Consider the following 48365-nt stretch of genomic DNA (forward strand, 5'->3'; position numbering starts at 1 on the left):
TCCCCTCGGGGAGATGACTTATTAAAAGAGTTTACACAAAAGATTTGACAGACCCAAACTTTCAATTGCCTTTAACGCCTTAAAAAATGCTTCCTGTGTAATTTCCTCAGCTGTACTTTCATTCTTAGATATGGACTTTATATACAAAAACACTTCTTGAAAATATAAGTCATAGATTTCCTCGAAGTTCATGCCTTTTCACCTCCTTCACGTTTATAACTCTTGAAATCCAATTATGTTACAAAATTAATTGAACTATATTCTTTTAATCTGCCAAACCTAACGTTTGTTGACTACGGTATCAAGTTTGTTGTCTAGAATTATGGATTGTTCATCCTATACAATTAGATCAAGAAGTTCAACACAAACAAGATAACGCCGGAAGGAGTATACGACATGGACTCAAAAATGGAATCACCAAAAAAACGTAAGCGCTTACTTGGCAGCTGGCACAAGCAGGATACGGAACTCACCCTGTTAGCATTACCGACTACGATTTGGTACCTCCTGTTTAGTTTCTTACCGATGTTCGGGATCATTATCGCCTTCAAGAACTTCAGAATTAGTGGAGGATTCTTGAGTAATGTGTTCAACAGTCCATGGGTTGGCTGGAAGAACTTCGAGTTCTTATTCAAATCGAATGACGCTTGGATCATTATTCGAAATACGATTGGTTACAATATTATCTTTATTATTCTAGGCATTATATTACCTGTTCTCTTCGCTATTATGATTGGTCTACTACACAGTCGTAGAGCAAGTAAAGTCTATCAGACGATGATGTTCCTCCCCTATTTCTTATCTTGGGTCGTCGTAACTGCTGTCGGGTGGGCTTTCCTAAGTTATGATAAGGGAATTGTCAATTCCATGTTGATTAATATGGGTAGCGATCCCGTGAATTGGTATATGGAGCCAGCCTACTGGCCATACTTTTTAATTTTCTTAAATGTCTGGAAGGGTCTGGGATATGGCATGGTCATTTATCTAGCGACGATCACAAGTCTTGACAGCACCTATTATGAAGCAGCTGTTATTGATGGTGCCTCCATCTGGCAACAGACCAGGTTTATTACATTACCAATGCTCAAACTAGTCATTGTCATGATGTTTATCTTATCTGTTGGACGCATCTTCTATACCGATTTCGGATTGTTCTATCAAGTTACGAGAGATTCAAATTCGCTGTTTAATGTAGCTACCACCATCGATGTCATGGTGTATAAACAATTGAAAACCGCTACGGTTGGAATGGCATCTGCTGCTGCATTCGTACAGTCCGTCTTGGGTTGTGCAACAATACTAACGGCTAACTGGATTGTTCGTAAAATCGATCCGGATAGCGCGATGATGTAAGGGGGTGTTGTGATGTCAACGAGTACTACTTATGAAACAGGACTTGAGAAATTTAACCGCACGAATAGATGGGTGAACCTCTTTTTCAACTTGGTATTTATTGTTCTATCGCTCATTTGCGTCATACCTGTCATTGTTGTGCTCTCCATCTCACTTTCAAGTGAGGCATCCATTAGAGAAACAGGATATCATCTGTTCCCAACGGCTCTGTCTGGCGAGGCTTACGGCTATATTATCAAACAAGGCACGATGATTCTTCGAGCACTAGGTGTATCTGTTCTAGTCACATCCGTTGGAACTGTATTAGGTGTGTTGCTTACGACGTCCATGGGCTATGTCATTTCTCGCCCAACCTATAAGCTAAAGAACTTTCTGACTTGGGTCGTATTTATCCCTATGGTCTTCAATGGTGGGTTAGTATCTAGTTATTTCATTAACGCCAATCTGTTAGGTCTTAAGGATAGCATTTGGGCACTTATTCTACCGCTTTGTGTCTCGTCCTTCAACGTCATTATTTGTAAAACATTTTTTAAAAGTACGATTCCCGATGGATTGATTGAATCTGCTGAGATTGATGGTGCAAGTCAGCTGAGGATCTTTTTCTCCATTATCATACCGATCTCCTTGCCTGTAATAGCAACCATTGGATTGTTCCTCTGCTTCGGCTACTGGAATGACTGGTTCCAATCCATGTTATATATCGATAACCAGAACTTGTACTCTCTACAAGCACTCCTTAACAGCTTGATGAGCAATGTAGATGCACTTGCGAAGAACGCTTCCAGCATGGGCGTTAGTTATGCGATGCTCGTCGCAACAATGCCGAAAGAATCTGCTCGTATGGCTGTAGCCATCCTAATTGTACTACCTGTTGCCTTCGCCTACCCTTTCTTCCAAAAGTATTTCATTTCTGGATTAACGATCGGTGCGGTCAAAGGTTAATACGAAATAAACCAAGCTTGCTTGGCTTATGATATATCACTGTATAACGCTTATGGTAATACAACTTCAATAAAGGGGGAAATCAAATGAAGAAATCATTCAAGTTAATCTCTACACTCTGTGTTCTAGCACTCATGGTATCTGTTTTTGCTGCTTGTGGTAATTCGAATACTGCTTCTCCAAAGAATGAGTCTAAGCCAACAACAGAAACACCCAAGGACAACGCAACATCCAATAAGGATATTCCAACGTTAGTATGGTGGACCATTGGTGGCCAAGTACCTAACAACTTCAGCAAAGCTGTGGATGCCATGAACGAATATACAGCTGAGAAGATTGGTGTGAAGATCGATATCAAAGTAGCCAGTTGGGGTGAGTGGGATACCAAGATTAACACCATTGTGAATACGGGTGAGCCGTTCGATATTATGTTCACCAATAGCGGTAAATATAGCAAGCAAGTAGCTATGGGTGCATTTGCCGATATTACGGATCTTGTACAAAGTGAATCACCAGAGTTATATAAGGCTATTCCTGAAAAAGTATGGGAAGGTACCAAGATTGGTGGCAAGTATTATGCCGTTCCAACGTATAAGGACTCAGCATTAACACAATATTGGGTATACGATGATAAATATGTGCAGAAGTATAATATTGATTATAATAATATCAAAACATTACAAGACCTAGATAAGCCATTGCATGATATGAAAGCTGGTGAAGGTAAGAACTTCTACCCATTACCAATGACGCAAGGTGAAGGATTGAACGGATTTTTTGGAGGATATGACGATTTAACCCTAGGCTTCCCTCCTGTCGGTGTAAAAGCGGATGATGCATCGCGCACTGTTGTCTCTGTTCTCGAACAGCCTGACATTATGAACGATCTTAAGATCTTACATGGCTGGTATAAGGATGGCATCATCAACCCAGATGCTCCAACAAAAACAGAGAATGAGAAAGGTAGAGCATTCTTTGCAGCACAAGCATTCCCAGGTGCAGAAGTAGGCTGGCAGATTAATGATGCTGTTGACAAGTATGTGATGGCACAGAACTATGGCCCTATTTATACTACGAGTACGATCCAAGGTTCCCTAAATGCCATTTCTGCGAATTCGAAATATAAGAGTGAAGCACTCAAGTATATTGAATTGGTCAATACAGATTCTAAGCTACGTAACATGTTAGCGTTCGGAGAGCTAGATGTGGATTACAAGAGTGTTGATGGTGAAAAAGTTATTGAGCGCATCTCCGATACTTGGCCGCTAGCTGCCTATTCACAAGCTACATTCTTTAATCTAGCTGTAACCAAAGGGGCTCCTGAAGATCAATGGGATCAAGTTAAAAAGCTGAATGAAGAAGCGACTTCTTCCTCCCTACTTGGATTCGCATTAGATATCAGTAATTATCAGACCGAAGTAGCGAATTGCCAAGCGGTATGGGATAAGTATAGATATGAACTCATTACAGGTGCATCCGATCCTGAGAAAATGATACCGAAGATTACGAGTGAGTTAAAGTCTGCTGGTATGGATACGATTATGAAAGCTGCCCAAGAACAAATTAATGAATATTACAAGTAAGTAATTACTCCGAAGCATCCCTTATGAAGAACCTTTATAAGGGATGCTTCTTCTTGTTATCTATGAAGCATCTACTATTCATGTTAAAATAATATAGTAAGCGCTTACTTGAGATGTACTACTGCAATTGAGGTGTCCTATGAATTCTTTCTTACAAATCAAGATATATCGACAAAAGTTTATTGCCTATGTCATCTTTGTTCTCATGATAGGTCTTACGCTGGGTATTCTAACTTGTGCGATGCTATTGAATCAATGGGTTGGTGATGCGCGCATCGAGGCTGCCAATGCGTTCGCAGGTATAGAGAACGAATTACAGTATGATGATGATCGAATTCAAGCGTACATGCAGCGTATTTATTCTAACCCCAATCTTATGAATGATGTGCGTAGCTTTTTAAGTAGTAGTACGGAAGACTATTTAACAAGCAGGCTGGTTAACAGCCATTACTCACAACCATTGCTATCTTTCCCAGAAGATATTAAGACCTATTTATACAGTTGGGCGCAAGGTGAAATCACACAAATCAGTCTACATACGCAAGAGTACGGTAATATTATTCGTTTCAATGATAACGGAATTTCTAGCTTCAAGTTCGGTCTACCCCATACGGATGAAGCTTTTCAAGATACCATTCTCAATGGATTTGTATATCGCAAGAAATTATCTGATCCGGCACAAGGACCCCAAGAATTAGGAGAGCTTCGTTTCTTGATCAATAGTCAACAAATCTTCAAGTCCATACTTAATAATCGATTTGGAGTTGGAGCTGCCGTAAGTGCGACCGGTGAAGTATTCGTGATCGGTAACGAACAAAACCAAGAAAGAATAAGGGATCTAGCCCTTCTTGCAGCGACGAATGAACGTAGCCATGGATTTATCTCAAAAGGATTCATAAAGAAAGTATATTACGTTACCTTCTCTTCCACCAAGTTCAATTTCAAGTTCGTTAGTCTCATTGATTTATCAATGTTGATACAACAGCATGCCAGGATGCTCTTGACCATCTTTCTAATCGTATTAACGACTATGATTAGTGTACTGTTGCTTATTGTATATAACATGCGAGATGATGCTCGCTTCCTGCACCGCATTATTCAATCCATTGGACGTGTGAAATCAGCTGATTTCACCCCCAACCACCCTGCTCGTTATCGTCGAAATGAATATGGCATGATCGCTAGAGAATTAGACGATATGATTCAGCAATTGGATAAACATATTCGAAACGAATATTTACTTAAGCTAAAACAACAAGAAACGGAGATGAAAGCTCTCCAGAATCAAATCAACCCACATTTTTTATACAATACGTTAGAAGTCATCCGTTCTACTGCACTCGTTAATCAAGACAGAGATACGGCTGATGCGATTGCAACCTTGGGATCGCTCTATCGCGAAATTGTCAAAAAGGATAATATTATCTCCATTGAAAGTGAACTGGAGTTACTTCAAAGATACTTAGAGATTATGGAATTTAAATATCCGCAACGATTCTATTATCAAATCAATGTGGAACCGAAGTTACTCTCGATCCCAACGGTGAAATTCTGGATGCAGCCTTTAGCTGAGAATTTCTTCATACATGGCTTTAGTGCTAGTAAAGAATTCAATCTGTATATCGTGAATGGATGGGAAGGCAAAGATTGCTATGTGTTAGAATTTGTAGATAATGGACTTGGTATTCATGTGGAGAGTTTAAATACCGTTCGAAGCACAATGACTGACATAGATGATACTTCATCGAATAACGTAGGTATAGGAATACGTAATGTTTACACACGGCTTCATTTTTTCTATGGCAATACCTTTACTTTGGAGATTGAGAACAATAAGGAAGCTGGCGTTAAGATCACTATACGGATTCCAAAAGAGGTGATGGAGCATGTACAAACTGTTGATTATGGATGATGAACCTCAGATCTTGGAGGGAATGAAGCGAATCTTGGATTGGAAACAATATGGCTTCACTCGAATCGAGACCTGTGAATCAACGGAGGTGGCCCTATCCAAGGTTATAGAACTACAACCACATGTTGCTATCTTTGATGTGTGCGTTGGCAAGAATCTTGGTTATGAATTGATTCATAGATTTAACGAGCTCCAAATACCAACCAAATATATCATCATGAGCGGTCATAGTGAGTTCAAGTATGCTCAAGAAGCCATTCGCTGTGGTGTCAGAGACTACTTGCTCAAACCGATAGAACGTTTCAAGTTACAAGAAGTGATTGAGAAGATTATTGTAGAGGATCTTCATGGCTGCATAGGTGATGTGAATAGCGATAGTGTGAACAAAGATCCGGTACTCGGTCTACCCTATGATCAATTATCCAAGTTGCTTAACCGTATTCTACTGATGATTAAGACGGAGTATAATCAGAACATTACCTTGAAATTGGTCGCAGATCGCTTCCAAATGAACAGTACGTACCTTGGGCAACTATTTCTTAAAGAATCGAACATAAAGTTTTCAGAATACCTGATGGCTTATCGAATGCTACTCGCACGAGAGCGAATACAATCGTCAGATGATAAAATCTCTTGTGTCGCTCTCTCCGTCGGATATAACAATCTGAATTACTTTTACACACATTTCCAAGGGTTTTTCGGAAAGTCTCCCTCTGATCTGCGTGTTAAAAGATAACAACGAATTCAGTTAGTAAGGAGAATATCTATGCACAAGCGATCAAATCACAAGTACATCTTACTAATGATAAGTCTCGTATTTCTTATCTCAGCATATATGACGGGATGTTCCCTCCAACCTAATATCACTATGACAAGTCCATATGATGGTGATACTGTCAATCTCATCTATTACACGATCGGAGAACCGGATCAAGATCTTCAGATCGTAAATGATAAAATAAATGAAATCATGGCTCGTAAAATTGGTGTGACGATCACTTACATCAAAATAGGCTGGCAAGATTATGAGGATCGGTTAAATACACTTATTTCTGTAGGGGCCCCATTCGATATTGCTTATGCACCTAGTTATGCTACTACGGCTATGAGTGGTTCATGGTTAAGACTTGATCAACATTTAACAGGTCTGGGTAAGGAAATGTACGATACTATAGACCCCATCTTTTGGGAAGGTGTTCGTATGAACGACGGAGGTATTTATGGTGTGCCAACCAATAAGGAATTAGCTGTGCGTGATCATTGGATGTACCCTGCTTCATTAGTAAATAAGTACAATATCGATATTACCAAGTACAATACGCTAGAATCACTAGAACCTGTACTTCAGATGATTCATCAGCAAGAACCTGATTACGTCCCTATGGAATTGGATCTGGATTCACATAATTTCTTCGCCATCGATGGGTATGAATATATTCTGAACAATAAAGTTCCTTTGATGGTTAAATCATTAGATCAGAGCCCCAAAGTCGTAAATATCTTCGAAACCATGGAAGCTCGCAAAGTATTAGACACGTTACGGCATTATTACCAAAAGGGTTATATTAATAAAGATGCAGCATTATGGGAGTCTGGTGGACTTAAGCGTGGCGCTAAAGTGTTCTGGAAGTCTTCTGGTGGTGGTCCACTCCCTGAGACGACTTGGAGTAAGGATCGTGGCTACACAGTAGTATCTAACCCTATCACACCTATTATCGTCACTACGGAATCAGTTCGCGCTGGAATCATGGCTGTGAATGCCAATACTAAGTATCCTGAAGAATGTATTCGATTCTTGAATCTACTGAATACCGATCCTGAAATACGCAACTTATTTAATTATGGTATCGAAGGATTACATTATACGCTGAATGAATACGGCCAGGCGGTCCCGATTCCAAGCAAAGATAGCCAAGGGAATCCAATCCTAGATGCATCAGCAAGCTATTCAGGTGTGCAGTACACACAGGGGAACTGGTTTATTCTGAACACTATGGGCGGTGACAACCCAGATCCACTTGATAAATGGGAACAATTCCGTAAATACAATGATGACGTGGTTAAATCTACCTTGCTTGGATTCACACCTGATCTATCGAAGATGACTGTCCAAACCGAACATATCAAGATGGTATGGAAAAAATATTACTCGAGCCTAATGACGGGTAGCGTTGATGTTGACACCATTCTTAATAAGTTCAATGGAGAATTAGAGCAATCTGGTATCCACGAGGTCCAGAAAGAAGTACAGAAACAATTAGATACCTGGTTGGCTGAAATGAAGTGAAAATATATTGTATATAGCTGTTGATGAACAAGATAAGAGGATGATATCAGCTTCGCTGGTACCACCCTCTTATTTTGTTCTTTATTATTCTGTAATTAATGATGATGCAGTATACAAGACAGATTCTTCTTTAAGGGAACCCTTCCAAATCCAGTGGTTCGATTTGCCTCGATAATAGTAACCTTTCGTGACTATCCAACTGGCCGATCCTGTATACATATCGCTGGATGTCGTCGATAGAACCGTCGTTTGTACAGACACCCAATCACTCCCTGTCCATCTCTGAATCGTAACATCAGCACCTATCGAATTCACTACTTCATAAGCTGTTGTGTTCACGGTAAGTTTTACTTTCAAATTACCAATGGCATTCAGAGACAGTTGACCATCATACAGATATTTGAAACTTGGATTGAATGTTAATGGACTAACCATTTCTTGCGGAGGAGGTGTTGTAAGTGCGCCTGGCACTTTAGCTTCACTGGCGCTTGCCTCCATAACAAATAACATACTCATGAATGCGACTAACATGGTAACCATGAAGCTTCTCTTGTAACATTGACTAATCATCATACATCTTCCTCTCTGAATTATCCTGGGATATAGTATAAACGCAGGCAACCAGAGAGTAGTTACGCAATTTAATAGATTTTATCAAAAAAATATTTAAGCACCTTCATATTTTGTTTGGAACGCCATTCTATGCAACAATATTCTGGATATACGCTTATTATCTGTTTCTTCTACTATATATATATGATCGTCAAATTCTACGGATTGACCCTTCTGAGGCGGAATCGTGTCTAAGCGTGAATATAACCAACCACCAATTGTATCATAATCAGCTGTGTCCATATCCAGTTCGAAACGCTCGTTGATCTCATCAATTAACATTAATCCATCGATAGAGAATTCATCATCATTTATTTTCTCAATTACGGGTCTTTCTTCATCAAATTCATCTTGAATTTCGCCTACAATCTCCTCCATGATATCTTCCATTGTTACCAATCCAGAAGTACCACCATATTCATCAATCAATATAGCAATCTGAGATTTCCCACGTTGCATCAGCTTCAATAAGGTACTGATGTGGATGGATTCAGGTACGGTTATTATTGGGCGAATTATGGATGGATATTCAATATCATTGGCTCTAATTAAGTCTTTGATATGAATAAATCCGATGATATTATCTTTATCCCCATCACAATAAGGGTAGCGGGTTCTCATGGCATCATATGCAATTTCTAAGTTCTCTTCCCGTGGGACATGATTATACAAGCAAATCATTTCAGTTCGCGGAATCATGATCTCACGTGCAGTTGTTTCAGCAAAACCAAATATATTATCAACTAGTGCTAGTTCTGTGTTGTTAATTAATCCACTTTTACTGCTCTCTTGCATTAATATACGTATTTCTTCTTCTGTGTGAGCTGTTCCTAACTCTGTCTCAGATGTAATGTGTAGGACTCTTAAGATAAGGTTGGCTAGACTATGAAGTACCCATATAAATGGGGACATGATCTTATAAAAGAGCGTGATTGGTCCAGCAGATATTAATGTGACTACATCGGCTTTTCTTAAAGCGAAAGTCTTCGGTGCAATCTCCCCTAAGACAGAGTGAAGAATCGTAATGATAACAAATGATAACGTAAATGAGATACCATATACTAGCGTCTCACCAAATCCGAAAACACTAAAAAGAGGATGTAACCATCGTGCGATTGCGGGTGCACCAATCCATCCAAGACCTAAAGAGGATATTGTGATTCCTAGTTGACAAGCTAATAAGTATGAGTCAAGATTATTTGTAATATTTCTAGCTAAAATTGCTCCTTTACGTCCGTCCGCAACAAGTCCATCCATGCGGCTACTCCTTGCTTTGACCATGGCATACTCAGCAGATACAAAAAAACCATTTAACATGATTAAAACAAAAATGATTAAAATATTCAGTTCACTCGGTAATGGGTCCAATCTCATTCCTATTCGTCGTAATCCTTCACTGACGAATAGGTACACCTCCTTCGTTTTTTAAGAATAATATGACTTTGCATAATCGGTTCTATTCTAAGCAGCATCAATGCCCCAAGTTCCTCATCTCCATTCCACCTAATATGGTACGTTATATTTAATTATATAGTTATACATTACACAGTCAAACACTAAGGTATGACTGTATTATACAGAAACATTGAGTTTTCATGTGAAAACAGTCATTTAACCGTCTAAAAGGGGTGCCTTCGTCAATTCAGACGAAATGGCACCCCTTTTATGTGAATTACATGATATTTAACCTCTAGCTTGTGGCGGATTTCCAATTACACCAGGATATTGATAAATAATTGGCTCATCAAAGGTAATATAATCTAAGTAGATGGTTAACAGAATAACTCTACGTCCCGTTGCCTTTTCGCTAATTATGATATGATCACGTCCAGCTGCTTCCACAACCCCTTGAAACTTTTTGGCATTCCATTCCTTGTTATTCTCATAGGTCATATAAAATGTACCAATCTTCCCTAAGTTTAAGCGTAAAATATTCTCAATATAAGATTGCTCGAACATCGGTGGATTCGTCGGTATCACGTTGCCTGACGGGGTCATAGGATTACCGCTAGATACTTGAGGAGGTTGCATATAAGTTCCACCTACACCCATTGGGGGCATCATGTTATTCCCTTGTGGGCTTCTGTCGTTCCCGAAATTATAAGTTACCGGTTGAAAAGGTTGCATGATCATTTGAATTCCTCCTAGTCATTAAAAACAGTATATCTAATGTCTTCCTACATGGTCTTTCATACATATGCTCTAACAACGTTAATATACGGTAGGACAATCTCCTGGCGTAGGTGTAAAGAAACAATGTGCTTTATACCTGCCAGTATTTTGCTGGTTATACCAAGTAGCAGGACAGTCTCCCGTGGGACGGAAGAACCAAAGTGCATTACTAGCGGGCCATCTACGTTCCCCATTGATAGCTCTCTTAGCTAGGCGTATGTCTTTATCTCTTGCATTCTGATAAAAATAACCCTTTTGTGTAGCTTCAAAGCCGCCGGGGCTCTGGAAGACCATATCCTGTAAGTTCCGGATATCACCGAAATCCAAGCAATCACCTAGTACGCGATTAACCCCCACATTACCGACCATGAGCATGCCTGCTTCCCCATCCTCTTCGGCTTCAGCTCTCATCAGTCGTGCTAATAACTTGGTATGTGCAGTTGTTGCTTTAACAGCGGGCATATTTCATACCTCCTTTGGTTAGGGACTTATTTACTTCACATTATCTTATGTACAGATGCCTAGATGGTGCTTAATTTATAGATATATAATATTTCAAATTCGTAATATGACGACAAAAGAGCTTACTCGAGATGTTTCACATCTAAAGTAAGCTCATCTATTCATATCCATTGGTCCATACTATTCATAACTCCGTCGGTTCCCATTGATCTCTTCTTGTGTTGTATAACGTGGATTGCGATGAAAACCCATATATCGTGTGCCCTGGAATGTTAACCGTCCAGTATCGCCTTCCGCACAGAGACCATATTCTTCGCCATTGACGACGAACTCAATCCGATCTCCACTGTCCACTTCAAAAGTAATGTAATAATTAGTACGAGTATAACTTGATATATGGTCATTCTGATGATTATGATGGTGATTCACTTCATTTCGTTTGCTAACAATTCGAGATCCCACAGTAAGCAACGGTTGTTTATTGTTATTATTCCAACGTAGAATACCCTTTCCTACAGTTAATAACAGAATACTCAAGAACACAATGATGAAGATTGGCATGACCGTCCCAACAAAGTCAAACATCCAGAATGAGTTCACCCCTATTCATCTCCCTCCTATGTATTGCATCCATACTTTCAATGCTAACAAGCTCTTCTTTACCAAGTATATGCTATACCCGCTAGAAATTGATCATTTCTTTGAAATGAAATAAAGAGATACGGAATAGAATCCCGATCTCTTCGTATAATCACTTATGAAAGTTAGGCGTGCATCATTTGTAAATAGTTCTGAGTTTCGTTCAATTCGGTTGTTTCCGTCATAGCTTGTTCAGCCCAACATGATTTACACTTTTCTTCTGTAGTACATAAGTGAGCATCTTCGCATGTATAGCAGAATTGGAGATAGTTCTTTGTTGTCTCATCCATATTATTATTGATAGTTGTCATTTATCCCACTCCCATCTAGTTATCTTTCTTGTTTATATTTATAATATAACATATGTCTCATTTTTATATTGTGATTTATTTCACATAAACTTAAAACTTAATTTAAATTTTTTTTATTTAAAATTAGTTGTTAATGAAATTTTGGATGACCATAATCAATAAACATGATCATCCTAGCCATTATTATAATACTTTCCAACTGATTCCACCATTATTCGTCTGTAACAATAAAGAACGTTCCTCATCTTTATTCTCCAATAAAATCCAACCTATTTCGGAAGAAATGAAATCCCACTTAATAACACTAGGATACTTCTTCATCTTGTTCTGGAGAACTTCACTAAAAGGTAGTGCCCTCCAGGTATTACCTTGATCCATTGTGTGGTATACACTCGATTCCTTCAAATACCACCCTTCTACCCCATTAATAAATATAGGTGCAAGGTCGTGGTTCAACCCTTGTACCCAATTCAAATGGAGTGGAGTGAATCTCCAATTCCGTCCATTGTCCGTTGTGAACAATGCATTGAATTTCGTGCCAGAGTCATTTGTACATTGTACAGGAACAAAGCCATTCTTCTGTGTTCGATCGAAAAAACGAATTGTATTAAGAGCCACGTTATTACACGATCCCATCTTGTTCATATCTAGCAGATCAGATTTAGGATTCCATGTGTTGCCACCATCTTTAGTTATATAAAGTACAGGAAGTTGCATATCTTGTAAGATAACCAAACCATGTAAAGCATCCACAAAGGTAATATCTTGTATATACCCTTTATTAGAGATGGACCCCATTGTGTCATTTGTGGAAGTTGAAGATCCTGTATTCTGCATGATCTTTGTCCAATTCGCACCACCATCGTCTGTTCTGTATAAATATTTCTCTTCTTGTCCTTTTAAGGTCTCGGAAGATGTAATGATCCAACCACGACTGAGAGATGAGAAAGAGACCCCTTTAATCAAATCTGTTCTAGGTAAGGAAGATATCTTCCATTGCTTCCCACCATCTGTTGTACGAAGAACAAGGGTTTCTTTGTTGTCTTGTCCACTACGAATAATCCAACCATTATTCTGATCTAAGAAGTATATATCTACACCATATTTAGGAATATCCGTGAATCTAACATTCTCTGCTGGAGAAATATTAATCCAGCTCAGGCCGTTATCCTCCGTCAAATATAGCCGGAGTGACTTTCTTGTAACACCCCATGCCAAGCCAGTATTTTGATCCAATAATTGAAATCCCATCAATCGTGTCTGTATCTGATATTCACTTTTCTCGTCAGGGGTGACGTCCACTGTATCTGGTTCAACGATGTTGAGCGTCTGCCCTTGTTCGATTTCAATGTTATCCTCTTGAGTTGGTTGTGGTGTTGGTAAAGTAACATTGTCATTAGAACATCCTGTAAGCCATATACCGAATAGAAGAAATAGTGTTAGAACGATATGTCTTGGTGACTTCATCATTTCTACCTCCAAAAAAAAGTAGTTCGATCATACAATTCAACATTATAACATAACATTTTTACGTATACGTCATAACCAGTGTTTTTACGTATATAAATGAACAATGTCATAATAGATAGTTGGTTAATGACATTAATAACTCATGTGGCTAAGTACTTAATTACTTCTGTTTATTTAATTTACTATGTTTATATCCGTAACTGAAATATATAACAACGCCTATTACCAGCCAGATCATAAATCCTTGCCATGTTTCTTTACTTAGACCGAACATTAAATAGATACAAGCACCAGCGCTTAACAATGGAATAAATGGCACCCATGGAACACGGAATCCCCTTGGTAGATCTGGGCTTGTTACTCTTAATACGATTATGCCTAATGAAACAACTGCAAATGCAAATAGTGTTCCTATACTCGTTAGACTTGCTAATTTATCAAGAGGAACTAATCCTGCTAATAAGGCGATAATAATGGCTGTTATCCATGTACTAATGATAGGTACCTGAGTTTTGGGATTAATGGAAGATAACAATTTGGGTAACATGCCATCACGCGAAATAGCAAATAATAATCTGGATTGACCATATATCAATACTAATAGAACAGTAGTCATACCCGCAATTGCACCTAATGATATTAACCCTGCTATGAAATCTTGATTAATATACCTTAGTGCGAAAGCAACAGGATCTGTTACATTTAACATTTCGAATGGGACTATACCTGTGATCACTAATGATACGATGATATACAGAACCGTACAAATGGCAAGCGATGAAATGATACCGATGGGTAAATCTCGTTGTGGATTTTTCACTTCTTCTGCAGCTGTAGATAATGCATCAAAACCAATATAAGCAAAGAATACAGCGGCTGCCCCATTAAATACACCTGTCATTCCAAAGGGCAAGAAAGGTGTCCAATTCGCTGGTTTGACATAGAAAATACCTACACCAATAAATAACAAAATTACCGCTATTTTTAGAATAACCATGATCGTGTTAAAGCGTGCCGTTTCTTTAATTCCACGGCTCAACATAAAGGATATGAGGAGTATAATTAGAACGGCTGGTAGATCAATATATGTACCCTTAGCCATATCGAATGATCCAGATACGGCAGTTGGAAGATGAATGCCGAAGCCATCCAATAGACCTTTTAGATATCCTGACCATCCACTGGCTACAGCTGCCCCTGCAACACCATACTCAAGTGCTAGATCCCATCCAAGAATCCAGGCAAACATCTCACCAAACGTTGTGTAGCTGTAGGCATATGCACTGCCCGAGACTGGGACAGATGATGCGAATTCCGAATAACACAGTGCTGCTAATACACATGCGATTGCAGCGATAACAAATGATAGGATAAGCGCTGGACCCGCATGAACCGCAGCAACAACTCCTGTAAGAACAAATATGCCTGTTCCCACGATTGCTCCCACACCCAATATGGTCAAATCCATAGCTCCAAGCGATTTACTTAACTTATTTGATTGATCCGTTGCTTCCCCTTCTTCTATGTAACTTAATGCCGATTTTTTGCGAAATAAATCCATAATCTCTCTCCTTCTATGTTCTTATGCCGATTTTTATTATTAACTTTTATAATACACATTGTCAATTACTTTAGTCATTTCATTAGTCTAATCATATGTGCAAACAAAAAGACAACCATGTTGGTTGTCTTTTTGTTCAAGTCCATTAAGATTGAACGAATAATTCAACTTTACAGTAACGATGTTTATCTTTTTCTAGCAAGGTAAATGTAACATTCTCGTGTTGCCATTGGTCGCCTTCCTCTAGTTCAGAGCGATGACCATACAACCAACCACCAATTGAATCCCATTCTTCGGTGTCAAAGCTTGTGAGTAGCAGACTATTAATGAGAACTAAAGATACTTTACCATCTGCTATAATATGATTGTCTTCAATTCTGTTGATTTCTTGTTCTTCATCGGAATCAAATTCATCCCGAATTTCACCAACAATTTGTTCTAATATATCCTCAATGGTCACCATACCTGATGTGCCACCATACTCATCGACTAGGATAGCGATATGAGTGCTCTCTCGTTGCATCCTTTTTAACAAGGCGTCTATAGAAGTTGATTCAGGTACTGACATGACAGGTTGCATTAACGTAGATATTTCAATATCAGGATTGCTATTATACGCCAAAAAGAATTGTTTGGTATTAATAATACCGATGATATTATCTTTATGTTCTTGTGCGACAGGAAAACGCGTATATTGTTCGGTTATGATCGTTGCCATGTTCTCTTGTTGTGTTTTATCCGTGAATAGACACACCATATCCGTACGAGGTACAAGAATGTCCTTAGCTAACATATTATCAAAAGCAAAAATGCGATTCACATAACCATATTCATTCTTATTAATCTTACCATTCTCGTAACTTTCATTTATAATGATCTGAAGTTCTTCTTCAGAGTGAGCTTCTTCATGTTCCGTTGCAGGCTTGACACCTAACAGTTTAACCAATTGATTAGCAGATCCATTTAATGACCAAATGAATGGGCTCATAATTTTATCGAACCAAATGATCGGATGTGCAGTTAACAATGCAATCGTCTCGGTCTTGCGTATTGCGATCGTCTTTGGAGCTAATTCACCAACCACGACATGCAAGTACGTAATTAATACGAATGCAATGATGAAGGAAAGTATATCCGTAAAACCTTGAGATAAGCTTAACTTCTGGAATAAAGGATGTAGAATACTTTCAACCGTAGGCTCTCCTAACCAACCGAGACCAAGTGACGTAATGGTAATACCCAATTGACATGCAGATAAATACCCATCTAAATTGTCGACGACCTTTTTGACAGCAAGAGAATTCTTCCTACCTTCACTTACCATCTGATCCACTCGACTTGGTCGAAGCCGTACCATTGCAAATTCTACAGCTACGAAGAAAGCAGTTAACGCAATTAATAATGCAATCAATAATAAATTTAACCCAGGCCTATCACTTTCCACTACAACATCTTCTCCTTATAAATATATGATTTCAACAGTATCAGTATATAATTATACATGATTTAAATGGAGATAACAAAATTTCATTGCACAATAGTTAACAGCTTCATTCCTAATCCTAAATAGATGAAACCAGCGATGATATTCGCGATCTCACTATACCGTGGCTTGGTAATTAATCGCTGACTAAAGGACCCCGCGAAATAAGCTATAAAAGTAAACATAATCACGGAAAGAATAATAAAGATCACACCAAGGATAATCATTTGGATAGGTACCTGCCCTGCTGCATAATTAACAAATTGCGGTAGGAAAGTTAAGAAAAATATGGCTACCTTCGGATTTAATATATTCATCGTAAATCCTTTGATTAATAGATTGCGTTTGTTTTTGTTACCATCCATGTTGATCTGAATATGTATCTTCCTGTGTTTAATAGATTTATATGTTTGATAGAATAAGTAGATGGCACCTAGCCATTTCAATAAGAGAAAAGCCGTTGCAGATGTCATAATAACAACAGAAAGCCCAAGCGCTGCCGCTAATGTATGTACGATATTGCCAAGACTGAGCCCAATAGCCGTATACACACCAGCTTTTCTTCCATTCGATATAGCTTGAGTTATGGCAAAGATAAGATCTGGACCTGGGATGAGGATTAATATAATAGATGTACTCATAAAGAGAATGATAGATGATATGGTGAACATATTTTTCCTTTCAGTGAACAATTAATTAGTATGATTAATTATATTCGAGATCCTACCTATTACCCTCATTATCCAATCCATCGGGGTCTAATTCCTTACGTGGTTGTAATAGTCTTTCGGATACGACACGAAAACTTTCAGGCTGCAACAACTCAACGGGGGAGTAGCTTTTATCAAAAGTAAAGGCATCTCCTTCAATGATAACAGCATAGCCATCATTTAACTTTGTAAGATGAATCTTATAGCCATAATCCGACAGTAATCCTTTGATTAACGTTTCATCTAATTTGAATTTGATTTCTATTTCCGGCTTAATCTCAACAATTCGGGATGCTGCTTCAATCACTTGTTCTGGTTCTAACTTTTCATGTAAACTCCGCTTATCACTTGCTGCCCACAGTTCTAATTCACGTTCTTCTTGATGCCGTTCTTCTTGACTTGCGTCAGGCCATTTCGTCTCAACATAATACGTCTGAACGAAATCCATAACATGTTCATTTACGATCTCTGGAATGGATTGCTCATAAGTTACAAATTTCAGAAAGTCTTCGAAATATCTAGCATGTGAGGATTGATGGATTTTGAGTTCCCAATCTTCTATAATCCCTTCTTCTGGCATGTACGGATATTGAATTGATTTCATATTGCGCGCATTAATGGCCATTTCAACTTGACTGACAAGACTCTTCTCGTCTGATATCCGTGCAATCTTTTGTTCAAAGTCACATTTAAATACAAATATAAAGGGATCATCCAAATGTGTTGGCAGTACTGCTTGTACGATAATAAGAGCACCACCTCGAACAGCACTTGTATCCAAATAACTGCGGATTAGATCATCGCAAGCATTTTTGAAATCTTCTGAATTATCTGTGGTACGAAGACGTAGAAATAGATTGAAGTTGGGATTGCTATCTAGATCATGACCTGGCTCAACAATAAAACGTCCAATTTTTGTAGGGGGCTGCTCACTACTAGGGTTCTTCTCTACCTTACGTTTCGCTGTCCGGGCAAATTCTCCATCAAGAAATTTGCTAATTTCGCTATCTAAGTATTGTTGGTCATCTAGTGTTTGATAGTGTTTATAATTCTTAACCGTCTGACCATCACGGCCCTCCACCTGTATAACAAAAAATGATAGGTATTGTACATTAAATCGCATGTTGGACTCCTTTAATGAAATATTGGGATATATTCTTAATAACTACATTATATAAAATTTTTAAAGTTCCTAATCTTATATAGTTTACATAATAAACATTATGTAAACTAAAAAATAGCGTAAATATATTTTGAGTACCGTGATAGCTATATTATCCAATTTTAGTTCTATCTGCTATAGGATCCGGTAAATCTAACTTCAATTTCGACATGGCTTCTTCTTTCTCTCTACTTGTAATATGAGTATACACTGTAGTTGTCTGAATAGAGGAATGACCAAGTAACTCCTGTACTGTTCTCAGATCTGCACCTTTCCTTAGGAGCATCGTTGCAAAGGAATGACGAAGCTTGTGACTTGAATACGGCATGCGATGCATAGGTAAGACATCACACTGAAACCGATCGAATGTGTCCGTTGCGGCTTGTTGAATAGCACGGATAGACAACCTTCTGCCTTTTTGTGAGATGAACATCGCTGTTTCTTTGTTTCTTTTAGGCTGAATCCGTTCTTCAATAGCCTCTTCTATCATGGGACAGATGGTTTCCGGCACAGGAATAGTCCGCCATTTACGCCCTTTACCGTATACGTTAAGCAACCGACGTTCAACATTGAAATTGGCGATGTCTAACGCATGTACCTCTCCTACGCGCAATCCCATGTATGCCATCAATAAAAATATAGCCAAATTACGTTTACGGTATTTCCCTTCCACCACATTGAAGAATTTCAACATTTCGGATTCTTCCAAGTAGACTGGTGTTTGATTCTTGTCTGTCTTTGATTTCTTAACATCCACAGCTGGATTGATATGATGTAATTCCAAATCAATTAAAGCTTTGAAGAAACAAGATATTGACGCATGTTTACGATTACGTGTCGCATCACTCACACCACGTTCACGAACAGAGGATAAATATGAGATAACATGAAACTTCTTCACGTTCTCTAAAGATTTATGTTGTAATGAATTTAAAAATTCGATTACATCACTAAGATATGACTTCTGTGTGTGAGCTGTGTACCCGGCATCTTTCATCCAGATGCCGAAGGCATCCAGCGCTTCTTCATATTCTTCGTTGTCTACATTCATGCTTCACCACCTCCGATTCACTACGATAATCCATTCTACCATAGAATACTTTCGATTCGTGCATCAATTATATGGTTAAGTATTAATGAACATGAACATGACTATGATATAACAAAGGAGTCGATTGATCATGAACAACAATAAAAATGTAATCCTAGAACCCCAAGCTCAGAAATTTGCAGATGATAATTCGAAACCCCCATTCCTTTCGGATCTTGGTCCTAAAAAGGGACGTGAAACTGTAGATGAGGTACAATCTGGTGACATTGCTAAGCCTGAAGCAGATGTACAAGATATCACCATCTCAGATGGCCCAAATGGTGATATAGCTGTTCGAATTGTACGTCCACTACATTCGTCTTCTAAGACATTACCTGTCGTCCTCTACATTCATGGGGCAGGATGGGTATTTGGTAATGATCATACACATGATCGATTAATACGAGAATTAGCAGTTGGTGCCGATGCTGCCATTGTATTTCCTAACTATAGCTTATCACCCGAATCTAAATATCCAACAGCTATTGAAGAAATATATCTAGTTCTGACATGGATAGCAGAGAATGGAACAGAACACAGTCTTGACTCAAATCAACTAACTGTCGCTGGAGATAGCGTTGGTGGCAACATGACTGCGGCAATCACATTAATGGCCAAAGAGCGTAAAGGTCCAAAGATACAGAAACAATTACTATTCTATCCAGTGACCGATGCTTCGTTCGACACAGATTCATATCATGAATTCGCTGAAGGTTATTTCCTACAACGTGATGGCATGAAATGGTTTTGGGATCAGTATACGGAATCTGCTTCAGATCGTGATGAAATAACAGCATCTCCACTACGAGCGTCGATCGAGCAACTTCGAGATCTTCCCGATGCTCTTATTATGACAGGTGAAGCAGATGTACTACGTGATGAAGGTGAAGCCTATGCCAACAAGTTACGTGAAGCAGGTGTCAATGTTACAGCTATTCGTTTCCAAGGGATCATTCACGATTTCGTCATGCTAAATGCATTAGCGGATACCCATGCGAAAAAAGCTGCGATAAAAATTGCAACAACATGGTTAAAAGAAGGATTCTAGTCTTTTGATTCTACTTATTACTTGTACAATATATCTTGAACTTAACAGACGGACATCTATGTCAAATAGGTGTCCGTTTTCCTATTTAAGGAGTCAATTTTGTTGCATTGGTGGTCGCCCAACCTTATTATAATGGTTTTAAAATGAAACAGCGTATAATTTATGTTATACGCTGTTTATTTTAGCATAATTACTGATTCATTTCATCTAATCAGTGACAAACTAAACAATATCATTGATAATGGTATAGGTGCTTTTCATTGCACATCTTTTCATAAATATGCATGATGCTCAGGAGGTTTACATTTTGACAGGATCTAAGACACAATCATCAGCTGGGTCATCTAGTGCAACAACGGTATACCCTATTCTATTCGCCATCAGTATTGTTCATTTATTAAATGATACGATGCAATCTACGGTATCTGCCCTATTCCCCATTCTGAAAGATTCCATGAATCTAAGCTTCAGTCAGATTGGACTTATCGCATTCGCCATGAATATTACGGCATCTTTACTCCAACCTTTGGTTGGATTGTATGCTGATATTCGACCACGACCATACATACTACCATTGGGTGTGTGTTTTACGTTGATTGGAATCATTACACTCTCGGTCGCACCTAACTTTGCTATCGTCATGTTCGCGGTCATTTCCATCGGTATTGGTTCAGCTGTATTCCATCCGGAATCTTCACGTGTAGCTTACTTAGCAAGTGGTGGTAAACGTGGACTATCACAATCGATATTCCAGGTTGGGGGTAACATCGGAAGTTCCCTAGGACCCATCATGACCGCACTCGTATTTGTGAAAATAGGACAATTCGGCGTAATCTGGTTCTCGTTAGCAGCACTAACGGCTATTATAATCCAGTTCAAAGTAGCACAGTGGTATGGCCAACAATCATTGCATGTTGCATCAACTAAGAAGAATAAAGGGTTAAGTACCCAGCGTAACCATAGTCTAACTCGATTACAGGTTATCGGTACAATAGCTGTATTAGTATTCCTAGTGTTCTCCAAACATGTGTATATGTCTAGTATCACATCGTATTACACCTTCTTCTTAATTGAAAATCACGGTGTCACCGTACAGCAAGCGCAATATTATTTGTTCGCATTTCTTGCGGCGGCAGCGGTGGGTACATTCTTTGGCGGTCCGTTGTCTGATCGATTCGGACGTAAGAATATTATCTGGTTATCCATTCTTGGCACGGCACCCTTCTCGTTGCTTATGCCACATGTATCATTATTTTGGGTTCCAATCGTAAGTATTCTCGCGGGCTTCATCCTATCGTCAGCATTCTCTATTATCGTTGTGTACGCACAAGAATTAGTCCCTGGTAAGATTGGGTTAGTATCGGGCTTGTTCTTTGGAGTGGCTTTCGGTTTAGGTGGGTTAGGTTCTGCCGTGATGGGTAACATTGCGGATCACACAAGCATCGAATTCGTCATGAATCTCTCTTCTTATTTACCTTTACTAGGGATTCTTGCGATTTTACTACCTAAAGACAAAAAACTGATTGCTTCTTAAATTTTTTAAAAAATAACAGCATCAAAAAAAAGAGTGGTTTACATAATTAATATTATGTAAACCACTCTTTTTATTTTTTCTATTGAAAACTTTCAAGAGGAATAGCAAGCAGATGTATGACACTGCCATCTTTGGCACTAAGTTCGAATAATTCCAACATCAGAGTACCATTGGTAGGTAGCATATGCTCAGAAATTTGAATTTCCAGTGTAAAAGCCGACCATTCTGGAGCACCCATATCCAACGTCATGAAATTCTCCAGTAGATAATTATGACCGTCTGACACGGCATAATTCATTGTTGCTTCAAACACACGACCCTCACCTGTTATGGTATATTTACCTTTGGAACCTGTAGCCTTAACGTTCCTAAAAGCATTGTTATCGTAGGATCTTTCCGCAATCACTTCAATCTTCTCGGCTAACGCTTGTGAAGGAAATGACTCCTCAACGCCCCCATCGATCCAATATTGCACTTTCTGTCCTACTTTTAAGTTTGCCGCTTGAGGTGATTTAAGCCATATTGCGTTACCTTGGTAACCCTCAAATATGTCCGTCCAAGATTTGTCGAAATCTTCTGATTGCACGTTGTCTAATACCAGTACACTGCCCTCTTTTATTTCGAAAATAAATCCTTCCTGCATTTCTGATACCGTGTTCTCATCTGGTGGAACTGGTTCTTCTGTTGGGTTGGATTTACCCGTTGAAGTACATCCGGTCAATACCAAGATGACCATGAACACCATCATGATTGATGTTAATTTCTTCATAGATGAACCCCGCCTTTCATTATATATTTCTTACATCATAGACGTGACTGAATGTGGTTATGTTTCATTATAGGTTTTCTCTTTTAAATCTTCATTGATCTCCATTGCATCTCCTAATGTATCTGCAGGTGAACTAATAATCAATGTACCATCCTCGAGGACATTACCTGTTAATTCACGCAGGAGTTCTTTGTCGCTCAACTCCATAGAGTAAGCGTGTGTTTGCTCATCATAATATATTTGACCCGAGAATGTCCGTTCCTTCCCATCGTATGAGATTAAGCCTGTACCTGAAGAAAACAATACCTTTGAAAAGTAAATATCTTCTATTGTCAATGTACCTTCAAAGAAGTCCTCTTCCTCGTTAAAAAATCCACTCATCATCACTTTGACTTCCTTATTGATGTTCAACTCCTGATTGTACATATAAGCGGGTGAAGTTATCTCTACATTCTTTCCTATAATCAACTTAGAAGAACAAGAAGAAATAAGTGTTACCATTATAATGCAAGCTATGATAGTTACCAACTTCTTCATTACGCCCCTCCGTCCATCTCTGCACTGATATCCTGATCAGAGCAATCAAAGCATAATAAAGATTTGTCTTCCAATACGATGCCATTTAGAAATCCATCCAAACAGAAGCTTGAGTTACCACATTCATTACAATAGCCGACGAACTCTTGCATGCTCTTCTTCCTCATTTCTGAACGGTAATTAGATTGATTTCATACAATCCCTCTTGTATCACATCGAGTGGGATGTGTTCAGCTAGAGCAGTTGCAATAGCGGCAAGAGCGTTATAGACATGGTATCTATCAACCATTCTGATGGTGATCATGGTCGTCCCCGCAAAAGAAATGAGCCGGAACGTTATTCCATCTGTCGTTATTCGAATGTCTTCTGCCATCACATCTGCAGGATGATGAATACCGTATGTTATGACTTGTGCTGTTGTTAAGCTATGAAATACTTCGGATGCGGGTTCATCCACATTGAGAATAGCAAACTTCTGCTTCGAAGACTCCACTCCAAATGAATTACCCATTCGAGAGAATAGAGACCCTTTAGCCTGAAGATAGTTGTCCATCGTTCCATGGTAATCCAGATGATCACCCATTAAATTCGTAAAAACAGCTGTTCGAAAATCACAACCCAAGACGCGCCCCATATGAAGTCCTTGTGAAGTGACCTCCATAACGCAGTAATCCGTATTACAATCATTCATCTTAGATAAATTGGCCTGCAATTGATGTGGGTCTTGCGTATTGATGTTACTCTTATGTATCGTATTTCCAATTTTGGTTCCAAAGTTACCCATGAGCCCCGTCCGATAGCCAGAATAGGTCAGAATCGATTCAATCATTTGACTTGTCGTTGTTTTACCATTCGTTCCGGTTACGCCGATTAACTTGAGATGTTGACTTGGATAACCATAGAAATGTGAAGCTAGCACGGCCAGCGCAAATCGTGCATCCGGTACTCGTATCGTAGGGACATTAGCGATGATGTCCTTTTCAACGATGATAGCGACTGCTCCTGCTTCGATGGCATGATTTATATAGGGATGACGATCTTCTTGTATGCCTGGAATGCCTGATATGCATACGAATACATCACCATGCTGCACTTCCCGTGAATTCATACTAATGCCCGTTATGTCAACTTCTAATTCTCCATGAACGGTGACTATTGTTAATTGTTCCACTAGACTTTTAAGTTTCAAGACATAGACCTCCAATCATACATGCTTTTAATCATTCCCAAATGTATTATATTCTCTGAAGGTTTTCAGTTTCCTTCCAAAAACACTACATTATATAAATAAAGAGCCTTTGAAGGTTAGATTCAAGGCTCTTTATTCTCTACATTTATTCAATAGCTTGTATATTACGCAATTCTATTTTCTTTATTGGCTCCATACTGTCGGATGCTTCACCATCCGACACAACTTGCCCCTTGTATACAACATCTCCATTGGATGTATTTACAATAGCAGTCATAGGAATCTGATCTTTAGAGTATAAGATATACAGTTGATCCCCTTGAATGAATCTTGATTCTATTATCGCATCCGCACCAAGTTGCGGGGGTGTCAATGTGAAATTACTTGGTTCTAACTTTTCTGTATCTATGTTGTAACGTGACCATGTTATAAGATTCGAATCTAGTATAAGTGTAGTTAGAACATTATCCTGTAAATATTCTAATTGATATGCACCTTGCTCATAGTTTTTATCTGCATGTTGTAGCGCTGGTATTTCTTTTAATTTACCTGTTCTATAGTTAAAAGAGTACATATGCTTATCAACTAATTTCTCTTGATAATTTTCATCTCTTTCAATTTGTTTCTTTTCTTGTACAGTAAATAGGGCGTAATCACTAGGGGCTGAAAGTACAGCATGCGTGATGCTGTTATAATACAATTCCATATCATCCGCAGTAGGAATTCCAAAGTCTAATATCTCATCACCTCTTAGAATACCACTCTTCATATCTACAATATTATAACGATATTGTTCAGAACTTTCGCCTCCTACATTCTGAAATTTATCCAATTCTCCAGGAATCTGCATAGTAAGGATATGAATCTCATTATCTATGACCTGCACATCAGCTACATGGCTGTAGGTATAATACGTTAGATTATCTAGGACTGTCTCGTAATGGATTGTCTTGCCCGATTCTTGATCAAGAATCTCTATACGAAGCGCAAGTTGTGGCTTGGTAACATCTTTATTACGGACAACAGCTTCCACTGAAATAATGATATTGTCATCCTTATACAACCCACCATTATAATGACGCTCCTTCCCACGCATGAAAGAACGATGATCTTGGATGATCTGACGGATATCTGATGGAAATTGATTTGACCATGAATTTGATATTTGACGGTACAAGGGCTGATCAGATGGAGAAAAGCTCCCTTTCGTTGTTATATTCAAATGTTTGGTTCGATATTTCTCCATATAAAAACCTTCAAGAAGAATTGCTGCTCCTTCTTTCTCATCACCTTGAACAGTCGTAAGTCTATACTCTGGCAATTGTTCATTTGTGCCAAATATATAATACGTACCCGTTCCAACCACAATAAATACACTCAATAGGATAGAAAACCAATAACGTTTCATTATGTTCCTCCTTACACTGTTATTTTTTTTGCGAGAAGTCTACAACCAAACCACACCGATACACATAGAACACTAATACACATCAGTACCTCGATTATAAAAATCTCATTGGGATATAAATACCCACTTCCGTTGCTGATCTCCATAATGAAAATGGGGAATAACGTAGCTATACTACAAACGGCTAAATATACAATGGCATATAATACACCAATCCGACGATAGCTTCTTTCGATCAGAATCGCAGTAAATATAGCTAGAACAGCGATCATACCTAAACCATAACTAAGTAGAAATTGATCGAAATTCTCAGGTATAAGCATGGCCAATGCTTGATTTCCACCTATAATATCTAATAAATGAGATGGTTCTCTGATATCAGAGGGGATGATCATATTAAAAATCAATTTTTCGATAGGAAGTATTGCCAGCTGGAAAGAGACAAGTCCGAATACAAACAGAAGAATAGCCGTCGCTTTCGCGTAATAAATGTGTTGTCTACTGCCAGGTAACATTAACAATCGATAAATAAAGGCATTTCTTCCGAACCAATCTCTATACCAAATGAGAAACACATAAATGACTAGCACCCCAATGCTGAGCAATATCGGAATGAAAAAAAGAATTTGTGTGCTAGAGATCATATCCACAAAAGAATAGCTACTAAACACTACTGAACTCTCATACTGCTTAATCATTTCTTCCCTTCGGGATAGTTCATTCATACTCCACCAGATCACGGCTCCAAATTGACATAATGCGGTTATTCCCATTAGTCCTGCCAAAATGTATTTAAATCGGTCTAGCTCCATATGAAGGAGTTTCAGATATTTCTTCATGGCTGATATACCTCCCTCATCACATCAATGATTGACTTTCCTTCTTCGCTTCGCATTTGTTCACAATAGAAATCTCGACATATGACTCCATCGTTCATCACTACAGCTTTATCCATCAAATGCTCTGTCTCTGCAATCTCATGTGTGGTGAGTAGAACGCCACGGTCCTCGATCAAATGACTAGTGAATACCTCAGCAATCACACTTCTGCTGAACATATCAATCCCTGAGAACGGTTCATCCATTAACACATAGTCTGTATCTTGTGAAAGACCCAAAGCTAGGTTGAACTTGGCCGCTGTTCCCTTGGATAGGTTACCAATGCGTTCTTTGGGATCCAATGTAAAGAATTTCATGAGTTCCTGAGCCCGATCTACATTCCACGTCGTATAGAAGTCTGCCATGAACTGAAGTGCTTCAGAAATCTTCATGCCTAGTGGCATCGTAAGATGATCAGGAATAAATGATACTTTCTCATACATGCTAGGGTATATCGGTTTACCATCGATCTGGATTGTACCGGATTGAAGCGGGACCAATCCCATAATTGTCTTAAGTATCGTTGATTTACCTGCCCCATTATTGCCAATCAGACAAGTGATCTCACCCTTCTCCGCCGTAAAAGTAACATCGTTTAGAACTTTCCGACCGCGATACTTTTTATGTAAGTGAGTAACTTCAATCATGACTGTCACCTCCCAACGTTGCGTGATTTACATTTGTTTTCCCTTCAACGTACTTGTGTTTGATAATATCCAATAACTCATCTACTGGAACATCAATTTTACGAACAGATGCAACAAATGCATCGACAGCGTCACTAATTAATTCAGATCGAATCATTTGTAACACTTGTTCATCACTTGTAATTCGACTTGGCGAATTTCCTTCCGTTACAATCAACTGTTGTTCCTCCATTTCCTTATATGCTTTCTGTGCCGTGTTAGGGTTAATCTTAAGCATTGCCCCCAACTCTCTCCGAGAAGGGATGATCTGCCCAGCTTCCAATCGCCCCGTTACAAGTTGTTCTTTGAAGTGTTTTACAACTTGCAGATACACCGGATCTCGGCCATTGAAAGCTACTTCCGTCCAGTCTTCATTTATTTTCATCCTGTTACCTCGCATTCCTCATCGGTGTATGTACTGCTTAGTTCATACACTCTAACTGTATTATTACCATAGTACACCAACATGTCAATAGCTTTAAGAAAATTTATTAATTCAATACACAAAAAACTGCCTTCCCCAATAATGAGAAGGCAGTTTTTACGTTATTATAAAGTTATTAAAAGTCATCATACGATAACCTAATTCACTTGATTCATTATAAATGCTCTTCCACTTCGGCTCGTGTAGGCATTCCACCTTGAGCACCAAACTTTGTCACAGATAAAGACGCAGCACGGTTAGCGAATCTCACACTATCTTCTACCGATTTACCCTCAGCTAGTGCAACTGCGAACGCTGCATTAAATGTATCTCCTGCGCCTGTGGTATCGACAGCATCCACTTTATACGTAGGAACAAGTATTTCCTTCGTACCATCATAATAACGCACACCTTCAATACCTTCCGTAATAAATAACTTATTCGGATATTTCATTAATGCTTCCTTCTTACTCATTCCAGAGAATAGAACGGTACATTCATGCTCATTGGGTGTTAAATAAGTAGCGTACTCCAGAATTTCCTGACTGATAGGTCGTGCTGGTGCAGGATTAAGTAATAATGGCACGTTGTGCTTATGACATAAGGTACTCACATACGTAACGGTCTCCTCCGGTATTTCTTGCTGGATAAGAACAATATCCGAGTTGCAAATGCTATCCAATGCCTGTTCAACAAATTCCGGTGTGACTTGATCATTTGCTCCTTTGACTACGATAATACTATTGTCACCTTCAGCCAATATGATATGGGCTGTTCCTGTCTCCACGCCTACAGCCGAGTGCATATGTGTAATATCAACTTGATTCTCAAGAAAATTATTTATAATAGCTTCCCCATAATGGTCTTCGCCAATACGTCCGATCATCATTACATTCGCACCTAAACGAGCTGCAGCAATGGCTTGGTTGGCACCCTTACCACCAGGAACTGTTTTGAAGCTCTCTCCTAGAACGGTCTCACCTGCACCTGGTCGAATCGTTGATGTAACGACCAAATCCATTGAACAACTTCCTATTACACAAATTTTAAACATCAATATCACCTCTTCTATTATTTCACTTCATGTACTTTCCCGTTCTATGAAGCAAATACGCATGGCATATTTGTGTTATTTCCCTTATCTTGTTCATTTAGTATAACAAGTAAACTAGTTATTTCAAATTTGGTGTCTGTACTCTTTCATCATAATGTGGAACCGGTTACACATGGTATACTTATAAATTATCATATATTTATATTAATTTCAACTATCCTTTTTAATATTGTACAAAGATCCTCAACTGTTACTGATTTAACCATAGACACTATGTAGTGACACTGATAAAATAGAACAAGTTACAGAACGGAGGCCTCACGAGTGGATTACATTATATTGGATATAGAATTTAACGGTCGTAAATTTGCAAGTGACCTACCTATGGAAGTTATTGAAATCGGAGCTGTGCGACTTAATTCGCAATTAGAATATATGAATGAATTCTCAGCACTTATCAAGCCAGTCTATTTCTCAAAATTAAACTCTTTTATCAAAAAGAAAACAGGCATTCCACAGGAAGATATTGATCGTGCACCTGGTTTCGTAAAGGTGATTACTGATTTCATTCAGTGGTTAGATCAGAGTGAAGCTTATTTACTCTTCACTTGGGGTGGCGAAGATTTAAAAAGAATTGTCTATGATACACGAATGCATAAGCTTGATGATACGTATTGGATGACAGCGGATTATTTCGATTTACTTAAGGGCTATACTCGCTTTAAGAATGTTACAAATGACGTTAGTGTGGAGGGTGCTCTGCTCGACCTCAATATTACTGCTACAGGAACTGCTCATAGAGCTTTAGATGATGCAATAATGACATCCGAGGTATTTCGCGCTATCTTCGACCACTTGGATTTCAGTTACACGCAACAATATGTCGATGTGTATTCCAATGCCAAAGAACGTAGAATGGTTAAGAATGCTATTCGTTCTATGACGCTTCAGAAGATCCCCTTAACCGTAGACAATCTAAATGAACGTTATCTAAAAGATAAAGTCTCTTTGGAAGACCCAAGGAAACTTGTGGAGCTGAAGCAATATTTCTTGACGGAGCTGAAGAAAGAAAGACAACCTGTACCGGCATCCACCAAGTAATGGCTGAGTATTTTCACCAGATAAGGGTTTTTGATCCAATCCCCATCAACGAACTAGCTGATTCCCTGTACCTCATAGGATTCAGCTAGTTTTATTTCCGTCCGACTTTTTTCTGATTAGTTAAATAAGGTTATTATATCACTTGATCTTCTAAATTCCTCCATTGAATAAGAAACATCACCTATTTGCATGTCTTGGAGATATCGTTTATTTCATTTTTTCTATAAATTCCACTGGATGATGCAAGCGTGCATATGATGTAGATTAATTTTGGTCTATTATTGTGAATTTTTCATATGGTGAAATAGTATAATAAACTGTTAGAAAATAGAACTCTTATGAGTTCCTTGGTTGATTTTACATATGAAATCCTACCGTTCCTTATTAAATACAATATTCTCATCCACAACAGTCATATCCACATGAAGTTCCGACCATCGATCCATCTCTATGCGAAAAGGATCCTTATTCAGAATAGTAAAGTCAGTATGATATCCTTCTTGAATCATCCCTTGATCATGCTCATGACCACTGGCATAAGCTGTTCCTGTCGTATACAGGGATATGGCTTCAAATACGCTTAGTTTCTCTCTCGGCTCATACACTGTTCGACTAGGATCGTCTGAATTGGTTCTAGTCACTGCGGCATGTATGCCATGTAATGGTGAAATCGATTCAATTGGCGCATCAGAACCACCTGCACAATGAAGCCCGTTGGTTAACATCGTCTTCCAAGCATATATGTTCATTTGGGAATCTTGTCCCAATCGTTCCATCACCCAAGGGAAATCCGAAGGAACAAATGAGGGTTGAATATCTATCACAATCGGCAATGTCTTCATGCGTTCTACTGATTCGTGACTAAGCACTAATCCATGAATCAATCGATCTCTTGTACCTGTCGGCGCAGGGTGACGTTCAATGACGTCCAATACCTTAGACGCAGCTAAATCTCCAATCGTATGAACAGCAATGGGCATCTGAAAGAATCGTGCTATACGAACCAACTGATCCAGTTCCTCATCCGTATGTATCGCCGTCCCATGTGTATCCGTATCATCTGCATATGCATGACTTAATAACGCTGTCCTTCCACCTAATGCCCCATCAGCAAATATCTTCATGGCGCCAAATTCTAGAAATGATGATTGCTTAACTAGCGGTAAGGGTATTGTCTTCCACTCATCCACCACCAAGTGATGTATGAGTAGATGCGCTCTGAATTTCATGGCGTTGTTGTGGATCACATTCTGAAATACCGTTAATGGCTTAGAACAACGACCATAATAGCTCAAATCTTCCGTATGACCACCCACTAACCCTTGGCTCCATGCATGTTGAATACCCAATGTTAGTGCTTCTTCAAGATAAGATTCTGTGATATCTGGAACTGCATTTAGAATAACTTCTTGTGCGGTATCTTTATAAATACCGTGTTGATGTTCTTCCGCTTGATCTGCTTGATCTGTTTTCGCCGCTTCTATCGCCATTGTGTTCGCAACCAATACATGGCGACATATTCTTTTTAAAATAACAGAGTGATTAGGTGAGATCTCATCCAATATTTCTCTAGTTATAGGGCTTAAAACTTGCCAACGATTCTCATTCCATCCTTCGGCAATCATCCATGAACCTATAGGGGTCATATGCACACGTTGTCTAACCGCTTCAAGAACCTCTTCCCTACTATTCATGTTAGAAAGATCCAGCTTGAGACAAGACTCACCATAACCAATCAGATGTAGATGACTATCCATAAATCCAGGAAACATCGTTTTCCCTTTTAAATCTATCCACTGATCAATGTGACCACGGAATCTATCTTCTATGTACATTTTGCTGCCCGTAGCTATGATCTTGCCCGACTCCGTGTATACAGATTCTACCGTAACTCCTTCTTCTTTCATCGTATAAATTATGCCATTCGACCAGCATATCCCCATGATGTCTCTCCTTAGTCACAATGATGTGGTTAAGCTCTATGATTTGAAATATTGGCTTATATTGGCGTTATCAGCATGTACTTTCTCAACATAGTCCTCATGAGTATATTCCCCAATCACCTTCCGCCAGAATTTCTGTGCGGGTAGATTATTGCTCAATTGTGTCACTTTCCAATTCCCTCTATAGCGAGTGAAAATCTCGTTCACCGCCCAACGACCCACACCCGTACGCCGATATCCTTTCATAACAAAAAACTCTGTCATATAGTAATCCCCTTCGGAGGAATCTTGAAGTCGCTCGACCAGAGCAAAACCTGCAGGCTTGTTATGAACAGAAATCATCAATGCGTATTTGCCATGATCATAATCCCAGTAGGTGTCTAAATCCGGGTATCCCTCGAAGTCACCTGAATCCGTCAACTCCATCTCCAGATATTCAGAGAAATCGTATAAATAGAACTGCATCAAATGATCAATGACACGTTTACGTTTCCTTGGAACCAATTCCAACTTCATGTCCATGAGTTCACCCCAATATAGGTTATCTATTACTTCTATTATAGCTTTCTGACACGACTTCGCAATCATACTTACCCACATCTTCCTACAACAGCGAACTAAGACTTCTATGGCTTCCTATGGTAAAATAGATCGTAGTGTTTATCCTTAAGGAGGTGCATCCGTGAATATACAAAAAGACATTGACCGCAAACGACTCGATGAGTTGGTTCTCGGTATGCCTTGGTTCGTACAACAATTCATCGATTATAAATTACCTGATCTATCTCCTTCTACATTGCTAGAATACATACGCGATTACGAGACGTTCTTCAACTGGTTGCGTGGTGAACTCCTCTCTGAAGCCGAACATAACTCGAAAGTAACGCTAAGCGAACTGGAAATGCTTCGTATGGAGAATGTTGTAAGTTATAGACTCTATCTCACGACCCGTCGTGAGGGTGCTAATTCCAAAGTAACTATCTCTCGTAAGTTATCATCACTGCGTTCGTTATTTCATTATTTAAGTCAGATCGCGGAGGATGAAGACTTCTATCCATTACTGAAACGTAACATTATGGCCAAGGTAGAAATCAAACGCATACACAAACCCAAAGATACCGCTGCTAAATTAAAGGGGAAAATCCTTGAAGATGATGAATTACTAGAATTCATTGCATACATTCTGGTAGGTTACGGAATAGATGTCGCCAATAACAAACAAGCGCTCTATTCCTATGAGTTGAATAAAGAACGAGACGCTTGTATCGCAAGCCTCATTCTAAATTCAGGACTTCGTGTATCGGAGATCATCAATCTGAATACAGATGACATCGATTTTAACAACAAATTATTATATATTTTTCGAAAAGGGCATAACGACGAAACGTTCAAAACGCCTGTCTATTTCCGTGAGCAAGCGCAAGATGATCTATCCCTTTACCTTAGTCTGAGGCAAACCCGCTACCATGCGCCCAAGAAGGAAAAGGCTCTATTCCTTACGATTCCAAATGGCCAACAAGAGGGAAAGCGTATGACGAAACGTGCTGTCCAAGCCATGATTATTAAGTATGCAACTAGATTCGGTAAGCCCTTCCTGACCGTTCACAAACTACGCCATTCTTTCGCAACCGACTATTATCTACAGAACGATATTTACATGACCAAAGAACAATTAGGACATGCGTCGACGGAGACAACAGAAGTATATACACATCTCACCGATAAGACCATGTCTCAAGCGATTGAACGTCGTGTGGAATCAACATAGGTATCTGTAGTTATAATGCCGTGCAACGTCCGTTGAACAAAGATTACAATACAAAAGGGCGGCTTCTCATTCATAATTGAATGGAAAACTGCCCTTTTTGATTAATAATCATTTCACGAAAATTAAAAACATAAGTCTGTCAGTGGTCTACCTTCTAACACGTTAGGGACTACTTTACGTTCATCTTACTTCGAAGTAATGTCTACAGTAAGTGTAGAACGGTTCCACTGCACTTCATAACCCAATACCTCGCTAATAAAACGTAAATTAACATATAACACGCCATTTCCATCAATACCTGGTGCTTGGGTCAGTGTATACTCTTTTCCATTCACAGATGCATTTAATGAATTTACAGTCAACTTAATTTTCGTATCCTTAGAAGTAGCAATGATAGATCCAATTTTCTCATCATATGAAACTAAGACACCTAATTGTTCAAATAACTGCCGAAAAGGAACCATCGTTCTCCCATTAGCAACAACAGCACCAGGGTTAAAAGTCATTTGTTGACCATTCAATATAACATTTGCATTTGTGGCTGCCGCATTCGTGACTGGACTAAATAACACGGAAAAACATAATAACATAGACATAAACCCAAAAACAACCTTTTTCATAGTATCACCTCTACTTCCATCATAATAATACTGCTCATATCTTAAACGCTATGTTGAGGGGAAAGGTTGCTTTATATTATTTATTAATAGGTACCTTATTACAATTCTAAATAATGCGTTTGAACCTAACAAATAAAAGCGACTTCTCATTCAATTGTGAATGGGAAGTCGCCTTTACCAAAGAATATATATGAACTACCTTCGACCTCTTCTGCTAATTTTACCCGAACCTATTCTTGTTTTCGGTTTACTAATCGATTTCTTCGAAGAACCAAAAATACTAGAGCCACTACCACTATCGCTTCCCTTACTAATACTTCCCCTACTTGGTGTGGAACCTCGATTGAATATCGTGTCGTCATTTCGCTTGCTAGTCGAGGAACTGCTCGTATTTCCACGTCGCGTTAGTAGACCCTTTTTCTCCACGGTGAGTGGGGGCGTCATTTTCTTATCCTGGGTTGTTGGTTTAGTGTACGTCCCCTGATTGGGCTTATATACATCTTTACTAGCATATCCACGATAAGTACCACTTCGACCAAATGAATCGAATAAGTTACCGATAATACTTGCAGCGATGTAGCCCTCAAGGAAGCTCGAGTTATAATTCTTTTGGACATATTCCTTAGAATCAACTTCGATCAAAGTGTCCTCAGGTTGATCTGGGTCCTGTTGTAAATGGTACCACTCATTATTGTATACGAGGAACATTCGCTCCGAATCTTCTGCTGAGATCTGATCTGGCTTACGCTCCTCAGATATATCCGTTGCAACCTCAGGTACAGTCTGACCTTCTGCCCGATAGACATAAGATGTTGCAGCACCATCTTTATTCACAGATTCCAGTGGATACGACTTCAATGTTGTCCCTAAATCGCCCCAGCCACTAGAACCACAACCGCTCAGTAAAGATACTAATAAACCAAGAACGAGCAAACACTTTATTGATAATAGTGAATGTTTCTTCATCTGATCCACTCCTAGCTTGCCCGAATGATCATTACATCTGCTGGTATGATACTTTCACCATCGTACATCATGAATCTTCCATTCTGCCATTCAATTCGTAGTAGCTGATTATCGTCAGATTGATACTGCCACACATGTTGCTCTCCAGCTTGCATGAAAGGGGATTTACCCGTGACAAGCACATGGCCTTCGTATTCTTCCTCCAAGTGAAATTCAACATCATCCAAATCGATAATACTAGGAACTTCATTGGGGTGATCTAATCTTCCATCAATCGGCTTATACAATGCATACCGTATATTTTCTCTTTGCTCAATATGAAGATAACCAATTTCTTGACCATCTTGTAATGTGAGAACAACGGCATTTCGACTTTGATTATGAACTCGTCCTACCACCTCGTAGGTCACTAGCGACACTTCACATATATCTCCTGGAGCAAGCTCTAGTATACTTTTCTCACGTATTGGCGGTGCAGGCTTAGCGAATAAGTTACTCACTCTTGTCCACATACTCATATCTTGTAACCCCTTATCTAAGTTAGTCTTTTACAGACAAGCTGTAATAATTAGAGCGCCAACAATATGCAACGATCCAGCAAATAATCCATACCCTAATTTACCTTGTTGTGTACCTAGATCAAGATTCATGTTCGCCCACACTTTAAGCAATACGCGTACAAGCGTCTCCAGTGCAAGCAATACAAGAAAAGATATAATCGAGACAATAATGGCTTCAACAAGTAGATTAGAAGTCGAAATCGATACAGACAGGATATATCCCTGTGCTAAAAGTTTTAGAATCATTCGAGTCGTAACAGCCATATTACCAGCTTTCACTTCTTCGAAATCATTGTACTTCGTAAATAAGGAGTCAACATATAACAGAATGAAAAGTAAGAGTGAACCTACACCCGTCCATACGAGTACTCTTAATAAATATTCAAAATCCATAACAACTCAACTCCATTCTGCGTTCTTTTTCTAATATTGTTCATGTAAAAGCGAAGGAGTTGTTCTAATGAATTAGCTCCTTCGCCGGTCATACTACATATTATGATGGGTCAACTTAACTATTCTTGTTTACCGAATTGTTTCATGAGCGCTGCAAGTTCATCTTCAACCGCTTTATCCTTGTTCAAGCTCTCGAACTCATCGTCCAAAGATTTCTCACTTGAAGACATTTCATTGCTAGCTTCCGCTTGTGCTTCCATCTGAAGCATCTTATCTTCCATACGTTTGAGTCCGTTGGCCGCAGAATCTGTACTAAACCCTGTCATGGCTTTATTGATTTCTGTTTGAGCTTTAGCGGCACTGAATCGTGCAACTAATGTTTCGCGTTTGTTCTTCATTTCAGTCAATTGCTTACGCATTTCTTCAAGCTTCCCACGAAGATTATCAGCAGATGCTTTATTCTGATCATGGTTCACTTTGTACTCATTCATCTTCTGTTCTGCTGCGTTCTTCTCTTCTAAGGCACGACGCGCAAGATCTACATTCTGAGCTTGTGCAGCCGTCTGGGCTTGTAATGTACGCTTGTTCACTAACGCTTCTTGTTCTTCGAAAAGTTGCTTGAATTTCTTCTCTATCGCAATTTGTGCAGCTACGGCTTTCTCTGCATCTTGTAAATCTTCATGCATATCACGGATGTATTGATCCGTCATCTTGATAGGGTCTTCCGCTTTATCAATCATACTGTTAATATTGGACATCGTTACATCACGCAATCTTTTGAACATAGACATAAATTTCATTCCTCCTAGGAATATTTTTTTCTACATACTAAGATGTACGCATGAACAACTAAGAACGTTTCATTTTTTTTAAGTAAACATCCATTTTGGCTTGGACGATGGTTACGATGGCATCAATCTCAGCTGTCGTTAGATCGTCATAATGTATGCCTGCTGATACGGTGACCGTCCTATTCAATACCTCTACCGCCTGTTGTGCTAAAGCTTCTGTTATCGTATATTCTTTATGACCTGGAATATTCGATGTCTGTATATCAATCCCCTCAGGGGTAGGATATGCCGTTGATACAGCACCAATATGTGCATCGCCACCTGTGATGATCAGCATCACATCTCGTCCCACATGAATCTCCTTCAATTGAATATCATCGGGATTGAATTTCATCATGACCACCCACCTTTATAAATGATTTATAGAATTCCTCGAATCTCATCCAATGATTTAATATTCTCATCATGCATGAATTGTTCCAAACCTTCAAGTAAAGTATGACCTGCACGTAAATTCATGAAGTTATAAGTTCCAACCTGTACAACAGAGGCGCCTGCCATAATGAACTCGATTATATCTGTTGCAGATGTAATGCCGCCCATACCCATAATTGGAATGTTCACATGCTGTGCCACTTGGTGAACCATGCGAAGCGCAATCGGTTTAATAGCGGGTCCTGACAGTCCTGCATAAGCATTACGGAACACACTTGAACGACGATGCACATCAATCTTCATACCTGATATGGTATTAATGAGTGATAGTGCGTCGGCTCCCTCATCCTCACACATGAGAGCCATTTCCACTAAATTCTCAGCCCCCGGTGACAATTTGATCGTCAATGGCATATTCGTTGCGCTTCTTACCTGTCTAACTACCTCTTGTGCGGCCACCGTCTTCACACCGTAAGCGATACCGCCTTCTTTGACATTTGGACATGAGATATTCAATTCAATCATGTCAACAGCCACACGGCCTAACGCTTTTCTTCTATCATGATCTGCTTGAATAAGTAGTGCGCCCTGTACATAATCATCTAGACAATTCCCGCCTAGATTCGCAATTCTAACGGTATCTAGTGTCTCCCAATAAGGACATTCATGTTCTAGGAAATAAGGTATCCCTGGATTCTCAAGTCCCACACTATTTAACATCCCAGATGGTGTCTCGAATACACGTAGCCCTTCATTTCCAGCCTTCGGATTTAGCGTAAGACCTTTCCCGCTTAGTCCGCCTATCTTACTCAGGTCAATTAACTCTCCATATTCCCTACCGAATCCAAATGTACCAGAGGCCATGACAATCGGGTTCTTAAATGCTACGCCAGCCATGTTACAAGCTAGATTAATCATGCAGACATACCTCCCCTGCTGGAAATACAGGTCCATCTGTGCAAGCCTTCTTACGTCCATCCTTGCAAGCAACACTACATACTAGACAAGCTCCAATCCCACAAGCCATTCGATTCTCAAGTGAAATATAGACATCTGCTTTGCACTTCGTTTGTTCCTGTTTCAACTGAATGGCTCTCATCATGCCATGTGGCCCACAGGACAATATGGCATCATATTGATGGAAATCAACATCATCTATGATGTATCCTCCAATATTGGTATATAAATTACCCGCTACGGAACTGAAATGTTCTAATAAGTATGGTTCTTTACTAAATCCTAAATAGATGTCTGTATTACTAATCTGCTGTGCACAATAGTAGAGCGGTGCGATACCTATTCCGCCACCAACAAGAGCAACGCTCCCTTGTACATCTGGAAATCCATTACCGTAGGGCCCTTCAAGCGAGATCTGATCTCCTGAACGAAGAGCGGCAAGTAGTGTCGTGCCTTCTCCGACCACCTGGTACAGAAATTCTATACCTCGATCCGTTCTATTAAATATGCTAATCGGTCTGGAGAGTATTGGATAATTACCCCATGCTCGTAACATATAGAATTGACCCATCTGACCCTCATAATCTCCCTCAACGTTCATCAAATACACTTGTTCAGATACTTTCTGATTTGAAATAACAATTCCCAAGTACACACGCCTCCTATCGGCATCATTCTAGTATGATTACGTGACTTATTTCACTTATCTCTCTATGCATAATATTAACACATTAGGTGAATAACAATATAGGTGAATTCTAACCATAACGATCGATTGGGGGAAATAATAAATGTTCAATAAGAAGCTGATGAGATTTTTGTGTCTAGCGATTATGATTTTTACTTTTTCTATCGGTACTGACTTCGAAGTGTATGCAGTTCCATCTTCCGAACTAAATACGACCCATCCATCTCAACCCACGACAACACTAGAGAAGAAGAAGTCTTCTGCTACATTATCTGAACTTTATCGTAAATTTCCAGAGACTATGTTAACCAAAGGCCCGAAACAACGTAGAATCGCGCTAACCTTCGATGATGTTCCTGATCCTCGCTTCACTTCGGACGTCCTCGATATTCTATCTAAATATCATGTGAAAGCGACCTTTTTCATTGTAGGACAACGCGCGAAGAAACATCCTGAACTTGTAAGAAGAATCCATCGTGAAGGGCATGCGATAGGCAATCATTCCTATAATCATCCCCTATTCACGAAGATATCCATGGATAGTTACAAGAAGCAGATCTTACATACGGAACAGATTATTGATCAATTAATCCATTATAAACCGAAGCTCATTCGTCCACCTTATGGAGAAATTACAGAAGAACAGTTGAAGTGGGCCAAAAAACAAGGATATAAAATTGTGAATTGGAATGTAGATTCGTTAGATTGGAAGGGGTTGAACAAAGAGGAAGTGATGAAGAATATCCTAACCCATGTAGGGCCAGGATCCATTATTCTTCAACATGCTGGTGGAGGTGTAGGTGCTGATCTCAATGGAACAGTTCAAGCTCTTCCTGAAGTGATTAAAGAGCTAACACGTAAAGGGTATTCATTCGTAACCGTACCTGAACTACTACAAATCAATGTAAAGAAGATACCTTCATCTACTTAATGAAATATAATTTAATATTTTGAAACCCGAACATACGAACACTTTGTTGACTTCCAGGGATGAATATATCAATTCGATTTCCTTTGATCGCAGAACCCGCGTCTGTAGCTGTTGCTACAAAGGCATCATTGGGTAGACCATCGTGGCGATGACCAGTAACCAATACTTTGGTGCCAAAAGGAATGATCTTAGGATCTACAGCAATAGTACCTAACTTGAGTGGATTACCGAAATAATCAACAGCACCCCATTTACCATTCTCACTTGCAGCAGAGGAATACGCTGAAGCTTTCACTTGTAATGTTTTGCTGTAGTTAAATGTCTTCCCCCATGCTTCAACCACTTGTTGATTCTGCTCCACATTGATGATTGCATCTGTTGCATCTACACTGGATGATGTAATTGGCTTCTTCACGGTTGGAATATTCATCTTGATTCCAGCATAAATGTTATATTCATTTGTTAGAGGATTCGCATTCATTAATGCTTTGAGGTTGACGTCATATTGCTGAGACAGCGTAAAAAAGGTGTCCCCTTCTTTCGTGACATGCACCGCATCTGCGTGAGCAGGTGTATTCTGTATAACGAAAGCCATTCCGATGGCAACAGCAAGCATTTTTGTCTTTTTAAAATTTATGTTCATGTGTTGTTCCTTCCTCCATACATTAAATTATGTAATTCTTCTGCACTCACAATATATCACAACTTTGTAACCTTTACGCGTGTAAGTTTTTCCAATACGGCTTTAACCGAGTGTTATCAACGATTCTTTCCAGAAAAAAAGAGACAACCATGACATTTTCGCCATAATTGTCTCCATAAATTTTACCAATACTTATATCAATCTCATTACAGAACTTTACTCAAGAACTCTTTGGTACGGATATGTTGTGGATGGTTGAACACATCTTCCGGTGTCCCTTGCTCCATAATTCTCCCATCATCTATAAACAAGATACGATCGCCAACTTCACGAGCAAATCCCATTTCATGCGTAACAATGACCATCGTCATCCCATCTAAAGCTAATTTCTTCATGACTTCAAGTACTTCTCCGACCATTTCAGGATCTAATGCTGAGGTCGGTTCATCGAATAACATCACATGTGGTTGCATCGCAAGTGCACGAGCAATCGCAATACGTTGCTTCTGACCCCCTGATAACTGGTTCGGATAAACATCCCTTTTGTCAGATAATCCCACTGTCTGTAACAGTTGAGTAGCAATCAAATTTGCCTCTGTCGCAGACTTATGTTGAACCGTCATTGGAGCAAGTGTGATATTCTGTAATACCGTTTTGAGTGGGAACAAGTTGAAGTTTTGAAATACCATACCCATTTTCTCACGTGTGTTGTTGATATCATGGTTTGCGTCTGTGATGGATTTATCTTCAAACAGAATTTCACCTGCTGTTGGTTGTTCCAATAAATTAAGACATCGAAGCAATGTACTCTTACCTGAACCCGATGGGCCGATAATAACAACGACTTCACCTTTTGCAATTTCGATATCTATCCCTTTTAGGATTTCTAATTTTCCATATGATTTATGAAGATCTTTAACGGTTATCACTAGCGCTCAGCTTCCTTTCTACCACTCTAAGAATCTTGGATAATGTAAATGTCATGCAGAAATAGATCACTGCGGCAATAATGAAAGGACTAAGCCCTTTATACGTAATGTTCTTCACAACACCGGCTTGGTACATAATATCTGCCATTCCAATAACCGATATTATCGATGATTCCTTAATAATGGTAATGAATTCATTTCCGATCGCTGGAAGGACAGCCTTTAATGCTTGCGGTAGAATAATGTGACGCATCGCTGTACTCTTCTTCATCCCTAAGGAACGAGCCGCCTCCATCTGACCACGGTCTACCCCTTGAATTCCCGCTCTGAATATCTCTGCAAGATATGCTGAACTATTAATAGATAACGTAATAATCCCGGCTTGTAATGGTGAGAAGTTCACGCCAAACGTTAATGCAAACCCATAATAAATAATAAAGAGTTGTACTAGCATTGGTGTGCCACGCAACAATTCTACGTATGTGGTGCCTATCCACTTTAAGACACGAATATTGGTCATACGTAGTAACGAGATAAATAGACCGATAATGAAACCGAATAATACACCAAGTGAGGAAAGAAGAAGTGTATATCCGATCCCTTTTAAGTAATAACTTCTGTACTTCCAAGCAATATCTAAGATATTTCCAGATACTTGCTTATCCGCGGCTAGAAGACTTGCCTCTTTCACCATCCGTTCAATGTCACCATTATCTTTCAGTCTAACAAGTGTAGCGTTAATGGCATCTAACAGTTCAACATTGCCTTTCTGCACCCCTATCGCTGCCTGTGAATCAGCATCAGGTACAATGGTATCTGCAAGTATAATATCTGAAGTAAGGTACCCCTCTGCCACGGTATCCTCTACAATTAATGCATTAATTCGCTTCGTTTGTAGTTGTAGAATAAGATCTGGAATCTTGTCCAATGATGTGAGGTGTGCATTGGGAATCGTCATCCCAATTTCTTCTTGAATGGAACCTTTTTGAACCCCAATCTTCTCATTCTCTAGTTCTTTCATGGTAGTGAATTGTTGCTGATCTTCTGCTCTTATCACAACAACTTGTTGCGCTAAATAATAGTTATCTGAGAAATCGATGCTTAATTGACGTTCTTCTGTTGGTGTTAATCCCGAGATAACAAAGTCAACCCTACCGCTTTGCAATGCGGGTAAGAGACTATCAAATCCCATATCCTCAATGACAAGCTCCGCATCAAGATCCTTTGCAATTTCTTTTGCAATTTCGATATCGAAGCCAACGATCTCATCTTTTCCATTTATCGTCTTGTGAAATTCATAAGGTGCAAACTCTGCACTTGTCCCAAGTACAATCTCTTGCTTAGCCTTCGTAGTTCCTTTTTCTGCACTGACATAATCTGCTGTATGTAATCCAGTAACTAACAGGATAACAACACTGAGTAGTACGGCAATGCTACGAGTTATCTTCTTCAACTTCCTGTTCCTCCAGCATATTTAAGTATTTAACAACTGGACTATTATAAGTCCTTATGCATTATTATGCAATGCAACCCATTAAATCGTTAAACGATTTAATGGGTTGCATTGCACGTATATATATTATCCCAATACGTGATCATAAATCTCAATATATTCTTGAGCTGATACGCCCCAACTATAATCACCAGCAAATGCGTTCTTCACGATTTGATCCCACGCTTCTTTCTGATGATAGAATGACACCGCACGGCGAATAGTATGCATCATATCGTGCGCATTATAGGCATTAAAAGTGAATCCATTGCCTTCCCCCGTATATTCATTATAGGAATGGATCGTGTCATTTAACCCCCCGGTCTCTCGAACGATAGGAATACTCCCGTATTGAAGTGCTAACAGTTGACTAATGCCACACGGTTCGAATTTGGAAGGCATCAGGAACAAATCGCTTGCTGCATAGAATTTACGTGATAATCCCTCATTAAATGTAATCTGTGAAGCACATTTAAGCGGATAGCGTTGCGAAGCTTCACGGAACCACCGCTCATAATAGGGGTCCCCGGTTCCTAGTACCACGAACTGAACATCATCATAATACAGCATTTCATCTAGAATTCGGATCACCAACTCTAGTCCCTTTGAATCTACTAACCGAGTAACCATAGCAATGAGAGGAATCTTTGGAGCGATAGGTAAATTCAATTCTTTTTGCAGTGCAATTTTATTCTCTAGCTTGTCATCAAGATTCGTTGTGAAGTTGGAGTATATATAAGGGTCATTTGCTGGGTTATAACTCAACGTATCGATACCATTGACGATTCCTGTTAGCTTATTCCCTAATGAGGACAGAACTCCATTAAGTCCGTACCCATATTGGGATGTCTTAATTTCATTGGCGTATGTTGGACTAACCGTTGTTACATGATCAGAGAACTCAATGCCAGATTTCATAAAGTTAGCATTTCCGTAATATTCCACACCAAGATAGTGTTGGTTATCTAGACCAAGTAAATCACCTAATATGTCATAAGAAAATGTCCCTTGATATAATAAATTGTGAATGGTAAATACGGTCTTGGTACTATGGAAGAAAGGGTCGTCCCCATAATGTGCTTTTAGTAATAATGGAATCATCGCGGTGTGCCAATCATGACAATGGATAATATCTGCTTGGAAGTTCAATGCTCGAATAGCTTCAAGAACTGCCCGATTGAAGTAAGCATATCGCTCCCCATCCTCATCCATGTATCCATAAATGCCATCTCTAGCAAAATAATATTCATTATCTATAAAATAAAAAAGAATGCCGTCATGCTTTAAAACTTCAATTCCACAATACTGCGTTCTCCAACCAAGCTGAATTTCAATTTCGCACAGATGTTCCATCTGATCACGGTATGTTTGGGGGATCTGTTTATATTTCGGGAGCATCACTGCGATATCTACGCCTTGTTGTTGAAGTGCCTGGGGCAGCGAACCAATCACGTCTCCCAATCCACCTGTTTTGATAAAGGGTGCCGCTTCAGCAGCAACGAATAATACTCTCATTAAACCTCACTCCTTCTATCATTCATTTTATAAATAACCATACTTAGAGGTGGTATTATGATTTCAAGACTTTGTGGTTGTTGATGCCATATGACATTCTCCGTATCTACGGATTGTTCAATCCTAGAACACTCTCCACCGAATCGCATATCGTCACTATTAAACACACATTCATAAGCACCCTTATGCAATACCCCAATTCGATAGTTCTCTCTAATCATTGGTTGGAAATTGATCACAATGATAAGCTCATCCTCCATGTTGTTTCCTTTTCTAATATAGGAGATAACGCTTTGTGTCACATCATCCGCACTGATCCACTGATGGCCCTCCATCGTATGATCCAATTGCCACAGGGCCTTTTCTTGTAGATAGAAATGATTCAATGCCTTCGTATACGTCTGTGTCTCACGATGCTTATCATAAGTTAATAAGAGCCAATCCAATTGTTCTTGATCTTTCCATTCAATAAACTGTCCGAATTCGCCACCCATGAATAATAGTTTCTTACCTGGCTGGGTCATTTGATATCCAAGTAGGCAACGTAATCCCGCAAATTTCTGTTCATAACTTCCGGGCATCTTATTCAAAAGCGACTTCTTCCCATGAACAACCTCATCATGCGATAAGGGGAGACAGAAGTTCTCTGCATATGCATAACACATAGGGAACGTGAGTAAATTGTGTTTCGTTGGTCTATCCCAAAAAGATCTTTCCACATAATCCAACGTATCGTTCATCCATCCCATATTCCATTTGTAATTGAATCCTAATCCATCACAATCTACGGCAGACGTCACGCCAGGCCATGCACTGGACTCTTCAGCCATCATTAATGCGTTGGGGTAGTTACGGAAGATCGTTGTGTTAAGTTGTTTCAAGAATGCTATAGCTTCTAGATTCTCCACACCACCAAAAGCATTGCGTTGATGGTCCGCTACAGGCTTGTCGAAATCAAGACGGATCATACTTGTCACTGCATCGACTCGTAGTCCATCAATATGATACATCTCCATCCAGAATAGCGCATTGGATATTAAGAATGAGATGACTTCTGGCTTCGCATAATCAAAAGCTAACGTTCCCCATCCCGGTCTCTCCGCTTTGAAAGGATCTTCATATTCATAACAAGGTGTGCCATCGAACATTCGTAAACCATGGGCATCCTTAGCGAAATGCGCTGGAACCCAATCCATAATGACACCAATACCGGCTTGATGGCATTGGTCAACCAATAACATGAATTCATGTGGTGTTCCGAATCGGCTACTTATGGCATAGAATCCTGTGCCCTGATAACCCCACGACAGGTCATAAGGATGTTCACTTAACGGCATGAATTCAATGTGCGTGAATCCCATTTCTACTACATAAGGAATGAGTAGATCCACTATTTCCGTGTAAGAATATAAAGCCCCATCTTCCTTCTGCCTCCATGTACCTAAATGAACTTCATATATATTCATAGGCTTATCAAAGGGTTGTCCCGATTGTTCTCGCCATTTGGCATCATTCCAACAATATCCGTCCAAAGAAGTCACTATAGAAGCCGTATTGGGTCTAACTTCTGCTTGAAATGCGTATGGATCTGCCTTCAACATGATTTCGCCATCTGGTCCAGTAATCTCATATTTATATAAACTCCCAATATTTATATCTGTGAAGAAACGACTCCATAATCCAGAATTGGGTATCCTACTTAATAAATGATCCACCCCATTCCAATCATTGTTCTCACATGCTAATCCCACATTCATTGCTCGAGGTGCCCACACAGTAAAACGCACCCCACTTATTCCATTCTCCGTCGTAGGATGTGCACCTTGGAAACGGTAAGTATGATTGGCTCTTCCTTTATGGAATAAATATCGTTCTGTCCAAAGATTCATATCATTACGATTAGCTAAAGACATTCATATATCTCCTTTTACATTTCATTATAGTCATCATTATTACTAGCCTATTCCACTTCGACCAATAATATAAACGAAATTTATACAAATGAATGTAATATTTCATGATTTTTTCAATATACTCCTTTCATGTGGATAAAACGGAATAGAGACCACAACTTTGCACAACCATTTTAGGAGGGAATCAACATGATTAGAAAAGAATGTATCGCTATGCTTTTGGCCGGAGGTGAAGGACGGAGATTGGCACCATTTACAACCAACATGGCTAAACCAGCCGTACCATTTGGTGGTCATTATCGAATTATCGATTTCCCACTAAGTAATTGCGTTAACTCAGGCATTGAAACGGTTGGTATTCTTACTCAATACGAAGCGAATTCTTTACATGATCATATCGGCATCGGTGAACCTTGGGGATTAAATAAGGACGGAGACCAAGGTGTATCCCTATTGCCATCTCATAGAACGGGAGCAGATTATCTAGGAACTGCAGATGCCATATACAAAAATATCGAATATATCGACCAACACAACCCGGAACATATTCTTATTCTGTCGGGCGATCATATCTATCATATGGATTACGCGCAAATGTTACTTCAGCACAAGAATACAGATGCAAAAGTTACGATTTCCGCGATGGAAGTACCTATGAAAGAAGCAAGTCGTTTTGGTATTTTGAGCATAGATGAGAGCATGCAGATTACTTCTTTTCATGAGAAGCCATCACAGCCATTAAGTAATTTAGCTTCTATGGGAATATATATTTTCAATTGGACATATTTGAAACAACTTTTGATCGAGGATGCTTCTAACTTTCATTCTTCCCACGACTTTGGAAAAGACATCATCCCTTATATGTTATCTACCGACGAACCCTTATTTGCTTTTGAATTCAAGGGGTATTGGAGAGATGTGGGCACGATTGAGAGCTTCTGGGAAGCACATATGGATATCTTAGATGAGAAAGTAGATTGGGAACTACATAAGACCGATTGGCCTATGTATAGTCGTTCCAGCAGTGCAAATAAGACACCTAAACAGCCGTCAAAAGGTAAAGTAATCAATTGTATGATGTCTGATACATGTTCTATTGATGGGAGTATTAAAAAATCAGTGGTATTCAGTGGGGTTGATATCGGAAGAAACTCAGAGGTTAGTCATAGTGTCATTATGTCCAATGTCAAAGTGGGTCGTGATGTCATCATTGAACATGCGATTATTGGTGAGGGTGCGATTATTAAAGACGGTTCGATCATTAAAGGATCGATTAACCATCTCTATGTTGTTGCACCTCGTGAAATTATATATCAGAAACCTGTCGTGTCTATATTGAGAACACAACCCTTGAGAATACTGCAACAAACTTAAACACTCATTATATATATAATCGAGTAGGAGGGGGCGACTAGCCCCCGACCTCTCACACCACCGTACGTAC

49 protein-coding genes are annotated in these 48365 nt (G+C 39.2%); 12 read left to right on the forward strand and 37 right to left on the reverse strand.

Translation table 11 applies throughout. From position 1 onward, the window contains the following. Window positions 1-21 precede the first annotated feature (21 nt). Complete coding sequence (locus tag ACH8E3_RS13850; RefSeq protein ID WP_458633232.1) at window positions 22-192, reverse strand: RNA polymerase sigma factor; 171 nt, start codon at window positions 190-192, stop codon at window positions 22-24. A 204-nt stretch (window positions 193-396) separates the two neighbouring features. On the opposite strand from ACH8E3_RS13850, the gene ACH8E3_RS13855 reads away from it, so the two are divergent. The 6 genes from ACH8E3_RS13855 (at window position 397) to ACH8E3_RS13880 (ending at window position 8077) form a co-directional block, all read left to right on the forward strand. Next, window positions 397-1353: an ABC transporter permease gene (locus ACH8E3_RS13855; RefSeq protein ID WP_458633233.1), complete on the forward strand. Its 957-nt coding sequence runs from the start codon at window positions 397-399 to the stop codon at window positions 1351-1353. A 12-nt stretch (window positions 1354-1365) separates the two neighbouring features. Then, on the forward strand, window positions 1366-2295 hold the full coding sequence (locus ACH8E3_RS13860; protein ID WP_458633234.1) for a carbohydrate ABC transporter permease: 930 nt from the start codon (window positions 1366-1368) through the stop codon (window positions 2293-2295). An 86-nt stretch (window positions 2296-2381) separates the two neighbouring features. Beyond that, window positions 2382-3878 carry an ABC transporter substrate-binding protein gene (locus ACH8E3_RS13865; protein WP_458633235.1) on the forward strand — a complete coding sequence of 499 codons (1497 nt, stop codon included), beginning with the start codon at window positions 2382-2384 and terminating at the stop codon, window positions 3876-3878. Window positions 3879-4017: 139 nt separating this feature from the next. Next, window positions 4018-5790, forward strand: a complete 1773-nt coding sequence (locus ACH8E3_RS13870) for a sensor histidine kinase (RefSeq protein ID WP_458633236.1) — start codon at window positions 4018-4020, stop codon at window positions 5788-5790. After that, window positions 5765-6526: a response regulator transcription factor gene (locus ACH8E3_RS13875; protein WP_458633237.1), complete on the forward strand. Its 762-nt coding sequence runs from the start codon at window positions 5765-5767 to the stop codon at window positions 6524-6526. The genes ACH8E3_RS13870 and ACH8E3_RS13875 overlap by 26 nt, the downstream gene beginning before the upstream one ends. Before the next feature lie 30 nt (window positions 6527-6556). After that, window positions 6557-8077 carry an ABC transporter substrate-binding protein gene (locus ACH8E3_RS13880; protein WP_458633238.1) on the forward strand — a complete coding sequence of 507 codons (1521 nt, stop codon included), beginning with the start codon at window positions 6557-6559 and terminating at the stop codon, window positions 8075-8077. A gap of 84 nt (window positions 8078-8161) precedes the next feature. On the opposite strand, the gene ACH8E3_RS13885 is transcribed toward ACH8E3_RS13880, so the two are convergent. The 12 genes from ACH8E3_RS13885 to ACH8E3_RS13940 form a co-directional block, all read right to left on the reverse strand. After that, window positions 8162-8650 carry a hypothetical protein gene (locus ACH8E3_RS13885; protein WP_458633239.1) on the reverse strand — a complete coding sequence of 163 codons (489 nt, stop codon included), beginning with the start codon at window positions 8648-8650 and terminating at the stop codon, window positions 8162-8164. Between the two features lie 93 nt (window positions 8651-8743). Beyond that, a complete protein-coding gene (locus ACH8E3_RS13890; RefSeq protein ID WP_458633240.1) occupies window positions 8744-10063 on the reverse strand; it encodes a hemolysin family protein in 1320 nt (439 codons plus the stop codon). A gap of 309 nt (window positions 10064-10372) precedes the next feature. Further along, window positions 10373-10822, reverse strand: a complete 450-nt coding sequence (gene gerQ / locus ACH8E3_RS13895) for a spore coat protein GerQ (RefSeq protein WP_458633241.1) — start codon at window positions 10820-10822, stop codon at window positions 10373-10375. Window positions 10823-10900: 78 nt separating this feature from the next. After that, window positions 10901-11323, reverse strand: coding sequence for a cell wall hydrolase (locus tag ACH8E3_RS13900; RefSeq protein WP_458633242.1), 423 nt, complete (start codon window positions 11321-11323; stop codon window positions 10901-10903). 180 nt (window positions 11324-11503) lie between these two features. Further along, window positions 11504-11929 carry a DUF2500 domain-containing protein gene (locus tag ACH8E3_RS13905; RefSeq protein ID WP_458633280.1) on the reverse strand — a complete coding sequence of 142 codons (426 nt, stop codon included), beginning with the start codon at window positions 11927-11929 and terminating at the stop codon, window positions 11504-11506. Between the two features lie 158 nt (window positions 11930-12087). Continuing rightward, a complete protein-coding gene (locus ACH8E3_RS13910) occupies window positions 12088-12273 on the reverse strand; it encodes a hypothetical protein (RefSeq protein ID WP_458633243.1) in 186 nt (61 codons plus the stop codon). A 183-nt stretch (window positions 12274-12456) separates the two neighbouring features. Next, window positions 12457-13743, reverse strand: coding sequence for a WD40/YVTN/BNR-like repeat-containing protein (locus ACH8E3_RS13915; RefSeq protein ID WP_458633244.1), 1287 nt, complete (start codon window positions 13741-13743; stop codon window positions 12457-12459). 160 nt (window positions 13744-13903) lie between these two features. Further along, entirely contained in the window at window positions 13904-15304 is a 1401-nt protein-coding gene (locus ACH8E3_RS13920) for an amino acid permease (RefSeq protein ID WP_458633245.1), read from the reverse strand. Between the two features lie 145 nt (window positions 15305-15449). After that, window positions 15450-16748, reverse strand: coding sequence for a hemolysin family protein (locus ACH8E3_RS13925; RefSeq protein ID WP_458633246.1), 1299 nt, complete (start codon window positions 16746-16748; stop codon window positions 15450-15452). A gap of 83 nt (window positions 16749-16831) precedes the next feature. Next, window positions 16832-17458, reverse strand: coding sequence for a LysE family translocator (locus ACH8E3_RS13930; RefSeq protein ID WP_458633247.1), 627 nt, complete (start codon window positions 17456-17458; stop codon window positions 16832-16834). A gap of 52 nt (window positions 17459-17510) precedes the next feature. Then, window positions 17511-18620 carry a DUF3900 domain-containing protein gene (locus ACH8E3_RS13935; RefSeq protein ID WP_458633248.1) on the reverse strand — a complete coding sequence of 370 codons (1110 nt, stop codon included), beginning with the start codon at window positions 18618-18620 and terminating at the stop codon, window positions 17511-17513. Window positions 18621-18771: 151 nt separating this feature from the next. Next, window positions 18772-19710, reverse strand: a complete 939-nt coding sequence (locus ACH8E3_RS13940) for a tyrosine-type recombinase/integrase (RefSeq protein WP_458633249.1) — start codon at window positions 19708-19710, stop codon at window positions 18772-18774. A 130-nt stretch (window positions 19711-19840) separates the two neighbouring features. Between ACH8E3_RS13940 and ACH8E3_RS13945 the strand changes: the two genes are divergently transcribed. Together ACH8E3_RS13945 and ACH8E3_RS13950 are read left to right on the forward strand one after the other, a co-directional pair. Continuing rightward, window positions 19841-20797 carry an alpha/beta hydrolase gene (locus ACH8E3_RS13945; RefSeq protein WP_458633250.1) on the forward strand — a complete coding sequence of 319 codons (957 nt, stop codon included), beginning with the start codon at window positions 19841-19843 and terminating at the stop codon, window positions 20795-20797. A 280-nt stretch (window positions 20798-21077) separates the two neighbouring features. Then, on the forward strand, window positions 21078-22331 hold the full coding sequence (locus ACH8E3_RS13950; protein ID WP_458633251.1) for an MFS transporter: 1254 nt from the start codon (window positions 21078-21080) through the stop codon (window positions 22329-22331). 79 nt (window positions 22332-22410) lie between these two features. Here the strand turns inward: ACH8E3_RS13950 and ACH8E3_RS13955 are convergent, their stop codons facing one another. The 9 genes from ACH8E3_RS13955 to rbsK all read right to left on the reverse strand — a co-directional run bounded on the left by ACH8E3_RS13955 (window position 22411) and on the right by rbsK (window position 29276). After that, on the reverse strand, window positions 22411-23100 hold the full coding sequence (locus ACH8E3_RS13955; protein WP_458633252.1) for a DUF3221 domain-containing protein: 690 nt from the start codon (window positions 23098-23100) through the stop codon (window positions 22411-22413). A gap of 57 nt (window positions 23101-23157) precedes the next feature. Further along, window positions 23158-23637 (reverse strand): hypothetical protein, encoded by a 480-nt coding sequence (locus tag ACH8E3_RS13960; RefSeq protein WP_458633253.1) that lies wholly within the window; start codon window positions 23635-23637, stop codon window positions 23158-23160. Then, window positions 23637-23789, reverse strand: a complete 153-nt coding sequence (locus ACH8E3_RS13965) for a hypothetical protein (protein ID WP_458633254.1) — start codon at window positions 23787-23789, stop codon at window positions 23637-23639. Before ACH8E3_RS13965 ends, ACH8E3_RS13960 begins: the two co-directional genes overlap by 1 nt. An 11-nt stretch (window positions 23790-23800) precedes the next feature. After that, a complete protein-coding gene (locus ACH8E3_RS13970; RefSeq protein WP_458633255.1) occupies window positions 23801-24826 on the reverse strand; it encodes a Mur ligase family protein in 1026 nt (341 codons plus the stop codon). A gap of 145 nt (window positions 24827-24971) precedes the next feature. Beyond that, complete coding sequence (locus tag ACH8E3_RS13975; protein ID WP_458633256.1) at window positions 24972-26234, reverse strand: hypothetical protein; 1263 nt, start codon at window positions 26232-26234, stop codon at window positions 24972-24974. Window positions 26235-26245: 11 nt separating this feature from the next. Then, window positions 26246-27073 carry a hypothetical protein gene (locus ACH8E3_RS13980; RefSeq protein ID WP_458633257.1) on the reverse strand — a complete coding sequence of 276 codons (828 nt, stop codon included), beginning with the start codon at window positions 27071-27073 and terminating at the stop codon, window positions 26246-26248. Next, window positions 27070-27759 (reverse strand): ABC transporter ATP-binding protein, encoded by a 690-nt coding sequence (locus tag ACH8E3_RS13985; RefSeq protein WP_458633258.1) that lies wholly within the window; start codon window positions 27757-27759, stop codon window positions 27070-27072. Before ACH8E3_RS13985 ends, ACH8E3_RS13980 begins: the two co-directional genes overlap by 4 nt. Continuing rightward, window positions 27752-28183: a GntR family transcriptional regulator gene (locus ACH8E3_RS13990; RefSeq protein ID WP_458633259.1), complete on the reverse strand. Its 432-nt coding sequence runs from the start codon at window positions 28181-28183 to the stop codon at window positions 27752-27754. Before ACH8E3_RS13990 ends, ACH8E3_RS13985 begins: the two co-directional genes overlap by 8 nt. 214 nt (window positions 28184-28397) lie before the next feature. Further along, window positions 28398-29276 carry a ribokinase gene (gene rbsK, locus ACH8E3_RS13995; protein ID WP_458633260.1) on the reverse strand — a complete coding sequence of 293 codons (879 nt, stop codon included), beginning with the start codon at window positions 29274-29276 and terminating at the stop codon, window positions 28398-28400. A 324-nt stretch (window positions 29277-29600) separates the two neighbouring features. Here rbsK and ACH8E3_RS14000 point away from each other — a divergent pair, with 324 nt between their 5' ends. Then, window positions 29601-30377 carry an exonuclease domain-containing protein gene (locus tag ACH8E3_RS14000; protein WP_458633261.1) on the forward strand — a complete coding sequence of 259 codons (777 nt, stop codon included), beginning with the start codon at window positions 29601-29603 and terminating at the stop codon, window positions 30375-30377. 371 nt (window positions 30378-30748) lie between these two features. Here the strand turns inward: ACH8E3_RS14000 and ACH8E3_RS14005 are convergent, their stop codons facing one another. Continuing rightward, a complete protein-coding gene (locus ACH8E3_RS14005; RefSeq protein WP_458633262.1) occupies window positions 30749-32320 on the reverse strand; it encodes an amidohydrolase in 1572 nt (523 codons plus the stop codon). A gap of 36 nt (window positions 32321-32356) precedes the next feature. Continuing rightward, window positions 32357-32842, reverse strand: a complete 486-nt coding sequence (locus tag ACH8E3_RS14010) for a GNAT family N-acetyltransferase (RefSeq protein WP_458633263.1) — start codon at window positions 32840-32842, stop codon at window positions 32357-32359. 160 nt (window positions 32843-33002) lie between these two features. Between ACH8E3_RS14010 and xerS the strand changes: the two genes are divergently transcribed. Then, complete coding sequence (xerS, locus tag ACH8E3_RS14015; RefSeq protein ID WP_458633264.1) at window positions 33003-34088, forward strand: tyrosine recombinase XerS; 1086 nt, start codon at window positions 33003-33005, stop codon at window positions 34086-34088. 185 nt (window positions 34089-34273) lie between these two features. On the opposite strand, the gene ACH8E3_RS14020 is transcribed toward xerS, so the two are convergent. The 8 genes from ACH8E3_RS14020 to ACH8E3_RS14055 form a co-directional block, all read right to left on the reverse strand. Next, on the reverse strand, window positions 34274-34708 hold the full coding sequence (locus ACH8E3_RS14020) for a copper amine oxidase N-terminal domain-containing protein (RefSeq protein ID WP_458633265.1): 435 nt from the start codon (window positions 34706-34708) through the stop codon (window positions 34274-34276). 195 nt (window positions 34709-34903) lie between these two features. Beyond that, window positions 34904-35674, reverse strand: a complete 771-nt coding sequence (locus tag ACH8E3_RS14025; RefSeq protein ID WP_458633266.1) for a DUF4247 domain-containing protein — start codon at window positions 35672-35674, stop codon at window positions 34904-34906. 11 nt (window positions 35675-35685) lie between these two features. Continuing rightward, window positions 35686-36192: a DUF4178 domain-containing protein gene (locus ACH8E3_RS14030; RefSeq protein WP_458633267.1), complete on the reverse strand. Its 507-nt coding sequence runs from the start codon at window positions 36190-36192 to the stop codon at window positions 35686-35688. 30 nt (window positions 36193-36222) lie between these two features. Further along, window positions 36223-36627 carry a DUF350 domain-containing protein gene (locus ACH8E3_RS14035; protein WP_458633268.1) on the reverse strand — a complete coding sequence of 135 codons (405 nt, stop codon included), beginning with the start codon at window positions 36625-36627 and terminating at the stop codon, window positions 36223-36225. Window positions 36628-36746: 119 nt separating this feature from the next. Next, window positions 36747-37418 (reverse strand): PspA/IM30 family protein, encoded by a 672-nt coding sequence (locus ACH8E3_RS14040; RefSeq protein WP_458633269.1) that lies wholly within the window; start codon window positions 37416-37418, stop codon window positions 36747-36749. Window positions 37419-37476: 58 nt separating this feature from the next. Next, window positions 37477-37815, reverse strand: coding sequence for a prenylated flavin chaperone LpdD (gene lpdD, locus ACH8E3_RS14045; RefSeq protein ID WP_458633270.1), 339 nt, complete (start codon window positions 37813-37815; stop codon window positions 37477-37479). A 23-nt stretch (window positions 37816-37838) separates the two neighbouring features. Next, on the reverse strand, window positions 37839-38771 hold the full coding sequence (locus ACH8E3_RS14050) for a dihydroorotate dehydrogenase (RefSeq protein ID WP_458633271.1): 933 nt from the start codon (window positions 38769-38771) through the stop codon (window positions 37839-37841). Continuing rightward, complete coding sequence (locus tag ACH8E3_RS14055) at window positions 38764-39465, reverse strand: dihydroorotate dehydrogenase electron transfer subunit (RefSeq protein ID WP_458633272.1); 702 nt, start codon at window positions 39463-39465, stop codon at window positions 38764-38766. The genes ACH8E3_RS14050 and ACH8E3_RS14055 overlap by 8 nt, the downstream gene beginning before the upstream one ends. A 136-nt stretch (window positions 39466-39601) precedes the next feature. Here ACH8E3_RS14055 and ACH8E3_RS14060 point away from each other — a divergent pair, with 136 nt between their 5' ends. Further along, a complete protein-coding gene (locus ACH8E3_RS14060; protein WP_458633273.1) occupies window positions 39602-40429 on the forward strand; it encodes a polysaccharide deacetylase family protein in 828 nt (275 codons plus the stop codon). On the opposite strand, the gene ACH8E3_RS14065 is transcribed toward ACH8E3_RS14060, so the two are convergent. The 5 genes from ACH8E3_RS14065 to glgB form a co-directional block, all read right to left on the reverse strand. Further along, complete coding sequence (locus ACH8E3_RS14065) at window positions 40422-41072, reverse strand: 3D domain-containing protein (RefSeq protein ID WP_458633274.1); 651 nt, start codon at window positions 41070-41072, stop codon at window positions 40422-40424. The two genes, ACH8E3_RS14060 and ACH8E3_RS14065, sit on opposite strands and share 8 nt — an antisense overlap. 206 nt (window positions 41073-41278) lie before the next feature. Continuing rightward, on the reverse strand, window positions 41279-42001 hold the full coding sequence (locus ACH8E3_RS14070; protein ID WP_458633275.1) for an amino acid ABC transporter ATP-binding protein: 723 nt from the start codon (window positions 41999-42001) through the stop codon (window positions 41279-41281). Then, complete coding sequence (locus ACH8E3_RS14075) at window positions 41988-43454, reverse strand: ABC transporter substrate-binding protein/permease (protein WP_458633276.1); 1467 nt, start codon at window positions 43452-43454, stop codon at window positions 41988-41990. The genes ACH8E3_RS14070 and ACH8E3_RS14075 overlap by 14 nt, the downstream gene beginning before the upstream one ends. Before the next feature lie 126 nt (window positions 43455-43580). Continuing rightward, window positions 43581-45008 carry a glycogen synthase GlgA gene (glgA, locus tag ACH8E3_RS14080; protein WP_458633277.1) on the reverse strand — a complete coding sequence of 476 codons (1428 nt, stop codon included), beginning with the start codon at window positions 45006-45008 and terminating at the stop codon, window positions 43581-43583. Then, window positions 45008-46921 (reverse strand): 1,4-alpha-glucan branching protein GlgB, encoded by a 1914-nt coding sequence (gene glgB, locus ACH8E3_RS14085; protein WP_458633278.1) that lies wholly within the window; start codon window positions 46919-46921, stop codon window positions 45008-45010. The genes glgA and glgB overlap by 1 nt, the downstream gene beginning before the upstream one ends. Window positions 46922-47110: 189 nt before the next feature. Between glgB and ACH8E3_RS14090 the strand changes: the two genes are divergently transcribed. Then, a complete protein-coding gene (locus tag ACH8E3_RS14090; RefSeq protein ID WP_458633279.1) occupies window positions 47111-48295 on the forward strand; it encodes a glucose-1-phosphate adenylyltransferase in 1185 nt (394 codons plus the stop codon). Window positions 48296-48365 lie beyond the last annotated feature (70 nt).

It is taken from the genome of Paenibacillus sp. CMAA1364, from assembly GCF_054373195.1.

Bases quoted from the DNA above. Each gene is read 5' to 3' on its own strand.
- ACH8E3_RS13885 (WP_458633239.1), bottom strand. From the start codon at position 8,650: ATGATGATTAGTCAATGTTACAAGAGAAGCTTCATGGTTACCATGTTA.
- ACH8E3_RS13850 (WP_458633232.1), bottom strand. From the start codon at position 192: ATGAACTTCGAGGAAATCTATGACTTATATTTTCAAGAAGTGTTTTTG.
- gerQ (WP_458633241.1), bottom strand. From the start codon at position 10,822: ATGATCATGCAACCTTTTCAACCGGTAACTTATAATTTCGGGAACGAC.
- ACH8E3_RS13990 (WP_458633259.1), bottom strand. From the start codon at position 28,183: ATGAAAATAAATGAAGACTGGACGGAAGTAGCTTTCAATGGCCGAGAT.
- rbsK (WP_458633260.1), bottom strand. From the start codon at position 29,276: ATGTTTAAAATTTGTGTAATAGGAAGTTGTTCAATGGATTTGGTCGTT.
- ACH8E3_RS14050 (WP_458633271.1), bottom strand. From the start codon at position 38,771: ATGATTAATCTAGCTTGTAACATGGCTGGCGTAGCATTTAAGAACCCG.
- ACH8E3_RS13965 (WP_458633254.1), bottom strand. From the start codon at position 23,789: ATGCAAGAGTTCGTCGGCTATTGTAATGAATGTGGTAACTCAAGCTTC.
- ACH8E3_RS13900 (WP_458633242.1), bottom strand. From the start codon at position 11,323: ATGCCCGCTGTTAAAGCAACAACTGCACATACCAAGTTATTAGCACGA.
- ACH8E3_RS13930 (WP_458633247.1), bottom strand. From the start codon at position 17,458: ATGTTCACCATATCATCTATCATTCTCTTTATGAGTACATCTATTATA.
- ACH8E3_RS14005 (WP_458633262.1), bottom strand. From the start codon at position 32,320: ATGGGGATATGCTGGTCGAATGGCATAATTTATACGATGAAAGAAGAA.
- ACH8E3_RS13960 (WP_458633253.1), bottom strand. From the start codon at position 23,637: ATGAAGAAGTTGGTAACTATCATAGCTTGCATTATAATGGTAACACTT.
- ACH8E3_RS13935 (WP_458633248.1), bottom strand. From the start codon at position 18,620: ATGCGATTTAATGTACAATACCTATCATTTTTTGTTATACAGGTGGAG.
- ACH8E3_RS13890 (WP_458633240.1), bottom strand. From the start codon at position 10,063: ATGAGATTGGACCCATTACCGAGTGAACTGAATATTTTAATCATTTTT.
- ACH8E3_RS13945 (WP_458633250.1), top strand. From the start codon at position 19,841: ATGAACAACAATAAAAATGTAATCCTAGAACCCCAAGCTCAGAAATTT.
- ACH8E3_RS13980 (WP_458633257.1), bottom strand. From the start codon at position 27,073: ATGAAGAAATATCTGAAACTCCTTCATATGGAGCTAGACCGATTTAAA.
- ACH8E3_RS13865 (WP_458633235.1), top strand. From the start codon at position 2,382: ATGAAGAAATCATTCAAGTTAATCTCTACACTCTGTGTTCTAGCACTC.
- ACH8E3_RS13975 (WP_458633256.1), bottom strand. From the start codon at position 26,234: ATGAAACGTTATTGGTTTTCTATCCTATTGAGTGTATTTATTGTGGTT.
- glgA (WP_458633277.1), bottom strand. From the start codon at position 45,008: ATGAGAGTATTATTCGTTGCTGCTGAAGCGGCACCCTTTATCAAAACA.
- ACH8E3_RS13875 (WP_458633237.1), top strand. From the start codon at position 5,765: ATGTACAAACTGTTGATTATGGATGATGAACCTCAGATCTTGGAGGGA.
- ACH8E3_RS14025 (WP_458633266.1), bottom strand. From the start codon at position 35,674: ATGAAGAAACATTCACTATTATCAATAAAGTGTTTGCTCGTTCTTGGT.
- ACH8E3_RS13870 (WP_458633236.1), top strand. From the start codon at position 4,018: ATGAATTCTTTCTTACAAATCAAGATATATCGACAAAAGTTTATTGCC.
- ACH8E3_RS14040 (WP_458633269.1), bottom strand. From the start codon at position 37,418: ATGTCTATGTTCAAAAGATTGCGTGATGTAACGATGTCCAATATTAAC.
- ACH8E3_RS13860 (WP_458633234.1), top strand. From the start codon at position 1,366: ATGTCAACGAGTACTACTTATGAAACAGGACTTGAGAAATTTAACCGC.
- ACH8E3_RS13910 (WP_458633243.1), bottom strand. From the start codon at position 12,273: ATGACAACTATCAATAATAATATGGATGAGACAACAAAGAACTATCTC.
- ACH8E3_RS13880 (WP_458633238.1), top strand. From the start codon at position 6,557: ATGCACAAGCGATCAAATCACAAGTACATCTTACTAATGATAAGTCTC.
- ACH8E3_RS14035 (WP_458633268.1), bottom strand. From the start codon at position 36,627: ATGGATTTTGAATATTTATTAAGAGTACTCGTATGGACGGGTGTAGGT.
- ACH8E3_RS13920 (WP_458633245.1), bottom strand. From the start codon at position 15,304: ATGGATTTATTTCGCAAAAAATCGGCATTAAGTTACATAGAAGAAGGG.
- ACH8E3_RS14090 (WP_458633279.1), top strand. From the start codon at position 47,111: ATGATTAGAAAAGAATGTATCGCTATGCTTTTGGCCGGAGGTGAAGGA.
- ACH8E3_RS13915 (WP_458633244.1), bottom strand. From the start codon at position 13,743: ATGATGAAGTCACCAAGACATATCGTTCTAACACTATTTCTTCTATTC.
- ACH8E3_RS14060 (WP_458633273.1), top strand. From the start codon at position 39,602: ATGTTCAATAAGAAGCTGATGAGATTTTTGTGTCTAGCGATTATGATT.
- ACH8E3_RS13955 (WP_458633252.1), bottom strand. From the start codon at position 23,100: ATGAAGAAATTAACATCAATCATGATGGTGTTCATGGTCATCTTGGTA.
- glgB (WP_458633278.1), bottom strand. From the start codon at position 46,921: ATGTCTTTAGCTAATCGTAATGATATGAATCTTTGGACAGAACGATAT.
- ACH8E3_RS14010 (WP_458633263.1), bottom strand. From the start codon at position 32,842: ATGGACATGAAGTTGGAATTGGTTCCAAGGAAACGTAAACGTGTCATT.
- ACH8E3_RS14020 (WP_458633265.1), bottom strand. From the start codon at position 34,708: ATGAAAAAGGTTGTTTTTGGGTTTATGTCTATGTTATTATGTTTTTCC.
- ACH8E3_RS13985 (WP_458633258.1), bottom strand. From the start codon at position 27,759: ATGATTGAAGTTACTCACTTACATAAAAAGTATCGCGGTCGGAAAGTT.
- ACH8E3_RS14030 (WP_458633267.1), bottom strand. From the start codon at position 36,192: ATGAGTATGTGGACAAGAGTGAGTAACTTATTCGCTAAGCCTGCACCG.
- ACH8E3_RS14065 (WP_458633274.1), bottom strand. From the start codon at position 41,072: ATGAACATAAATTTTAAAAAGACAAAAATGCTTGCTGTTGCCATCGGA.
- ACH8E3_RS13950 (WP_458633251.1), top strand. From the start codon at position 21,078: ATGCATGATGCTCAGGAGGTTTACATTTTGACAGGATCTAAGACACAA.
- lpdD (WP_458633270.1), bottom strand. From the start codon at position 37,815: ATGATGAAATTCAATCCCGATGATATTCAATTGAAGGAGATTCATGTG.
- ACH8E3_RS13940 (WP_458633249.1), bottom strand. From the start codon at position 19,710: ATGAATGTAGACAACGAAGAATATGAAGAAGCGCTGGATGCCTTCGGC.
- ACH8E3_RS13855 (WP_458633233.1), top strand. From the start codon at position 397: ATGGACTCAAAAATGGAATCACCAAAAAAACGTAAGCGCTTACTTGGC.